Here is a 57,671-nt window from a genome sequence, read left to right as displayed (position 1 = left end):
CGCGATCTTCGTAAATCAGTTTGTCCGCGCTCTGCTCGGTACCGATTTTGTGGTAGTAGACGGAGTGCATCAGGTTGTTACCCTTCAGTGTTTCGCCTTCCTGGGGGGCGGGGTAGCGGCTGTAAAAGAAGCCGTCGTTGTACCAGGCCGCGCCGCTGAATTTTATCCATTGAAGCTTGTCGTCGAGGTCGGTGTTGGTGGCGATGTCCCGCACGTGGATCGTGCTCCAGTCGGAGCCGGCTTCGCTGCGGTTGTAGGCCATGTATTTGTTCGCTTTGTCGGCTCCGAGCAAGCCGATGGAGGTCGTCCCTTCGTCGTTCAGCGAGTTGGGGTCGATGAACACCTTCTCTTCGCCGTCGTCCCCCTGTTTGTAGTAATAAACGGACTGATTCTGTAGGCCGTCGTTCTTGGAAAAGATGTAGTAGTCGCCCACCTTGTTCGGCGCGCCGATCCGTGGGTAGTCGACCAGTTCTTCCATTCGGTCCGCGAATTGCGAGCGGAAGGGAATTTTGTCGAGGTAACCGAAAGTGGCTTCGTTCTCGGCGGTCACCCAGGCTTTGGTGTCCTCGGCGTTGTCGTCTTCGAGCCAGCGGTATTCGTCGGTAACCGTGGTGCCGTGGTAGTCATCGGTGTGGTCGACGGTTTTTGTTTCCGGATAGGTTACGTCGATTTTCGGGTAATCAGCATCTTTCGTCATGGAGTCCTTTTTGTCGCGGTCGCAGGTGCAGAGCGCGAGGGTTAAAAGGAGCAGGGGGAGGAGTCGGTTCACGGTACTTGATTATTTGGTTGAGGGGACTAAGATAGCGATCCACGCGACGGCCAAACAGATTTGCTGCGCTTTACGGCGTCGAGCCAATTGTTTGTGTGCTCTTTTTTTAACGTGTGCTCCCGGACAAAGCGCAAACGTGCTGCGAACCGGGCACGATCTACCGCAAGCGAGCGAGCCCGTTTTTCTTCTTACGAAATCACCCCGGCACCTGCGGCCGCGCCCTACTTACCGCACGGACCATACCTTAGCGTCCATGCTAAAATACCCTTGTTTTCTATTCGTCGCCCTGCTGTTCCAGTGCGCCGAACCTACCCCGGATGAAGTTTTGGTGCTACCCGAAATCACGGAGCCGGACCCCACGGCAAAAGTCGATGAAATCGCCGGCTACGACGTTAGTCACCTCGACGTGTACGGACCTACCCACCGGGGTTTACCCCCGCAGAAAATGGGGAAAAGCCACGTGCTATTCCTCGCGGCGGCCGGCTGTGATACCGCACTGATGCGTCAGACCCTCGCCGACGGAGCAAATCCGGACATTGCTTTCGATACCAGCACGCCACTCGTGGAGGCCCTGTACTGCGCGGATGGATCGGTCGCCGCCTACGAGCTACTGAAGGCCGCCGGCGCGGATGGCACCATCCCCCAACTCAGCAACGTCAACGGCTACCAACCACTGCTACACTACGCGGTAAAGACGGGGAACTTACCGTTAATCGAGCGCTTGCTGGCCGATGGCGCCGACGCCGAAGAGCGCGACGAAATCCCCAACCTCGGGTGCAAACCCATCCACGCCGCCCGCGATTCGGCCACCCTCACATTCTTCCTCTCCCGCGGTGTCACCCTGGACGAAAACTGCAACTTCAATCGTACCCTACTTCACAACGCCGTTCTCGATCAGGCCTATGATTTTGTGGAGTACCTGCTCCGCAAAGACCTCGTTGATGAAGATTTTCAGGATAACGATGGCGACACCGCCTACGATTACGCGGTCATTTATCAGGACCAGCGAATGATGGATTTACTGGAAGTGTACCTGCTCAATTGATAATTTTCGCTGGGAGGCAGTCGCCAACGACTTGTGCTCCTTACGGGGAATCGGGCGTTCTAGCGTGCCGTAGCTGATAATCTATCCGAGAAACGAACCTCCCCTCCGGGCAGCCGCGTTTTGGAAGGACATCAGCTAACAAAAACAAGCCGAACATGCCATTTTTCACGAACGATAAATCACCAAACCCCGCCGACATCCACTACGAAGATTACGGCAGCGGTAAGCCCGTCATCTTAATTCACGGCTGGCCCTTGAGCCTCCGTGCGTGGGAGCCACAGATCCCCGCCCTCGTCGAAGCCGGCCACCGTGTCATTTCCTACAGCCGTCGTGGCTTCGGCGTCTCTTCCGCGCCCTGGAGCGGCTACGATTACACGACTTTGGCGAGCGACTTGCGCGCGCTCATTCTCAAACTTGATTTGCAAGACGTAACGCTCGTCGGCTTCAGCATGGGCGGTGGCGAAGTAGTTCGCTACTTCACGGAATACGGTGCCGACCGCATCAGTAAGGCCGCGCTCATCAGCTCGATTATTCCCCTGGTGCTCAAGAAAGACGATAACCCGGACGGCGTCCCGCAATCCGAACTCGACGGCATCATGACCGCGCTGAAAACTGACCGCGTCGGCTTCCTCAAAACCTTCGTCAAGAACTTTTACAATTATAAGCTTCTCAACCACGACGTCAGCGAAGGCCAGCTCGAATACGACTGGAGCATCGCCGCCTACGCCAGCCCCCGCGCTACGCTGGAAACGGCAAAATCCTGGGGAACGACCGACTTCCGGAGCGAGTGCAAAAACGTGACCGTCCCGACCCTGATCGTTCACGGAACTTCCGACAATATCGTACCTAAAGCCACCGCTGGCGACCAGGCTGCGGAGCTGATCCCGAACAATACTTATAAGACGATCGACGGCGCTCCGCACGGTTTGAACGTCACGCATAAGGACGAGCTGAATAAAATCCTGATTGACTTTCTTGGCTAGTGTTGCAGATGGTACCCGCTTACTTTAAGTTGGGCTCTTCAATGTCTCGGAACTAAAAAGCCCCTTCACGAACGTTCGTGAAGGGGCTTTTTCTGAATTAGCCGTCGCAGTCAATTTACGTGCGCTTGGGCGGCCGAAAACAAATGCGGGCTGCATTACCGCAAAATCAACTTCCGGGTGCCGACCCCGCGGTCGGTAGTCACCCGTAGTAAATAGACGCCACTCGGCAGGTGCCCCACTGACAGTACAGAAGTCGCACCGTTCTTGCTGATCAACTGTCCGCGTACGTCGAGTAGATCCACGTCAAGAATACGGTGCTCGCTACGAATATTCACGGACTCGAATGCCGGGTTGGGAAATACCGATAGATCAATCTGCCCGGGGCTTAGCTCGCGCACGTCCGAAATAATTTCGATGAACCGGTTGCGCACCACGTTGGTGATGATGGCCGGGTTCTGATCGAAGTAGATCGCGGCTTGGTTGGTAATCGTGTCACCGATCGCCTTAACGTCTTTACTGCGCAGGGCGAAACGGACGTAGCCGTCGTTGAGGCTATCCACAAAAGGTAGATAGATGTCCTCAAAATTGAACCTGAGTACGGTAACGCTATCGTTGCTAAGTTTGTAGTCGACCGCTACGTCGTGACTGGCGTCCAGTAGGTTAAGCGAACTTGGCTCTAGCAACCCATCAATCGTATCTACTACGTAAACGTCCTTTGCGGAGAAGTTGCCGGAGTTTTCGAAGCGGATGGTGTAGGTGAACCAGTTGGTCGCCAGTCCGGTATCGTTAACGCCGCTGGCCAGTCCACCGTCCACGAGTTTGTCGTTGGGGTCGTAGGAGCTGCGGACGGGTGACAGGTAGGGTGAAGGACCGTAGACGTCCGCGGGGTCGAGGTAAGGAGCGGGCTCGTAAATGTCGCTGGGGTCGACGTAGGGGCTATTCGGGTCATCGTAGAAATCTCCCGGCGGCAGATTATCCGTTTCCGACGGGTAGAAGAAGTAAGGACCGTTGCTCAGGTTGGGGTCATCGTTCGGGTTGAAATCCGGGCTGTCGGTCCGCCGGGGGCCGTATCCAATCGTGGTTCCGGTGCGGGAAGCAGCGTACAGGTCGGTTTCAATTTTGATGATGAGGGTTTGCCGTGCTTCGAGGCGGTCGACGATCATACTGGTCGTGACGGTATCCTCCACCTCTCTGATTTCCGGCAGTAAGTTTAGGTCCTCCCGCACGTACGCGGTGGGCTTTACGTCGGGCAGCGACCAGCGGTGCGTTTGTGGGTCGATCCGTATTTCATCCACCAAGGTAGTGGCGCCATTCGGGGTCAGGCGGGTGACGGTGACCTTCTTTACTTCCGGTAGTGTGTTGCCCGTCCCGGGTTGTAGGTTGTAATAGCTGAAGTCTATTTCCAGATCCCGAAAAGCATCCGTGGTCGACAAATTGGTGACGGCCGTAGTAAAGCTATTTTCGAAACCATCGCGGTCGAACCCCCACATCCCGCTACGGTTGGCCGTTTGAAAAAAGAGACTACTGTAATTTTTGATGAACAGCGCAAAATCCGGCCCCGCGACGTCTCCGTCCGTATTATCTACGGTCACGGTTTGCTGGCGGATATCCGCGCCGTAAGCCCGGCCGAGCACGGGCAGGGTAATCCGGTAATCACCGCTCTCGCCGTCCAGCAGAAAGACGTAGCGCCCCTCCCGGTCCGTGGTTGTTTGCCGAACCCTTCCATTTGTGAAGACGGCCACCACCTGGTTATAAACCGTTTCGTCCTCCTCCACGGTCCCGTTACCGTTAGTGTCCACGTAGACGCGTCCGCTCAGGGTCCGTCCGCCACCGGCTGGCCGGAAGAAAGGTTCGGTCAGTTGGTCCGTAATTTTCCAGACGGATGTCACGCCCTCTATCCATATATCTCCTTTGTGGTCAAGCGCCATGCTGGCGCCGCCGCTGACGGTGATGAGTGGTAATATCTGCTTAAGGGTATCGGTTGAAAAGGTCGGGTTAGTAGCAAAATTCGTGATGCGGTGGATACGGTCGCCCTGACCGGTCATTATCCACAACCGTCCTTCGGTATCAACGACGGCATCGGCTACGGACTGAAGCCGCGCGTCGTCCGTGTTGGAAATACCGTGAAAACTGGTACCATCGTAAAGGATTACCCCCCGGTTGCCAATGAAGTACACGTGCTCGTCGGGCGCGGAAATAACTTTAGTCGGGCTCCCAACCTTCAGACTGGGGCTAAAGCGGTCGGCCGCACCCGTGGCGGGGTCGTAACGGACGAACTCCATGCCCTGCCCCCGATCCTGACTGGCCAGCCACGCGACGCCCTTACTGTCGACGCCAAAATGATAGTAGTCGGCGTAACTAGTTGGGTCGGGCAACGTATCAAGTGCTACTACGCTGCCGTTTACGGTGCGGGTGTAAACGCCCTTGGTACGCTCGAAAAAAGCGACAACGTTACCGTAAGCGGCGGTTAAATTATTTCCGTAGCGTACTTTACCGATCGATCTAACGAATGGATAATCCAGCAATTGGTAGTTAGGCGTCGAACCACTCGCCGCGGCGAAAGCCAGTCGCCCTTCCTGGTCCACGGTGGGTGTTCGGTAGGGAATGTTGCGGTGTTGGCTGGACCGTAGGTTTCCGTCGGGCCCGACGTAACTGATGATGTCATCGTCCGCACTGTATAAATACATCCCGCCCTGCAGCGTAGGTACGAAGTACTGAAACCGCTCGACGTCGTGATAAGAGATGTTCGTGGGGCGGTTATCGTTCCGCGTATCCCAACTACCGTCATTGCGGCGGATGAGTACTTCGTTATTACCATTATTCCCCGTAGAGAAATCGTTCGTGAGGTAGTAGATGGCTCCGGCGTGGCGGACGACTTGGTTGGGTCGGTAGGTGATGGGAGTGGCAAGAGCGTTCGTGCTGTCCATATCAATGTAGGACCACACGGGTTGCGGGCCGCTCACGTCAAGGTCGATTATCGCGGAGAAGTTACTTGCCACCGCGGAAATACGTCCGTCGTTAAGGATGGCGAGATCGTCAAATCTGGTCACTATGAGTGGATTATTTTGTTCCGGTACCACTATTTCAAACTCATCGTAACTATTCATGGCACGATCGTAGCGGACCAGCGCACCATTGTTCCGGTCACCTTGCGCCATCCACAACGTACCGTCGGCGGCGAACTCAAAATCGTTCACCCGATCGAACGGCAGCCGCCCGGTGGTCGAGTTGTCGTACAGTGTATTTCCGTAGTTGTCTTTGTTGATCGCGTAAAGCCCGCGGGGGCCACTGAAGTAGAGCGAGTCTCCCCGGGCGCTGAACTTGTTCGTGTTGATCGACACCGATAGCGTGCCGGGTAAGTCATCTAAATTATTGACGAGTTCGGAACCAGTGGGGGACAAACGGTACAGGTCCACATTTCTGAATTCTGACAACAGGGCGAAAACGGCATCGTCTTCCTCATCGTAGGCGAGTAAATTCATGCCGCCGGTCCGCGGCATCGGTACGGAGGTAATTTGCTTGGTAATGAGGTCGTAAGTATTTACGATCCGGCGGCGGCGCGTACGGACGGTGAAGTAAATCAACCCGTTCTTAGCTACGACGCCCGTCTCAATGGTGCCGTCGTTGGAAGGCGGATCATCGTCGTAAATCACTTCGGCGGCCACGTTCGGTACGTTTTCCCAGCTTCCGTCCACGTGGCGGATCGAAATGCCGCCGCGGGTCACGTACACTTCGCTGTCGTTGTAGTTATTGGGCAGCATTTGCAGGACGCCCCGGCCATTCAGCCCGAGGCTGTGGGTGACGATGCCCAGGTTCCCCTTAGCGTCGCAGAAAGAGAGTCGGCCGGCGGCTTCCGGTACTTCCTCGCCGCACTGACCGGTGAGGTAGGTGATGCGCGTGCCCACCAGGTAGTTTTCGAGGCGGCTGATGTCCTGGGCGGTCAGACTCAGCGTGGATAGTAGAAGGAAACTAAGTAGAAAGTGCTTCATAGTCGTGCGTTGGTACACGGTCTTATGACCCGAGAATTACTTCCGTTACACTTTTGCCATACTAGTTATTTCGCCAGGTTTTGCTCGCAGTTAGGGCGCGGTCGCGGGATGCATTGAGGATTGGGAAAAATGCGGAGCGGGGTTAGTGCGGCTCGCTCACTGCTTCTTCCCAATTTTTCCGGCACCCGCGGCCGCGCATAATTGTTGTGACCGTGGCGGTTGCGCGTAAGCCCCGGGTGACGCAACCCCACCGGACTTCGGCGGTTTCAAACATGCCCGCCCAACCGGAAACCCCGCCCATGAAAAGATCACTTCCCACCATCGTCGCTGTTGCCGTAGCCGTGTTTACGGTTCTCGGTGTCATCTACTTTTTCCGCAACATCATTGGCGACCGGGATTACGGAAACGTCGTCAGCGCGGACGCACCCAACGCTACCACCGAATACATCATCGACGCCGGTACGGGCAACGGCGTCGACGACGTATTTGCCATCGTCGGAGCATTGGCCCGCGACGACCGGGGAAAGACCGGCCCCCGCCTGGCCGGCATCACCGCGTCTCAGTACCACGACGCGCCCCTGGCCGCCGCCCGGTCCGCGGACGCAGCTCAAGCGATCAACGAAGAGTTAGCCCGTTTGACGTTGCGGCCGGATATGAGAACATTGGTGGGGAGCAATCGACCCCTCTCCGCCAAGAACAAACCCCTCAAATCCCGCGCCGCCGCCTTCATCGTGGAGCGTGCCTCCCGGGCGAGCTCTCGGAATAAATTACACATTTTCGTGCTCGGCTCCTGCACTAATGTTGCGAGCGCAATCTTGCTCGACCCCGAAATTATACCGGTCATCCACGTTCATTACCTCGGCTTTGATTACCACGGGGCGACGGGTCTGGTCGAAAATACGGCGGGTGGTTCCGGTAGCGACCCCATCGCTTTGGAACTGTTGCTCACCGCCCCCCGCCTGGAGTTGACGGTTATGCCCCGGACGGTTGGCGACGGGCTGCGGGTTGACCGGGCTGAGCTGGCTACCAAGCTGCCGCGGGAGGCACGATTTACCCAGTACCTCATGAGTAGTTGGGGTGGTGACGATCGCCGGGCTACGGGGCAAGACGGCGACCCCAGTAGCCAGCTCTTGCCGGGTGTAGCTTTGGTGTCGGCCTGGTTTGACCCTCAACTGGCCATGCTGAAGGAGTACCGCGCTCCGGTAGAAGACGGAAATGACGTCAAAGTATGTACCGACATCACGGAAGTCGCTATGCTCGATAACTGGTTCGAAGAGGTAGTCGAAGCGTTGGAATAAAAAAGTACGGGCGTACCAATCACCTAACCTCAGTGGATGGTTGCTCGGTAGCTATTTAATCGGAGTGTTCGTATGCGCCAAACCTTACCTTCGCCCCTTGCTATAAAAACTACGAACCCAAAAAAAAGCCAACATGGCCAAGCCAACAGTTAAGAAACGTTCCACCATCACGGTTGAAGTCGGTCTCGACGACACCAAAATGCCCGTAGAGATCAAGTGGAAGGCGAGCGACAATAAGGGCCCCGCGGAAGCCTGTAAGGGGATGTTGCTGGCCATCTTTAACGAGCAGTCGAAGGAAACGATGAAAATCGACCTTTGGACGAAGGAGATGCAGGTCGTTGAGATGGACCGGTTCATGTACCAGACCCTGCGCGGCCTGGCCGACACCTACTTTCGGGCTACCGGCAATAAGGAATTAGCCAATCAGATGCAGCAGTTTACTTTCTTTTTTGGGCAAGCGACGGGGGCTATTCCGCAGGAGCCCGGTAAGTAATTGACGGCAGGAAGATAAAACTAGGCACCACCAACCGATTGCATTTGCTAGGTTGTGGGGGTTTTACAACTCCGTACCTTACTTTGGCGGAGGCTGGCCTAATTTCCACGTAACGGTACGGGGAATACGCCCCGCTCACGTTCCATCATACGAATCAAGTTCTCTTCGCAACATGACTACTTACTTTCAAGACATCCCCAAGATTAAATTTGAAGGACCCGCAAGCGATAATCCGCTGGCTTTCAAGTACTACGATAAGACTCAGGTCGTCGCCGGCAAAACGATGGCCGAGCACTTCAAATTTTCCATGGCCTGGTGGCACACGCTTCGCAACACCGGAGGAGACCCTTTCGGCCCCGGCACGGCCAGCTACCCCTGGCTCGGTGACGCCGACCCCGTCCGGGAAGCCAAGAACGCCGTGGACGCCGGTTTTGAGATCATGGAGAAGCTCGGCCTGGACTACTTCTGCTTTCACGACGTCGACCTCCTCGAAGAAAACGGTGCCGATCTGGAAACTTACGCCAAGCGACTGGATGAAGTGACCGATTACATCAGGGAGAAAATGGAAGCCACCGACATAAAGGTGTTGTGGGGGACGGCCAACCTATTCAGTAACCCACGCTACATGAACGGCGCTAGTACGAACCCTGATTTCAACGTTGTCGCCTACGCCGGCGCACAGTTAAAAAACGCCATCGACGCAACGATCAAGCTAGGTGGTGAAAATTACGTCTTCTGGGGCGGTCGGGAAGGTTACATGAGCCTGCTCAACACGGACATGGGCCGGGAAGTGGATCACCTGGCACAATTTCTGACGATGGCACGTGATTACGCGCGTGGCCAGGGATTCACCGGTACGTTCTTCATCGAGCCAAAACCGTTCGAGCCGAGCAAGCACCAGTACGATTTTGACAGCGCGACCGTTTCCGGGTTCCTACGGAAGTACGACCTCATGGACGACTTCAAGCTCAACATCGAAGTCAACCACGCCACGCTGGCTCAGCACACTTTCCAGCACGAGATTGCCGTGGCCGTAGCCGACGGGCTACTCGGTAGCATCGACGCGAACCGGGGAGATTACCAGAACGGTTGGGATACCGACCAGTTTCCCACCAACGTGCCGGAACTGACGGAGGCCATGCTGGTCATCCTCGAAGGTGGTGGCATTCAGGGCGGCGGCGTCAATTTCGACGCTAAGACCCGGAGGAACTCGACGGACCTGGTGGACATCTTCCACGCCCACATTGGAGGCATGGATGCTTTCGCCCGCGCGCTCGTGGCCGCCGACAAAATTCTTACCTCCAGCAAGTATAAGGCACTGCGTCAGGATCGCTACGCCAGCTTTGACGCGGGCCAGGGTGCCAGCTACGAAAACGGTAAGATGACGCTGGAGCAATTGGCCGAACTCGGTCGGAAGCAGGGCGAACCCACAATGACCAGCGGCCGGCAGGAGCTCTACGAGAATATCGTTACCCAGTACAGCTAAACTTCTACGCATCAACCTCACGGTAAAGTTCTGAGCGGGTGAGGAAGAAATTCTTTGCCCGCTTTCTCATTTGCTTAATCTTAAGGAAGAATTGCCTGGTTCGGGAGTTACAGCGGACTAGCAGTAAGTTGACTTCGGACGATGCGTCGTCCCGGCACGAGCAAACCCGATATGAGTAGCTATCCTGCATCTCGCGCCGAGACGGCCCGTCGTCCGTAGAAGTAGCCGGTGCCTAGCGGGTGAGTTGATGTGAATCCCGCTGTGTCAATAATGCCAAGCTAACACCCGCCGGATTTTCCCTCCCTGACCGATCGGAATGATTTTGACCGTTGCCCCGGCCCGGCCCAACAATTCCTTTGCCGCCCGGAGATAGCTTTTTTGGGAAACGAGCGTGGTGAACCAGCCGACCTGCTGCGCAAACTCCTTTGATTCTTTGATCATCCGCCTGAGGAAGGCGGGCTCGCCACCGGGCGTCCATAATTCGTTGGCGCGGCCGCCAAAGTTGTAGCCAGTTTTGGTGTCGTTACCAAGTTTTGCCCACTTCTTCTCGGAAGCTTGTTTAGCCTCGTCGGCGTTAGCGTAGAAAGGTGGGTTGCACGTGGAAAATGCGAACCGGTCGTCCCCACGGATTACGCCACTGAATATTTTCGCACCGTCCGCTTGTTTGCGTAGGGTGATTTTATCCGCGAGCCTCGGGTTAAAGTCCACGAGCGCGCGGGCAACTTTTAGAGACTGGTCCTCAACGTCCGTGCCCACGAAATGCCAGCCGTATTCGTGGGAACCGAGAATGGGGTAGATCAACGAAGCACCGGTACCGATATCCAGGCCAGTAATTGCTGCGGGTTTTTTTTGCTCCCCACTGTTTTTACCCGGCACCGGCGGCCGCGCCCAAATTTTTAGTAAGTCGGCAATAACGTGCACGTAATCCAGCCGGCCGGGGACGCCGGGGCAGAGGCTTCCGGGGGGCAGGTTCCAGAATTTGAGTTGGTAGTCGCGCAGCAGGAGGGCGCGGTTGAGTTGGAGCACGGCATCGGGGTGGGGGAAATCTAGGCTAATCCGCCCGTCCGGCGTGGTGATGAAGTGGGCGGTTAGCTCCGGGACTACGCGGGCGAGCGCCGGAAAATCGTGGTCGGCGTGGTAACGGTTCTTGGGGTGCATGGGCGAGATTGTGGGGAGGAGGGCGGCAACCGGGACAAACATCGCGTGGGAAGTCCGGGTTGGCTTAGCATGGAGGAAACGCTATTCGGGTCGAGTGAGACTTTTGTTTACCGGGCGGCGGATTGGCTGAAGCTGGTGGTAGAAGTAGCGGGAGTACTCATCATCGGGTGGGGCGTCATCATCAGTTTGGCCCGGTACGGAGGGCAATTGTTCCTGGGGCACAACGACAATAATATCCCACTCCGCCTGAGCTTAGCTCGTTACCTGGTGGTCGCGCTCGAGTTTCAACTGGCCGCCGACATTTTAGGAACGGCCATTGCCCCGGACTGGGACTCGATCGGTAAACTGGGCGCCATCGCCGTCATCCGGACCGTCCTGAATTACTTCCTGACCAAGGAAATGGAAAAGGAAATCGAGTTGCAAGACAACGGCTCGAAGGACAAGATCGCCGAGCAACTGGGTGGGCCGGATGCCTCCCCGTGAGAATTGAGCATTTTACCGGGTCACTCCTCTTCCTTATCCAGCAAGCGCTGGTCTAACTGGCGTTTACTTTTGGCCCCCAGCTTACGCAGTTTTTCCGCACGGCCAACCAGGGTGGATCCGTACTTGCCACCCGTCGACAATTTCTTGTAGGCCGAATGGTAAGCATCCTGCGCGCGGTCCAGTTGCTTGCCGATTTTTTGGAGTTCCTCGGTGAAGGCGACGAACCCGTCGTACAACATGCCGCTCTGCCGCGCGATCTCCAGCACGTTTTTCTTCTGGCTATCCTGCTTCCAGATGAAGCTCACCGTGCGTAAAGTCGCCAGCAGCGTAGAGGGCGTTACGATCACGACGTTACGCTCCAGCGCCTCGAGGAATATGCCCTGGTCGGTCGCTAGGGCCAGTCCGAAGGCGGGCTCGATGGGGATGAACATGAGCAGATAGTCCGGGGAAGTAATCTGGTGGAGCGAAGTGTAATTCTTGCTGGCGAGGTCGAGGACGTGCTGCCGCATACTCCGCAAGTGTGCGCGGGCGTGGATTTTCCGGTCATCAGTATCCTCACCCGCGGCGCAGTAGCGATCGTAGGCCGTCAGGCTCACTTTGGAGTCGATGATGAGGTGTTTGCCGTCGGGTAGGTTGATGATGAAGTCGGGGCGCTTAAGTTGCTCGTTACCATCGCGGTAGGAGCTCTGGGCGTCGAAGTGAACACCTTGTTGCAACCCGCTCGCTTCGAGCAGCGTCAGCAGTTGCCACTCGCCCCAGTCGCCCTGGGTTTTGCTGTTGCCGCGCAGGGCACTGGCGAGGTTATTGGCTTCGATGCTGATTTGACTGTTGAGTTGCTGGAGGTTTTTGATTTCCTCGCGGAGGCTGATGCGGTCCTTCGTCTCTTCGCGGAACCTGCTTTCTACCTGGTTTTCAAACCCCTCTATCCGCTCGCGCAGCGGCTGGAGGATGCTCGTCAACTGGGTAGCGTTTTGCGCGGTGAAGCGTTGAGACTTTTCCTGGAAAAGCCGGTCGGCCGTGCGCTCGAACTGGGCGAGGCTTGCCTGCTGGAGGCGTTCCATTTCAGCTTGTTGGTCGCTGAGCTTTGTTTTCAGGTGGCGTAGATCGGAGCGAGTTTCCGCCAGGCTTGCGCTCAGCTCCCGTTCACCGTTTACTTTTTCCTGCAAGTTTTCGTAGTGCAGATCGGCCTCCGAGCGTACTTGCTGGTGGACTTCCGCCCGCACGTAATCCCGGCCGACCTCCTCCCGGGCCAAGTAGTTGGCCGTCAAACGCGTACGGGCGAATAGCCAGCCCAGTAATCCGCCGATTACGAGCGTAAGTACCAGGGCAAGAAAGAATAGGGTAGGGGTAATCAAAAGCGTAAAATTTTTACCAAGTGTACCGTAAATAACACGTCCACGTGCGAAGTTAAGAACTCCTGGTTGTGTACGCGATACATCAGATCTTACGTTAGCATAAACTTAAGGGGCGGCGTAGATTCATCCTTACGCTCGCTTCTTCGTTAGTTTTGAGTTCCCGCACTTTCCAAATGAAAACATTTCTTTTTACACTACTTACGGCACTTTTCTTACTCCAACCCGCCCGCGCCAACGCCGCCGGTTGGGTGGACGAAGTCATCGGATGGTTCTCTGAACTGTTCGCCGAGCCCAGCCGGGCCGCCGTCGTCGCTACCGCACCTACCGTCAATATTGATTCTTTAAGATCAACGCCTCTCGGTATCCTCCTCAACCGGATTCCAAGTTCAGATACGCTCGCGGTGCGCTACAACTGGCCGTTTGCGAGTGCCGACGCGCGTGGCGAGGTAGCGCGTTACGAGCGCTTATTGCGGCAAACTATTCTACTTACCGACCCCACGAATAAGCTTCCGTTATCCGCTGACGCCGTGCGGGTCATTTACCAACCGGGTCACCGGCCGGGCTATTTCTTGGACCTACTCGCGCGTTTCACCGACGTGCAGGAAGTCGTTTTCAGTGACTTGGTCGCGGACGTGCTGAAGGTAAGCCCCGCACTGCCGACCGTCATTCTGGTCGATGACGCTCAGTTCACCGGCACCCTGCCGTGGTACCTGGAACTGGGGGGTGCGGCCGATCAGCAAACCACGGTCGTCCACTTCGGGCCCGTCGATCGCTTAGCGGGCGTGCCGGGTGATTGGTCCGTCATCAATTGCCCCTTGCGGTCAAAAGAGAGCGAAGCGTTTTTGGCACAGGCACTCGTGGGGGCGGAACTAATCGACGCCCGTTTGTCAACCACCACGCCCGCGTTCGCCGCGGGGGCGGGCTTTCGACTAACCGGTGACCGCACCGGATTCCGCTTACCCGAGCAATTGGGCGTAGACCGGGAGGAGCTGGAAAAGATCGATTACCAAATCAACCGCGGAATCCGCTACCGGGCCATGCCCGGCGCGCAGTTGTTGGTCATGAAGGGCGGGCAAGTCGTCTACGAAAAGGCTTACGGCCATCAGGTCTACCGTAAGCAAGCGGTCAACAACGCCGATTTGTACGACCTGGCTTCCGTCACGAAGGCGGCCTCCACCAGTCTGGCGGTGATGAAGCTGTACGATCGCGGCGAGTTAGCGCTGAAAAAGCGCGTTCGGGATTACCTCCCCGAATTCAAGCGCAACCTCGTAGGACGTTACCGCATCGACCAATTGCTGTCACACCACACGGGGTTACAACCCAACTTACCAATCGGACCACTCATCAGTAGGCAATTCACGGCGGATGAGTCGAGTCCTGAGTATCCGTATCCATTAGGGCCGGGCAAGTGGTTGGGTCGTGAAATTCCCGGCGCGGTAAAGAACGCGCTGACCGGTCAGTTAGAATACACTAAGAAACCGATGCACCAGTACAGCGACCTCAACTACTACCTGCTGCAACTCATCGTAGAGCGGGTAAGCGGTGAGTCACTCGACGAATTCGTGCGGGCTAACTTCTACGCGCCCATGGGTTTACGTCGGTTGACGTATAAGCCTAACGCCACTTTCCCCGCCCACCGAATCGTACCGACGATCGATGAGCCCTGGATGCGGGGCGGTTTGCTGCGCGGCGACGTACACGACGAAGGTGCGGCTCTGCTCGGCGGCGTGGGTGGCCACGCGGGGCTGTTCGGAAACGCGCACGATTTGGGCCAACTGTTTCAACTGCTCAACAACCGCGGTAGCTACCACGGTAAAGAATATTTGCGTCCGGAGACGGTTGCGCTGTTTACCGGTCACGGCCCCTACAATTACCGGGCGCTCGCCTTCGATCGACTGGCCGGCCGTTGGGGAGGCGCACACGAATATGGCGTAAGCACCAACACCATCGGCCACCTCGGTTACACCGGGACTTCCGTGTGGGCCGACCCCGATAATGACCTAGTCTACGTGCTGCTAACCAACCGGGTTAATCCAGACCCCACGAACGCTAAGTTTCGGGAAATGGCCATTCGGTCACACGTCAGCCGGGTGGTGTACCGCGCGCTGGATACGTGGGAGGTTAATTCGTAGCCCCGTGCGGGGCCGGGCCGGTCGCTGGGCTTACCTTAGCACGGAATTTAAACGACCCAGATGACGCTTCCGGTAGCAGATAAGTATAACATTGAATTTGGGGACGTAACCCGGGCTAAGTTCGACTGGTTAAAATCCAAGGAGTACGCCGGTTGGGTCGTCTTCGTCGATACGAATACGCGCCGTGATTGCCTGCCGCTGATTGAAAAATTTCTCGACCATCCCCGACTACTCATCATCGAGTGTGCGCCGGGCGAGTTGAACAAAAACCTGGGGACCTGTCAGGAGCTATGGTCCCAAATGTTTGACGGCGGGGTGGGGCGGCGTTGGTGTGCGATTTGCCTGGGTGGCGGGGTGCTGGAGGATATGTCCGGCTTCGTAGCTTCCACTTTCAAGCGGGGGATTGACTTTTTACAGATTCCGACTACCTTGCTCGCGCAGGTCGATTCTTCCGTTGGTGGCAAGCTGGGGGTTGACTTTTACGAATTGAAAAACAGCCTGGGCGTGTTCAACGACCCGATCGCGGTCTGGATCGACCACCGGTTCCTGCGTACGCTGCCGGCGCGGGAAATCCGTTCGGGTTTTGCGGAGGTCATCAAACACGCGTTGATCGCCGACGCCGGGCAGTGGGGAAGGATTCAGAAGATTATCGATCTGACGGTGGTCGACTGGTCGGAGCTCATTCCGGCGAGCGTAAACATCAAACGGGAGGTCGTGCTGGAAGACCCCTTCGAGCGTGGGGTGCGTAAATCATTGAATTTCGGTCACACCATCGGCCACGCGATCGAGTCGTACTTTTTGGAAACGGAGCAACGGCTGTTCCACGGGGAAGCGATTGCGGCGGGAATGATTATGGAGGCTTGGATTTCTTACCAACTCGCGACCCTTACCGTGTCTGATTACCAACTAATTGAATCGTACTTCCTGAAGCTGTACGGTCACCAGGTCATCCTCGAAAGTTCGTTCGACCAACTATTTGCGCTAATGGCGAACGATAAGAAGAACGATGACCACCGCATCAATTTCACCTTGCTGGCGGAGCCGGGGCGGGCGCTAATCAATCAATTCGCCGGGCGGCCGGTTATCGAGTCGGCTATTCGCCATTACAATAGTCTTGCCGTAGCTACGGAATAAGTAAGTGGGCGCGGCCGCTGGTGCAAGGAAAGTGTGGACGAGCAAATATTTGCCTGGCTTAAAACGGAATAGCCTCACACGGACCATCATTGGTAAGCCAAGTAATTCTCGCTCCCTCCCCCCAAAACCCCGCATCTACGACCGCGCAACAGTCTTAATAAGCTCCCAAAGTCGGGGAGATCTTAATACAAAAGACCAAGCGAACGTTGTCACCCTGCCCCCCAATAGATTGGTGGCCGCTACCTTCGTACCGCGCAAAAGTGAATCCTATGCAACGCTTTCTACTGTTTCTTTTTCTCCTCGGCCTGCTTGCCCCCGTGGTCGGTCAGCAAAGCCACCGCATCGAGGTGGAGATCAGCGGCTACGATCAAGAAATTTTGACGCTGGCCAACAACATTCTCGAGAGCCAGTACATCGTCGATACCGCCTACCAAAACGATGCCGGCAAGTACGTTTTTGCTAGCGACACCAGCGCGTTACCGGCCGGAATCTACATCGTAGTCACCGCCCCCGACAATAACTATTTCCAGATCCTCGTGGGGGAAGGCGACCAGGAGTTTAGCGTTTCGACCAGCGTCGCGGCGCTTGCGTCCGTAGCGGTGACCGGTGATGAAGAGAACGAGCTGTTTCACCGCTACCTCGCATTCTTGGACGCGCAGCAGGAAAAAGTAGCTCCCCTGCGGGAGGTGATGAACGACTCCCTCACCGCGCCCGTTGAAAAGACCGCACTGGCGGAGGACATCGCCGCGGTAACCGCCCAAGTCAATGCTTTTCAGGCGGAACTCGTACGCCAGTCTCCGGGAAGTTTTACCGCAGCCATCATCAACGCAAACCGCCCGCTCCCGCCGCCCGAATTCGAAGAACTAACCGACCCCGAAACCCGCCGCCAGGCCCAGTGGAACTGGCTCCAGCAGCATTATTTCGATAACATCGACCTGCGGGATGAACGCTTGCTACGGACTCCCTTTCTCTTCCAGCGCATTGAGTATTACGTCGACCGGCTCTCCGTTCAGCACCCCGACAGTATCAGCATGGCCATCGACCGGGTACTGAGCGGCATGAACCCGACCGGTGAGATGTTTAAGTACTACGTCGTTCACTTCACCAATAAGGCGGCACAGAGCAAGATCGTTGGCATGGATGGCGTCTACGTCCACATGGTCGACAATTACTACCGGGCCGGCCGCGCGTACTGGTCGAACGAGGAGCAACTGCTGACCATGTCCGAAAACGTGGAGGAAATCCGACCGCTGCTGATTGGCAAACAAGCGCCCGACATCGAGATGAAGACGCGCGCCGGTGAGGACGTTACCCTTTACGGTGTCGACGCAAAGTACACGGTGCTCTATTTCTGGTCCTTCGATTGCGGTCACTGTAAAAAGTCTACGCCCTACATGAAGGAGTTCTACGCCAAGTGGAAAAACAAGGGCGCGGAGATTTTTTCTATCTGCACCAAGCAAAACACGCTCGATCAGTGCTGGGAGTACGTGGACGATCAGGAAATCGGCGACTGGATGCACGTCACCGATCGCTACATGCGGTTCTACAAGGATTACGCCATCCGGTCGACGCCAACCATCTTCGTGCTGGACGAAAATAAAAAAATCGTCTCCAAAAGGATTGGCGCCGAGCAGCTCGACGACGTACTTACTGGCCTGGAAGCAGCGGCCGCACGACCAGAAAAAACGGGTAAATAATGGAAGAAATCAACGGCGGTGCGCCCGAGTTCGTGCCGGAAATGGGCGACGTCTACACCATGATCGCGCTCTGTGGGCTCGCTTTCGTCGGCCTGATCTTTCTGGCCGTTCGCCTCAGCAAGATCGCCAACCCGGACCCACGTAAGCGGGTGTTGTTGCCGATGCTGGCCTACTTCATGGCGTTACTCGCGCTGATGGGGTTCCTGGGTTCCTTATGGTCTACGTTCAAATACCCGGAAGTAGACATCACCGCGCGTAACCTGATCATCGGTGGGGAAAGTTTTCCCTTGCCCAGAACGCACGAAGTACGCATGGAAGCATATTCCGGCGCCGGGCTCAACGCTAGCAGCAAAGTCCTGCTGGTGCAGACGAAAGACCGGCGCACCTGGGCTTTTCCCGACAGCCGGTACCCCGTCAACGAAATGATGCGACGACTTAAGCCCTGATGCGGGCTGGTCTACGGCGTGAACAATTGCCACCGCAAAAATGGCCGCACGGGGTAGCATAGTTTGCTCGGCTCAAAGTTGACCTACGGAGGCGCGGTACAGAACGGTCTCCGTCAGTGCGTTAAAGCTAATCGACTCGTTAGCCGGCACGAAGACGGTCCGGGCCTTTTCGTTGAGTTCTACTTGCCCGTCTACCGACTGGAGGGCACCCTTCAGTAGTAGCAGAATACTTGGCCCGTCGTCACCCGCGACGGTGACGGACCCGCCGTTATGGATTTGCGCCAGCGAGAGGTGAAAGTCTGGCGCTGGAGTAGGGTAGTGGAGCCAGCCATCGCCGCTGGGTTCGGGGACTAGTTTTTTGGGGTTGACGGCCGTCGTGATCGTTTTGTCCAGCAGTTCGGGAACGTCGATGTGTTTAGGCGTCAGGCCGCCCCGTAGTACGTTGTCGGAGTTAGCCATGAGCTCGATGCAGACGCCTTCGAGGTACGCGTGGGGAATGCCGGCATCTTGGAATACGCCCTGGCCGGGCGTTAGGTGGACGATGTTGAACCAGTACACGCTAAACATGCCCCGGTCGTGGTGGCCGTCTTTGCTGTACTGGGTGACGGCGCGGGCGGCCCAGAATTCCGTTTGGTCGCGCGTGTAGTTGCTTTCTGGGCCCAGCGATGCTACTAATTTGCCGAGTAACTCATCGACGCGGTCCTGGCTCGCCTCCATTACCCGTTGGTACAGGCCCTTTACGCCCTGGCGATCGAGCACGGTGAGGAGGTCGGCCCAGCCCGGCACCGTTTCCAGCGTTTTACGAATCTCGGCTTCGGAACGGAAACCGTGGAGGAGGTAGAAATCAGTCAGCGCGACGCCAAGTTCCGGTTTGTGGTTATCGTCGCGGTAGTTCCGGTCGGGGGCTGAGCGGTCGGGGCCGCTTTCTTCTTCCGCCGCGAAGCCTTTTTCTGCCGCCTCCTTGGTGGGGTGGACTTGGATCGACAGCATGTCGTTGACGTCCAGCACTTTGAAGAGGAAGGGCAGTTTGTTCGAGAACTTAGCGGCTACTTTGGTGCCCAGTAGCGTGCCTGGATCCTGCTGAATGGCTTCCTCCAGGTTTTGGCTGCTACCGGCTATCACCCCCGGTCCCTTGGCGTGCGCGCCCATCCAGTATTCCGCCTGCGGTTGTTCACTGGGTGCGGTTTGCCGCAAAAGATTAGCGAGGTAGCGGTGGCCGCCCCAGGCGTAATTCTGGACAACACCGGCGAAAGGAATAATGGGCATATTCTTATTTGATTTGTTGCAAGATACCGACGTCGATCAGACTAAGTTTACTCGCGTTCCTAAATACTTTTCAGATCGTTATCTTCGCCCCCGAAAACCATACTACATGCCCTACCTATTTACCTCGGAGTCCGTTTCCGAAGGTCACCCCGATAAAGTAGCCGACCAGATCAGTGATAATTTAGTGGATCATTTTTTAGCTTTTGACCCCAGCTCGAAGGTCGCCTGCGAAACGCTCGTCACCACCGGTCAGGTTGTCCTCGCTGGGGAAGTCAAATCGAGCACTTACCTCGACGTGCAGCAGTTAGCTAGAGACGTGATCGAGCGGATCGGTTACACGAAGAGTGAGTACATGTTTGAGGCGAATTCCTGTGGCGTACTGTCCGCCATTCACGAGCAGAGCCCGGACATCAACCAGGGCGTCGACCGCGCCTCGGCCGAGGAGCAGGGCGCCGGAGACCAGGGTATGATGTTCGGTTACGCGACGGACGAAACGGAGAACTACATGCCACTCGCCCTCGACCTCAGCCACACCATTCTGCGGGAACTCGCCGCCATCCGTAAGGCGGGCAAGAAAATGAAATACTTGCGCCCGGATTCCAAAAGCCAGGTAACGATTGAGTACGACGATAACCACCGCCCCGTGCGGATCGACTCCATCGTTCTGTCCACGCAGCACGACGACTTCGACGCCGACGAGACGATGCTCGCCAAGATTCGCGAAGACGTCATCAGCATTGTAATTCCTAGGGTCCGCAAAGCCCAGAGTAAGAGCATCCAAAAACTATTCACGGACGACATCACCTACCACGTCAACCCCACCGGTAAGTTCGTCATCGGCGGCCCCCACGGCGATACCGGCCTGACCGGGCGTAAGATCATCGTCGATACCTACGGCGGCAAGGGTGCCCACGGTGGTGGCGCGTTTTCCGGTAAGGATCCGAGTAAGGTAGACCGTTCTGCGGCCTACGCCACGCGCCACATTGCTAAGAACCTCGTCGCGGCGGGTGTGGCCAGCGAAATTCTCGTGCAGGTGAGTTACGCCATCGGTGTGGCGGAGCCCACCAACGTGTACGTTAATACTTACGGCACGGCCAAGGTCAAACTGACCGACGCGAAGATTGCGGAGAAGGTGAACAGCATCTTCGACATGCGGCCCTACGCCATTGAGAAGCGTCTTAAACTGCGCAAACCCATTTACTCCGACACCGCCGCCTACGGGCACATGGGCCGGAAGCCGGAAAAGAAATCACTAACTTTTAAGGACGGCTCCGGCAAACTCAAAACCATCAAAGTAGAGACTTTTACCTGGGAGAAACTCGACTACGTGAAGGAAGTTAAAAAGGCTTTTAAGCTGTAATGTAATATCGCCCGAGCCCAAGAAAGCCCCCCGTAACTCAGTTTCGGGGGGCTTTTTCGTAGGTTACGTAGTTCTGCCGTGCGCGGGCTGGCGTGAAAAGGGATGGAGGATACGCCGGGAAAAGGTACCGAAGGTTTGTAAAATATGCGCGGTCGTAGATGCCGGGCGGGTTGATGAGCGCAAGGTTTATGGGGCGCAAATCAGGCAAAGTACCCGCGCTGTTGACTTTACTTCGTAACGGGTACCCGCAGCGTGACCGTTACCTCGTCCCCGACTAGTCCACCAACCAGGGCGGGGCCGTCTATCCCGTAGTCGTGCCGGTTAACTTCGAACGAGCCGGTCAGGGTGGCGGGCGAATTGTCCCGTGCTTCTTCGTAGCCGAAGGGGATCGTCACCGCGCGATCGACGCCCCGCAACGTCAAACGTCCCTTCGCCAAAAAGCCGCCTTCGCGCGCGGTGAATGCTTCCGAATTAAAACTTATGGCGGGATGGTTATCGACGTCCAACCAACTACCGCCCCGGGCGTGGCGGTCCTTCGCGTCGTTGCCCGTGCTGATGGTGCTGGCGTCAACCGTGACGTCGACGGAGGCAGAACTGAGCTGGCCCGGATCGAAGATCACCGTGCCACGTAAACCGTATAAATTTCCTTCCGCACGCTGCGTTGCAAATAGCACGGAAAAGTTGTCACCGACAGCGTACGTATCGTGCAGTGCGAAAACGGCGGTGGACACCAAGAAAGTCACGAGGATTACAATGAGGGCGCGCATGGTTTTATGTATTTCGGTAGTGTGATAACACCACACCTTACGAAAGTTGGGATTCTGGCTAGGCTAATCCCGCTTTAGCCCGTTTACGACGGATGCTCCCGGAATTGGCCGGCCGGCCCGGCCACCGCAAATGCATGCTACCCAATGTTCTGGCGGATATATTACCGTCGACCGGGTAGGGAGGTGACTACCAAGTATTTAGTGAAGATATTAGCACGGGCAGGTCGCAGAATTTACAGAAATGTACCCTCCGTACTAACGTTACCGACCTTTGCCGCGATAGTACCGATGAATACGCTAACCGCAACCACAGATGTACACCCCCAAAAGTAGTGACGAGACCTTACGGCAAGGCTGCCTGGCGGGTGACCGGCGGGCCAGGGAGCATTTCTACCGGCGGTACTACGGAAAGCTCGTCGGAATCCCCCGGCGGTACCTGGACAATAAGGAGGACGCCGACCAGGTGCTCAACCAGGCTTTCCTGCGCATTTTTCAGTCGCTCGATCAGTACCGCGACGAAGGTGCCTTCGCCGGCTGGCTCTCCACGATCGTTTTCCGGACGACCATGTCGCACCTGCGCAGCCAAAAAAACCACGGGATGACGGTGAGCATCGACGATGCTTTCCACCACCCGCCCACCAGTGGCGGAATTGAGGAAGCGCACGACGTGGAGGCCATTTACGCCGAGATTGCCAAACTACCTTCCGCACTCCGGTCCGTCTTCTCCCTCTACGTAATTGACGATTTCAGCCACGAGGAGATTGGTAAGATCCTCGGCATCAGTGTCAACAACAGTCGTTGGCGGCTCAACCAGGCCCGCACGAAACTCCGCATCACCCTTCGCCCCAATAAAGAAAAAACCGCATGAAAAATCAACTGGAACCCTGGGAGGTTGATCTGGCGGAAAAAGCGAAGGCCCACGAGTTTGCTTTCGACGAGTCCGCCTTCACCCATTTCGAGCAGCTCTTTGCCGCCGAGGCGGGCGTGACGGGGCAGCAACTCGTAGATCCAACTACCGCTACCGCAACGCAAGCTGCCGCCACGACGGCACCCGGGTTGTTTGCCGGACTCACCGTTACCACCATTCTCAAAGTTTTATTCATTGCGGGGATCGGTGTGGCAATGGGCATACTACTAACTCAGTATTCGGGTGAGGTGACGGATACCCCCGCGGTCAGAGAAGAAACCCAGGTCGAGCGGATTACGCCCGCTACCGAGCCAGCAATTGTTCTCCCCGGTGACCTGACTAAGCGACCAGCAGGGCCATCGGCTGCCGTAAATACTCCCCGCATCTTCGCTCCCGTGTCACAATCCACTGCACCCGCGGCCGCGCCAGAATATCAACCGAACCCCGTTGTACCGGAGGCTGCGGTGATACAGAGTCAGGCGCGCCCCGCTGCCCGGCTTGCCCCCCTGATACCCTACCTACCCCTTCAGCCTTTAGTCATTGAGCCCTACACCTTTATTCTACCAAACATTCAAGTCCAGAAATTAACACCGCCCAAAAAAGTACGGGACCCAAACACCCTTTTTCCTGACGTTATTAATAATTAACCCGTGCGACACCTAATTCTATTTTTCCTGCTGATCGTTTTTTCCGGTTGCGTCGTGGGGCAGTCTACGGACCTGCCGCCCGACCAGCCGAAACGCTGGCAACTGGCGGCATCGACCGGGTATAATCTTAAGTATTTGACTACGGACGTACCCGAAAAGTATAGTGGTCAGTATTATCAGGCGACGTTGCACTACCGCTTTCGGAAGTGGCTCGACCTCGGCGTACATTTTGGCCTGAGCCCCCGGGCGAGCACCGGAGTGAGCACCAGCGCGGGAAGGGACCGTGATGCGACTTCTTCCTTCATCTTCCGGAGTGCCGATCGAAACGTACAGGTCGGCATTCAGCCTCGCGTAAATTACCGGATCGGGCAGGGGGACCTGAGTGCCGCCATTACCATTGGCACCATGTTTCACCGGCACACGGAGACCATCACGAATCCCGATCTCCCGGGCGAAGTTCGTATCTACTACCAGTCCTACGTGGACCCTTATTACCAATTTGAGCTTGGGTACACCTACTGGGCGTCAAAATCAGTTGGCGTGGCGGTAAGCCTGAGCAAAACAACGCAGCGGTGGATTGCCGGGTCTGGCTTCGTTAGCTCGGATGATGGCTTACAGGCCTACGATATTGACCGCATTGATGGAGACCTGGGGTCTTTTGAATCTTACTTCACCGAAGTGTACCAGCCGAAGTTTAAGCCACTTAATAACCTCTTTTTGAACGTGGGCCTCACCGTTCGTCCCTTTTAAACACTCGCGACTCATGAGACTCAAATCTCTCACTTTAGTCATCGTCATCTTGTGTTCGGGAGTTACCCTTGCGCAGCGGGATGCGACAGGCTTCCACTACGGCGCGCAGGCCAGTGCACTGCTTGTTCCCTTCAAAGGCTCAGCGTCACAATCCGGTTACGGTGGTGAAGTCGGTGTTTTTGGCGAATACAGAAATGCCGGTAACGACGTATTTCAGGCGCAAATCGGCCTCGGAACGGTCACGGATCTATCCGTGCAACACACGGAAAAGAAAGTTTTCATCGGTGCGGACCAGACTATCTGGCGGACGCGGTTGATTACCGCCGGTAATTTTAACTACGCTGACTTAAGCCTGCTGTTCGGACCAAGCTGGATGAAGTTTAAGGGGTTCTCCGTTTTGAGTGGCCTCAAACTAACTCGCGTGCTCAAAATCGATGCGTCAGAGCAACGGAGTACCAGAGGCATTTCTTCCGTTCAGGTCGCGGCGCTGAAAGAAGGAAATGATATCGAGTTTGAAGCACTTAACAACGGGCCGGGTGGTGAAAATTCAGTAAGTGTGCAGAAGTCGTCGCGCTTCACCGAGGCTAATAGTAAATGGGTGCAGGGTATTGTCTTACGGGTCGATAAACGATTCGATACCGGGCCCTTGCTTTTCGTGCAGGCCGTTTATGATCTGAATAATCGGTTCACAAAGGTCGCACCGGGGTTTGGGCAGCCTCTGAAGGTTTATCAGTTCGGATTTCAGTATCTCATCAAGTAAATAACCTCTATTGTGCGAATTAACTCATTTATCAACCATTGGTTGCTCTTGCTGTGCCTGGTAGCGGTAAGCTATTTAAGCTCCTGTAACGAAGGCGTAACGAGCCAGGGAATTGGTACTGAAGTACAAGCGCTACCGATCAATATGGACGCTACGGTGCAGTTGCCTTCCGGCGAAGTTATTGTGCTTAGCCGGAACTCGGATGGCGAAATACCGAGTGAGGTTCTGCGAGAATTCAACCAGACGAATCTTCACGCCCACGGCTACGTAGGAGTAAGAAACGAGTTAGGGTCGGAATTAAACCTCACCCTGTCTCAGGAAGTAGTGGATTACGATATTGCCGAGCCATTCCACCTTGGGCTCCGGTTCTGGTCGCCAGCATTCAGCCTTTCCGAAGCGGGTGCACCACCCACGACGGCGGATTTGGCGGCCTACTTCACCCCCGGGAGGGTGTTTGAAACCGGCCAGGGAGTGGGAAGGGCGCAGCTAGGTATTCTCCTCCCCACCGACGACACCTCCTTTAAAAATTACCGGAGCCGCACCGATTACGCGCACAACGAAGAAGGCAGCGTTACCGTGGAATCGGTGGCACCAGTAACCATCACTTCCGACTTACTGCCGGAGCCGATGACTTACAGCATCATCACCTTTAGCTACGAAGTGGCGGTGGGGGTGTGGAATATACCGGTCGTCTCCGGGCGGCGTACGGAGCTGGATACTTTCCGTACCAAGAACATCGCGCAAGTCGAAGGAACGGCTTCTTTAGTACTCATCATCAACTGATCAGCGGAAGTAGGCGGTTGGCTCTTCAGCTGCGGAACCGCGCCGAACATCAAAATATGTACAGTGACCGAACTGCCTCAAAGAGATTAAACTACCGCGCACAGCTATTTGGATTACGTGCGTTTCCGCAGATGGCTAGATTAGAATATGTCGCACCGCCCTAGCTGCGGCGCAGCGGTAGCGGCTGCACATATAGAAGTCTGGTGTGACTCTTATCGTTGCGCCAAAAAAAATTATTACGGATTCGAGCAGGCACGGTACGAACGCGCGCTGGACTGACCCAGCGTGACCCGAGCTTGCCGTATCCAAACCCTATCACAATTTTTAAATAAACACCCATGAAATTCCTTTCAATCTTTTTCTTGACGCTAAGCCTAGCCAGCGGTCTCTCCGCCCAAAACCTCCGGGATTCAACCGTAACCGCGGAGCGCTGGCAACTGTCCCTACAACTAGGTCACCAACTGGGTAGCAGTAAAGCTGGGCCCCTGAGTGGCGTAACGCACCAGTATTACCGGGCGGCAGCCTATTACCGGTTCGCACCTGGCTTCGACCTGGGGGTGTCGTTTGGTTACAACCGGGGGGCGGGAGATCGCATCCGCGCCAGCGAAGGTGTTTCCCTGCTGGGTGCGGAAACGCCCTATCGGCATTTGGAGAATAGCTACTTACTGGGTGTAAATCCCCGGGCAAACTATCGGATTGGGCGGGGTGACTTGGACCTCACGCTGGGTCTCGGAATCATGCACCATCGACACGCTAAGTGGTTAACGCAATTTGGCGACGGCGATGATATCCGTGTAGATTACGCGCCCATTACCAAACCTTACGGAGAAATCGGCGCCGGCTACACGTACTGGGTTTGGCCGAAAGTAGGACTCACGGCCAGCGCTAGTTACCTGCGGTTGCTGCACGATGGCGACTATGAGGTCAACAGAATACTTGAATTAGGCCTCGCTGAGGAAGAATTGATTGATGTTGCCTTCAAGGACAGTGCTAGTGACTGGAGCCAGGTTTATTTATCCATTGGAATGGTGGTCCGGCCTTTCTGAGGTTTTGTGCCCGTCGCGTAGATAAGCGCGGTAGAGCGACATCTTACCCTCGACTTTTAACTGGATGTATCGCAAAAAAAAGCCGTTAGTGACGTAAGTCGCTAACGGCTTTTCCGTAAAATGTTATTCAGTAATTAAGCGGTCTTCAAAACAGACTTAACCACGTCAGCTGCATCCTGCAGCGTAACCGCCGAACGCACGTTCAGTCCGGAATTATCAATCATTTCCTTAGCCATTTCGGCGTTCGTGCCCTGGAGACGAACGATGATCGGCACTTTGATGTCGCCAATGTTCTTGTAAGCGTCGATGACGCCCTGCGCTACCCGGTCGCAGCGGACGATACCGCCGAAGATGTTGATCAAAATCGCTTCGACTTTGTCGTCGCGCAGGATCATCCGGAACGCCTTTTCTACGCGCTCGGCGTCGGCCGTACCACCTACGTCGAGAAAGTTAGCGGGCTCGCCACCGGAAAGCTTGATGATGTCCATCGTCGCCATCGCGAGGCCGGCACCGTTGACCATGCAGCCGACGTTGCCGTCGAGGTTGACGAAGTTGAGGCCGTACCCCTGTGCTTCAACTTCGGTTGCGTCTTCCTCCGTGGTGTCGCGCATCTCGGCGATGTCCTTGTGGCGGTAGAGCGCGTTGGCGTCCACGCTGAACTTACAGTCGACGGCAATGATTTCGTCGTCGGCGTTGTGTAGGGTGGGGTTGATCTCGATCAGTGCGGCGTCGGCGCCGAGGTAAGCGGCGTAGAGCTTGTAGATGAACTTGGTCATGTTCTTGAACGCCAATCCGGAAAGACCGAGGTTGAAGGCGACTTCGCGGGCGTCGAATCCCTGGAGACCGAGCTCGGGGTCGATGTAGGTCTTGTGGACCAATTCGGGTGTTTCTTCGGCGACGGCTTCGATGTCCATGCCACCCTTTACGGAGTGGATGATGACGTTCTGCTGGCGGGCACGATCGAGGAGGATGGACACGTAGTATTCCTTGCAGGCGTCGAAATCTGGTGCGTAAGCGTCTTCCGCCACCAGGATTTTGTTGACTTGCTTGCCGGCGCCTTCCATGCCACCGGGCGTCTGGGGCGTCTTGAGCTGCATGCCCAGGATGTTGGTGATGTGCTCCTTTGCTTCGGCGCGGTTCTTGGCGAGTTTTACCCCACCACCTTTACCACGGCCACCAGCGTGGATCTGTGCTTTGATGACGGCGAAAGGGCTGTCTTCTTCCTTCGCGAGTTGGTCGTATTTGGTCATGGCCTCCTCGACGGTGTCGGCGGCGTAGCCTTTCTGAATGGGGACGCCGTACTTGGCGAGGATGCTTTTACCTTGGTATTCGTGGAGGTTCATGGGGGTGGGCTTTTGTAAATTACAGCGCTGCTTCCAGCAATGGGGGCGAAGATAATAAATTCGGGTTGGATGCTTGGAGTAGAGTTCAGGTGCGCGGTCGCGGGTGCCGGAGAAGATTAGATAAGCAAGTTTTTTCCGATAGTCTTCAAAAGGCTACAATTCCTCCCGGTGCTCCTTAACCCAAGCCGCCCGCTTCAGGATCAACTCCTTCTCGTCCCCATCCTTCTTGTCCCACGTCCGGTACATGAACGCCATGCGGAAGTTCTTCTGAAACTTTTCCCGGTGCCGGTCGAGGAAATCCCAGTAAAGGGAGTTGAACGGGCAAGCTTTTTCACCTACTTTTTCCTTGTAATTATAGTGACAAGATTTGCAGTAGTCACTCATCTTGTTGACGTAGTTAGCGCTGCTGCAGTAGGGTTTCGTGGCGATCAAACCGCCGTCGGCGCGCTGGGACATACCGCGTGTATTGGTAATCTCGACCCACTCAATTGCGTCGATATAAACGCCTAAATACCAGGCATCCACGTCATCCGGGTGCGCACCGAGAATGAGGGCGAAGTTGCCGGTAATCATTAACCGCTGGATGTGATGAGCGTAGGCTAGGTCGAGTGACTGGTTGACGGCGTGGCTTAAGCAGTTCATCTTTGTTTTGCCCGTCCAGTACCACCCGGGGAGGGGTAACTGGTGGTCGAGGTCGTTCTTCTGACCGAAGCCGGGCATCTGCGCCCAGTAGACCCCGCGCATGTACTCCCGCCACCCGATAATCTGGCGGACGAAGCCTTCCAATTGGTTAAATGTAATGTCTTTTGATTGCTTGCGGTAGGCGGCAATGGCCGCATCGATGACCTCCCGGGGCGAGATCATTTTGAGGTTCATCGCGAAACTCAGGTTGGCGTGGTAGAGCAGGGGGTGCTTCACCGTCATGGCGTCCTGGTAAGTGCCGAAAAATTGTAGGCGGTTCTCACAAAAATCTTCCAGTGCCTCCAGGCACTCATTTCTGGTGACCGGATACGTAAACACGTTATCCTTCATCCGGCCCATCGTTTCAACGTGGTTGCGTTCGAGGAGCTCGACAATTTCGGTTGCATCCTTTACGTAAGTGCTGGCGGTAGGGAAGGCGATGTCTTTCGGAAGCGAACCGCGGTTTTCCTGATCGTAATTCCAGGTACCCGTTTCCGGCTCACCGGAAGGGTCCATCAGTATTTGGTGGCGCTTCCGCATCTTACGGTAGAAGGTTTCCATCAGGTATGTCTTCTTCCCCTTGAACATTTCCTCCACGTCATCCCGCACGGACATGAAATGCTCGGAGTCAACTGACTTTATTACTCCTCCAAAGTTTTCCTTCAATGCCTGTAATTCTTGATCGAGTCGCCACTCATCGGGTAGTTGATACTCGATAACGTCGAACTGCTCTTCTTTCGCGACTTGGAGCAGGTTATCCGAGATACTTTCTAACTGTAAATTTCTCGTCTCGTCGAGCGTGCGGTAGACGACTTGGTGCCCTTCCGATTGCATCCAGTCCGCAAAAGCACGCATGGCGAAAAAGAAGCCGGTAATCTTTTGGATGTGGTGTTTGGCGTAGGTTGATTCCGACCACGTTTCGAAGAGCGCGTAGGTTACCTGATCATCTTTGGACTGGAACCAGGAGTGTTTTTGATTGAGCTGGTCGCCGAGGATTAAGCGGAGGGTTTTTGGCATGGGGTTGTTTGATTGCGTTGGATTCTTGTTCCTGGTTTAGTTCGTATTGCGATGTTTCCGGAAGAAGGGGAGGGAGAAAAAGAGGGTATAAGAAGACATTGAAGTAGCAGTCACCCGAGTAGCGAGATTACTGTTTAGCTGACCGCTACCAGTGACCACTCATTTTGAGCGTTGAGAACATCAAAATCACAAAGGAAAACTTAGGAAGCTCGTAGTAACGAAGGTATCAGTATTCTGCCTACGCCAATTTTGTGGTTTTTGTTTCTTCTGTGAATTGTGTGTTGAAAAATTAGTTTCGTAATTCTTCTAATAAAGAGAGGTGCGTAGCGCCCAGTTAATTAATCCTCAGCAGTATAAATAGAGTTCAGCGGGTCTAAATGCTGATTTACAATGCGTTGAGTTCATTCGCACGACTTGATACTCTAAATGCTATTCGTCTATTCTCAATGGTTATACTTTCTGATACATAAGAAGGGTAGATACACCGAAGCTAGAAAAGGGGGACACCACCAAACCTGGCGGCTCCCCAAAATAATGTCTGCTGTTAAATGTAAATCTGCTGTTGCTATAATCCAAATAGCTCAAAAGTAGGCTGCCGTAATTGTCGTTCGTCTCCCAGCCTAGAAGGGTAGATCAACATCATCGATGAGCGCCGTGAGCGAAGCCCTTGCTTTGGCTCCGGCGGACTTTTTTCTAGTCGTTGCCGATTTGCGGGACGGCTTTTTCCCCATTTTCGGAGCTGGCTCCGCAGCAATCTGAGAGCTTGCACCACGCTCCATCCGGTCGTTAGTGATTTCTACTTCCGCAGCTTCAGCAGCCGAGGTAGCCGCCGCATCGTTCGTTTGCCCCTTAGGGCTAAGGAAAGTAAAGTCTTCCACGATGATTTCGGTGGTGATGCGGACTTGATCGTGACGGTCGATCCACTTGCGGTAGCTGAGCCGCCCGTCGATGGCAACCTGACTGCCGGAGCTTAAGTATTCACCAAGGATCTCAGCCGTCTTCCCGAACGACTTAACGGTGTGCCACATGGTGCGGGTTTGGCGGTTGCCTTCCCGGTCCCGGAAGTACTCGTTAGTAGCAAGGCTGAACTCGGTGATCTTGGTGCCGCTATCGAGGACGGTTACCTGCGGCGCCTTGCCGAGATTACCAATAAGGGAAACGCTATTGCGAATAGACATAAGTAAGGAGTTTGTGAGCCCCCGCCGTTAGTGTTGTTGAGTGCGGGAACCCTGGGTTGAAAATTGCATCGGCCAGAAGCGTGGGAGAGCAATCGATACTCTCCTTGGTTTCGGTGACGATGCAAAGGTGGGGGCAAGTCCTAACCGTAGTCGCCATTTATGCGAATACTTTCGATTTTATTCGTATGTAAACGAATAAAAACCACTGTTTAGCTTGTAAGATTTTGCTTGCCAAGCGATTATTTGTAGAGTGAATGAAGCGAACTCGACGGTATATATTTTTCAAATGAACCTTCTAGAAACCAAACCTAAAACACACGACCAACTGACCTTGAGTACCCAAACTATGCCACACAAATACACAAGGACGTAAGAATAAGTGAACAGTGCTTCGCCATTGCAATTCGTCATTTTTTTGTGCTTTGCTGCTTTGCTGCTTAGTACTTCGTGCTACGTGGTACGTGGTAAAATAACTAGCGGAATATCAGTCGCCTGGTTCCGACGCTGGTGGGTTTCCTCAGGTCTAAGCACCCGTGGAATGGCTATCTTCCTTGAAGTAATTTTAGATCCAGAAAAGAAACTCCGGTCCCTTTTCTGAAAAACTTCCTAGCCATTACCAGCCGGGTCATTGAATCCAACAAGAAACTCAATTACCGCAAAGCCACAAACCGAGGCGAGCAACCCTAGCAAGATAACCCGCCAGCAGCGATCGAAAAAGGTAGGATAAAAGCCTCGCGTATACTGCCAGTAAAACAAAAAGTTGATGACACAAATCATGATCGCAACCGCGCGGTAATTATAAATCAGGGCTGTTTCATTCGTAAGTAGAAGAGGCAGGACATCTCCCGCAACGCAGTATAGTGCTTGAGCCGACATCAAAAACGAAGCAGCAACCACGTGCTCCCAGTAATTCATCCTTGTTCGCCGCAGCAACAGTGCCTGAAATAGAGCTAATAGTGGAAGAGTTATGACAAACACCAAACGGTAGTTGGTTTCCAGTACAATCGCATAAGCCGCCGGATTCGTAGTTTCTATCTGTTCGACACCATGTCTGTTATAAAAAATCGTGCTTAGCGACGCTGTAGAATACTCGCGTAGCAGCAGATCCGCAGCCACTAAAAGAAGTAGCAGCGTCAAAAAATTGAAATACCGCCTCCGGTGTCCGCCTATATAATCCGCTGCTACCCGACCGGGGCGATAAAGTAGTTCTAACAGCGTCCGCAGTAGGCCACGGTTCACTTGAAAAACATCTTCTATGAATTGCCCATCCCACAAAGTCCGGAGTGAAAAGCGCCGTGTAGAAGCTCGCTGCGCGCAATTGTGGCAGAACTCTCCTTGCAGTTCCGTGCCACAGTTTAGGCACTTGTCGATAGGGGCATTGTTGGAAAACATAGTAGCGTATTTGTGTCCCCAAGGTATGTTCCGAATCGAAGGGCAAGGCGTAGAGCACCGTCATTTTATACCAATGCTAGTTCGCCAGCTTTGAACGTACGGAATGAAAAGACTAAAATATATTTGGACCAAAAGTACCAGACTTGCCCTACTAAGACCACGGTGGTTCCGTGAGGTACTTCTTGTCCTACCAGCTATCTTTAACCCACCCAAAAAGATCAGCTACCCGCCCATGCGCCGATTCCCAATTTTTCTGCTCCTCACCCTTTTTCTTTGCTCCTGCGACCGCGACCCCCTCTCGGTAAAAGAAGTCCGGATCGACTCGCCCGCCGGGGTGGACGGCTTGACGGAACAAACCATCTCCGATAGTGGCATTTTTACCGAGGCAACCGAGCTTTTGCCGAGCCACGAAAACCTGACCCTACGGCTGTCTTATCAACTGGGGGATAACGACGGCGCCACGCTGTTGCTACAAAACCGCTACTCACTGGACCTCGCTACGTTCGAACTGGAGGGTCAGTCGTCGCAACTGCGCGGGTTACCAAGTCGCGGGATCTGGCACGACCTGGAACTTATCTTTTTGAGTGCGACCGAGAACGTGCCCGCCACGGTACTCGAAGTCTACGTCGATGGCAACTTGGTGCACACGCAGCACAAATTGCGGCGATCAGAAATTGGCCACGGACCCCTGGTCATTGAGCCAGCGACCGGCGCTACGGTTAGGGTAGCGAACTTGCGGACGGCTGGCGTAGCCCGGGCTGGTGCTACCTCCGTCATTGAGGAGGACGGGGAAGTAAACCTCGAAATTCCTCTGCTCAGCTACGCCGCCTACGCAACGGGGGGCGATACGGAAGCTTTTACGGACTGGCAAAAGGAACCCGATGAACGAGGTTACGTCCAGCGTTTTGACGTAGCGGCGCTCAACCCCGGGACGGGGCAGTACGCGCTGCGGTTCACGGGGAAGTTGAACGTGCCGAAAAGTGGGAAATACTGGTGGAACATTCTTTCACCTTCCACCGCACGCTTTTTTATTGACGGGGAGGAAGTGCTCAGTCACGATGGCGACCCGGGCCCGCCGACCGCGGACAGTTTACAACTGGCCGCCGGTGACCATGATGTCGCCCTTGAGTTCACCTACCGCGGCGGGTGGAACCGGTTAATGTTCTCCTACCGTTTCGAAGACGAAAAGGTCAAACTACTGAATACCGTAGAATGGGGGGTCGCGTACGGAGCACCGGCGTCTTCCGACCCACTCCCGGTTGAAATGGACGATCGGCCCTACCTACTAAGGTCATTCCTATTTTTTCCGGCTCCCAGGATATACGCCGCCACGAGCAAGCGGACCCACGTCGTCAGCGTCGGGGAAGGGAAGGGCCCGCACTATTCCGTAGACTTACAGACCGGTAGCCTGCTGCAAGTGTGGCGTGGCGATTTTGCTGATGTCCGCGATATGTGGGCGGGTAGGGGCCCGAAACAAATTATTACCCCCCTCGGCGTAACGACCACGTTCGACGGTGACCGGCAGTGGACGGAAGACCCCGACGCACCGTGGCCCGGACGGTCCGACGAGCCGGGCGAAGACGATTTTCAACATTTTGCCTACGACCTGGACGAGGCCGGAAGACCGACGTTCACCTACAAAATTGACAAGGGGCAGGTGAGCGATAAATTTACTCCGGATGGTGACGCACTCGTCCGGGATTTGCGGCACACCGGCTCCGGTATAGATCGTTACACGCAAATCGCCAATGCGGAGCAAATCACGGAAATCTCCCCCGGTGAGTTCGAGCTACGTAGCCCCGGGATGAGGATTACGATCGAATCCTACGATGGGGAGGGACTATTCAAACAAGTGTCGGAGGGGAGAGAAAGGCTGATCGCTCACGTGGGCGCCGACGGCCACCTACGCTACCGTATTAACTGGTAAACTTTATCGCAACGCACTTATGAAAAAGCTATTCACGCTCGCCGCCGTTTCAATCGGGTTTCTTTTGTCCGCCCAAACGGAGGCTGATTACTACACGATTGAACAAGTCAGCATCCCGGACGGGGTAGAGCTCGAAGTCGGGGGCATGGATTTCCTGCCCGACGGCCGCCTCGCGGTCTGTACCCGGAGGGGGGAAGTTTTTCTGGTCAGTGACGTCGCTGACCGGGCCACCTACGAGTTATTCGCGCGGGGGCTGCACGAGCCGCTCGGCCTCACGGTGCACGAAGGGGACATTTACGTTGCCCAACGCGGGGAAGTCACAAAACTACTGGATAAAGACGGGGACGGCTGGGCGGACCGCTTTGAAACCGTCTACGAAATCCCGCTGACGGGCAACTACCATGAATACCATTACGGGCCACTGTTCCGCCCCGACGGCAGTTTCGTGACGACGCTCAACGTCGGTTGGGAAGGAAAGGGCGTGAGTAAAGCTAAGTGGCGGGGGTGGATGTTGGCTTGCGACCCCGATACTAAAAGGATCACTCCGTACGCGGTCGGGATGCGGTCGCCGGCGGGCTTCGGCTTGAATAACGAGGGCGACATTTTTGTGGCCGAAAACCAGGGTGACTGGATCGGCTCGGGACGCATCACTCACCTGAGGAAGGGAGACTTTGCGGGCCACCCGGCGGGCCTGGCCTGGACGGGCGAGCGGAATTCTCCCCTCGACCTGGAAGCGCATACCATTACGGATGATTACGGGACAATGTACGCCGCCAAGCGGGAGGTGGAAAGCTTGAAGTTGCCGGCGGTTTGGTTTCCCCACGGCATCATGGGGATTTCGACGGCGGCCATCCTGAACGACGATACACAGGGCGCTTTCGGGCCTTTTGCCAATCAACTCTTGGTTTCCGACCAGGGGCAGAGCAAGATCATGCGAGTCAGTTTGGAAAAGGTGGAAGGAGAGTACCAGGGGGCGGTTTTCCCCTTCCGGGAAGGCTTTAGTTCTGGGTTGCTACGGATGCGGCTGACGGAGGACGGCACGCTTTACGCCGGACAAACGGCCCGGGGCTGGGCGGCCACCGGCGGCGAGGAGTTTGCGCTAGAACGCCTAAAGTGGACGGGGGAAGTGCCCTTCGAGATGTACGCCATCACGGCGGCGGCCGACGGGTTCAATGTCGCTTTTACCGAACCTATCCTTGCATCCAGCGTCAGCGCCAAAAGCTTTACCATTCAGAATTTTACTTACCGCTATCACCACAATTACGGCTCACCGGCGGTAGACATGCAGGAAAATGCTATTCTTGCTACCCGCGTGCTCAGCGATGAAAAGACGATTAACGTAAAGGTCGCAGGCTTGCGCCCCGGGTACATATACGAGTTTAAAATAGACGGCATCACGGGGCAGGACGGCAAGCAACTGCTCCACGATGTTGGCTACTACACCTTGAATAATATTCCGGGGGGCGAGGTCGCGGGTGCCGGGGAAATTGGCGAAGAGCTGGACGCCGGGGAAACCAGCCCGAAACGACCGACCACCATGCCAACGGCCTGGAACGGCGAGGTGGACGCCGACATCCTCCTGGAAACCATCAAGGGAATGCGCTACAAGCAGGAAGTCCTGCAAGTGAAGGCCGGTCAAAAAGTCCGCCTGACCTTTCGCAACCCCGACGATATGCAGCACAACTTCGTCCTGACCAGCGGTCGCAAAGGGGACGCCGTGGGGGAGGAAGCAGCAACGCTGGGCCTCAAAGGTCTTGGAATGAGCCACGTACCCGAGATGGACGAAGTGCTCGTCCACACCAAACTCGTCGAGCCCGAAACGTCCGACGTGATTTACTTCGTCGCCCCCACCAAGCCGGGCGTGTACGAATACGTCTGTACCGTCCCTGGGCACTACAAAATCATGCGCGGCGTGCTGCGCGTTACCTAACGTGACGGGGTGAAATTGCCGCTCAAGATTGAACCCGGTCGCACCCCGCGCTTCGCTAAACTCACTACTTTTTCGCCACGGGGAAACCAGCCCCTTCGGCGTGAGCCACGAAACCTATCTACCTTAGCCGGCGTTCTACCCCGAACCTACCCGGCAACCTACTCTCCGCTCAGCCCCCACCGAATGTTTCTAGTCAGCTTTTTCGACCACCTCGGTCAGTATTTTTTGTTGCTCAAATCCGCCGTAGCCAAGCCGGAGCGGTTTTCGATGTACTACAAAGAGACCGTGCGGCAGATGGACGCCATCGGGGTCGGCTCCCTTTTTATCGTCCTGCTCATCTCCGTTTTCATCGGCATGGTGACGGCCGTACAGTTCGCCGACCAGTTGGGGGACAGCTTCATTCCTTCCTATTACATCGGTTACATCGTGCGGGACATTACCATCATCGAGATGGCGCCGACGATTACCTGCCTGGTACTGGCCGGCAAAGTAGGCTCTAACCTCGCGGCCGAGATCGGGGGGATGCGCCAGAAAGAACACATTGACGCGATGGAGATCATGGGTGTTAACACCGCGGCTTACCTGATCATGCCCAAGATCATTGCCGCCGTGATCATGATTCCGTTACTGGTCGCGGTATCTGCTTTCGTCAGCATCATCGGTGGTTACTTGGCAACGGTACTGCCCGGTAGCCTCTCGCACACGGAGTACGTCCTCGGGCTGCGTTCCTTCTTCGAGCCGAGTTACGTGCGGATTATGTTCGTCAAAGCGTGCGTTTTTGCTTTCTTACTTACCTCCATCAGTTGTTATTATGGCTATTACGTCAAGGGCGGAAGCATCGAACTGGGGGAGGCAAGCACCAGCGCGGTAGTCGTTTCCAACGTTTTGATACTTCTTTTCGATTTCATCATCGCCCTGCTCCTCACCTAAGTTTTACCATCCATGATCCGTACCGTCGATCTCGTCAAATCATTCGGAGAAAATGAAGTCCTCAAGGGCATCAACACCGAATTTTACGCCGGTAAGCCAAACCTAATCATCGGTCTTTCCGGGGCCGGTAAGACGGTGCTATTGAAGTTGCTGATCGGACTATTCGAGCCTACCAGCGGTTCGGTATTCTACGGAGATACGGACATCTTTGATTTGAACGCCAAGCAACTCCGCGCCATCAGAATGAACGTGGGGATGCTTTTTCAGGGCAACGCTCTTTTTGATTCCATGACGGTGGGGGAGAACATCCGTTTCCCCATGGATATGTTTACGCGCAAAACGGCGAAGGAAAAGTTGATGCGCGTCGACGAGTGTTTGGAAATGGTTAATCTGGACGGCGTCAACGATCGCTTTCCGAGCGAAGTCTCCGGCGGAATGCAGAAGCGCGTCGGTATTGCCCGTGCTCTCGTGCTGGAGCCCGACTACTTTTTCTGTGACGAACCCAACTCTGGCCTCGATCCGCAGACGTCCATCCTGGTCGACGAGCTTATCTGCGACCTAACGAACACCCATAACATCACCACCGTCATCAATACCCACGACATGAACTCGGTCATGGGCATCGGTGATAATATCCTTCTTCTCAAAAACGGCCAAGTATCCTGGCGGGGAGATAAGTCGCAGGTACTGGAGAGCGACAACGAAACGCTCGAAGATTTCATCTTTGCCAGCCCTTTCCTCCGCCGATTGCGGGAAGATGCGCTGAAACTGCGTCACCTCGATGATTAAGTGCGTCTCGACCGGCCTTATTTACTTACACGCAGTAGCCGCTGACTTTTGCAACTGAGCGAGTACATTCGATAACTACTCTAGGCTACATCATAAATCAGCCCACAATCACGCCATTTAACCGTGTAATGATTTACGCGGCGGCAAAGCCGTAGGTTGAGGCGTTTTCATACGTCTACTCCTCCCCGGGGACGAACTGAAAAGCCCCCGCATCCGTGCTATCGCGGTCCCGTACTACCTGGCGGATGTCGAGTGGTAATAGCGGTAGATAACTGCCTACATTTCTGGCTACCCCCAACGAATCCAGCCGGTAGTCATCCTCATCCACGCGGCGGAACAGTGGGTCTGCCGCGGTGGCGTTGACGCAGTTTCCACAAATCCGCCCGTAGAAATCAGCAAACAAACCCCCTTGCGCCTCCAGGAAGTCGTTGTCGGTTCGGACTACTGAATTGGTGACGCTAATCTCGAAAGCGCCGGCTTCTTCGCCGTCGAAGAGATCCTGCAGCACGAGCTCACCGCTACGGCTACCGATCAGAATAGAGTTGCGAATGGTGGCGTTCATCGCCGCCGCTCCACGCACCTCGTCTTCTTCGTCTAGTGAAAAATTGCGTAGGAAAAGTGCACTCGCGTCGACGCCGTAGTTGGCCACGGTAACGTGGTCCATACGCAGGTTACCACCCTGCTGAAATTGCACGGCATTACCGAAGTTGCTGTGAAAAAGTGAGTTGGTAATCGTTACGTCCGACTGGAAGCCAACTACCGCCGGCCCGCCCGTGTAGGCAATGGTGGAGTTGGAAATACTTACTTCCGCGAGGCTATCGAGCCTGACGCCAGCAATCGAGTTGAAAATTTCGGTGTATTCAATCCGGTTACCCCGGCTTTCCGGCCCCAAGAAGATGCCCTGATACTTCGCCGGGTCGTCGCGGAATCGTTCTTCCAGCCGGTCGGTACTCAGGACGACCGGGTTGTCGAGCGTCCCCACGAATTCGATCTTTCCCGTGGGCAGGGTGTAGAGAATGCCGTCGTTGAAAAAACCGGGCCCGAAAAATTCGGTGTTCCGTTGGATGCCCCCGTGGAAATAAATCTTGGTGCCGGCAGTGGCCCGCAGGGTGCAGTCTTCCACCAACAACGAGCCAAAGATGACCGTGGGTAGGTCAGTGGGTAGGGTAAAGGTTCCTCCCTGGCAGGACAACAAAGCAAGTTGACCCCTACGGAAGCCATTGAGGTAATTGGCGTTCTGACCGAACGCCACGAGTACCACTTCCTCCTTATTGATACCCGTCTCGAAAATCAACCGGTCTTCCGCAATGAAGGGGCTTACGTTCTCCGGAGCGGTGGGGTCCACCCGTACTTCCACGAAAACAAAAATGCTGTCGTTACCAAAAATGACCACGTCCCTGGCCTCCGGGCCCGGCGTACCGTTGATGTTGAAATTATAGCGGACGCCCGTGGCGCCGGCCACGGTTATGCGGTCGATCGAGACGGCGTCCGCGGAAGGATTGTAGACCTTCATGATCTGGGTTGCACTGCCCCGGTCCGTAAAAACGGTGTCGAACATGATCGTGTCCGTACTGAATTGCAGCACGACGGAATCGCCCGTCACGAAGTCGAGATCGTTATTCTGACAACCGGAAAAAAAGACGGTGCCCGTTAGTAGACAACAGGCGAGGAGACGAGCAACTAACTTCATGTGAGTGGGGTAGGGTGAGAGAACGCAAAGATGGCCTAAAATCGGGTGCGTTAACTTGCTAAACCGCTATTTGTCCGCCCCACCCGTCTGTGCCCGTCCGCTAATTGATGGATTGGTTCCTGATGGCCGCGGCCACGTTCCGGTCGAGCGCCTCGTGCGCGAGCGGCGTCGTGTAAGTGTTCAGCTCTTCCAGTCGGTCATTGATCGTGTCTTTGACGTCACCGGATACTGCACCTTTCAGCGCTTCCACGTAATCACTAATTTTCTCGTGCTGGTTTTGCGTGAGCCAGGAAGCGTTTTGCGTTAGAAATTTCTCGGCGCTCAGTACGACGTTATTGGCTTCGTTGCGTGCCTCCACCAGCGACCGGCGGTCGATGTCGGTTTGTGCGTTGGTAATGCTGTCCAGCAACATTTCGGCCATCTCCTCCTCGCTGATGCCGTACTGGCTTTTGATGGTGACGCTCTGGCTTTTTCCGCTGCGGTGCTCCATGGCTTTAACTCGCAGGATACCGTCGGCGTCGAGGTAGAATTGAATTTCAATTTGGGGAATACCCGCCGGCATCGGGGGGATATCGGTCAGGACGAATTCTCCCAGTTTGCGGTTATTGGCCACGAGGTCGCGCTCACCCTGAAAGACGGCGACCTTCAAGTTCTTCTGTCCGTCAACGCTCGTCGTGTACTTGCGGCCCACGCGGGTGGGTACTTTGCTGTTGCGCGTAATGATGGGGTCCATTAGGCCACCGACCGTCTCGATGCCGAGCGACAGGGGCGTAATGTCCAGTAAAAGCACGTCCTGTTGATTTCCGGCCAGTACGTCGGCCTGGATGGCGGCACCGAGGGCCACGACCTGGTCGGGGTCCAGTGTGCTGTTAACGGCCTTGCCAAAAAACCTGGCTACTTCCCGTTGTACCAAAGGCACCCGCGTAGAGCCACCAACCATAATGACGTGGTCGATTTCAGTAATACTAAGCTTAGCGTCAGTCAGGGCGCGGTCGCAGGATGCAAGGGTTCTCTGGACGAGCGGGGCGAAGAGCGTGTCGACTTCCGCCCGCTTAATACGCAGGGTCGCTCCGTGAAAGTCGGCCGAGAAGACATCCTCGCTGCTCAAGTGTTTCTTTGCTTTTTCCGCCAGTAACCTGATTTCTCCCCGGCGAATAGCCTCATCGAGTACCAAACTATTCGTTGTCACCCAATGATCGACGATGGCCTGGTCGAAATCATCCCCACCGAGAAAAGTATCCCCGTTGGTGGACAAAACTTCAAATATTCCCTGTTCGATCCGTAAGATTGATACGTCGAAGGTGCCTCCCCCTAAATCGTACACCGCAATCGTTTGACCTTCATCGTCCTCCTTCAGGCCAATCCCGTAAGCGAGGCTGCTCGCCGTTGGCTCGTTGACAATACGCAGCACGTCGAGGCCGGCTAGCTTTCCGGCATCCCGGGTGGCCTGTCGCTGCGAATCGTTGAAGTAGGCGGGCACGGTGATGACCGTCCGGCTAACCTCCGTTCCCAATTCGTGCTCAATGCGCGCCTTTAGTGACTTTAAGATCATCGCTGAAAGCTCGATGGGGCTGTAGTACCTGTCCTTTCCATCCCGTTGCGGCACCGCGATCTTGACCAACCGGTCGGCATCCTCGTCGATAATCCGGTAACCAAACTTTTGCTGAAAAGCTTCCAGGTCGCCATAACTTTTTCCCAGCAGTCTTTTGACGGAATAGATCGTGCGCTCGGGGGCGGTAGTAAGAAAGGGGCGGGCGTCGTCGCCCACCAGCACGCTCCCATTCTCGGCGAAGTGGATCAGCGAGGGGACGAGTACGTCTTTGCCGTCCTGGCCGGTTATTGCTTCGGCTCGCCCGTCGCGGACGATCGCCACGAGGCTGTTCGTGGTGCCTAAGTCAATGCCAATGATCGTCTGGCCTACGGATCCAACGGCGGCGGATTCTTTTACGCTTCCGGCCTGGAGGTTAATGCTGTATTTAGCCATGTTCTTTGTTTGGGGTCAGTGGCGAGGAACAAGGCACGGGGGAGCAGGGTTGACCGATCCGAATAAGATTGGACCGAACTCCACTGAGTGAGCAGTTAGTTGGAATAAAGCCGCGAAGTTAAGAGTAGGCCGGTAGCAGACCTTACCGCACGCTGGCCACGGCAATTACAGCACTTGCGGTGCGGTATCGAAACAGACCGAGAGTCTTTTCGAGTACTTACTTTCACCGGTGGCCGTAAGGCTCAACGCTTTAAAGTTGACTAGTCCCTTCACTTTGCGGGCGACGCGGTTGATGATCAGATTGAAGTACAGGTCTTCCACCTGCGGTAGCGTTTTGATGTCTTTTTGAAATCCAATCTTTTCACCCGTTCCGGGGCTAAATAGAAAACACTTGAACAATACCTGCCTCACTTTTTTTGCGTCAGTCATCGACGCACCCGAGATGTCTCTTTTGAGCTGAGTCAGGCACTCTTCGTCGAGTTCTTTGAAGTTCGCAAAGCCCGTGGGGTCACTCAAAAACGCGGCGTAGATGTCTACGCCAAGCCACATCAACTTTGCTTCCGGAAGACGTAAGCCTTCCCGGGCGCTGATGTGGTTGTACTGTGTCACTTGGAGGCGTAATTCTTTTTCACCGGGCTCCAGGTGCTCAGTAGGATCGAGGCGGTGATCGGGCCTGAGCGCGTATTCTGGCTCGCGCGCGGTTCTGACGTGGCGGCTGAAGAGTACCTCTTCGTTGTCCGCCAGGAAATCGCTGAAGGTTTTGTATCCCAACTTGGCCTCGTCGAAATCGGCGTCAATGGTAACCATCGTGGGTTTGATGCGAACGCGCTGAACCCACTCGTTGCCAAACCGTTGGCTCAGGTCCTGAATGGCTTGCACTAAAACCTCACGGGCGCCCGCCCGCGCTCCGGGGGAGGCAGTGCTCGTCGCCGGGCTCAAATCGTAGTAATCGATGAAGTCATCACAGTCAGCGATTGCCAGTTGGTTGCTGTCCTGGCTTATGCCAATCCCGGTAACCGCGGTGCCTACCTCTTTGAGTTGTTTTACGAAAGCGCACTGGCTATCGTCGAGCCCGATTAGCACGACCCGGTCGATAGCTCGCAGCTTATCCGCTTGGTCTAGCGTTACGGAATGGTGTTGCCTGATTTGCTCCGCGACGTCGCCACGGCCGGGAAAAATTTGGACCGGGCGCACCTTATTCTCGTGCAGCGTAGCGGCGTAGTTGCCGAAGAAGCGCCAATCCGCCAGGGCCGTGTGCCAGTTGTCTGGAGTAATTTCCTCGACTGCCCGGGCGATTGCCGGTACGTTAATTGCGGGAGGTTGATTGTCACCGGAGAAACGACGAAACCAGTTTGGACCGTAGTCCGATTCCATGACCGCATCGTGCAGCGTCTCAAAATCCCAAACCGCGAGCGCCTTTCCGTCCATTATATTGAGAGACTAAGCTTAAAGTCTAATTAAACTGTAAGTTACAACAAATTTAAACCTTTATGCCGTACCGGAACAATGTTTATTATAAAAGGAAACCCCCCGAAATTAAATTTCGAAGAGTTTCCGAGGTGTGATTTGTAGATAAATAAGTCGCGAAAAACAGTGGAGCCAAAATAATTAGTATGCCATCGCGACCTAATCTAGGTATCCTATGCTACGGTAGGAGTGAGATTAACTAGCCCGCGCAACCGACAAATCCCGCATGGCCTCTTCGTACATTTTTTGCAGTTTCTTGCGGGCGAAGAAAATTCGCGACTTAATCGTCCCCAGGGGGCTTCCCAGCTGCTCGGCGATTTCGTCGTACTTATAGCCCTGGAAGGCCATCAGAAAGGGGACGCGAAAATCGTCCGGGAGGCGGTCCACCAACTCCTGTAACTCATTAAAGGTTACGTCGTTTTCTCCGTCGTTGAGCACCGTCTTATTACCACTGTTGATGTAATAATTGTTGGGCGTTTGATCGATGATCAGGTTCCGACGGACGCGCTTGCGGTAATTGTTGATGAAGATGTTGCGCATGATGGTTACCGCCCAGGCTTTGAAATTAGTACCCGGGTTGTACTTCTCGGCGTTGGTCATGATCCTTAGCGCGGTATCTTGATACAGGTCTTCGGCATCGTTCATGTTTCCCGTCAACTTCAAGCTAAAAGCACGTAGACTATTAGTGATCTTGCTGAGGAGCTCCTGAATCTCTAGCTGTTGTTTTTTAGTCGCTTTCATGTTTCGGAAATTGGGGGGGGATGTAAAATATTTTAACAAAAGTAGGCTGTTCGACCGTGCAAAACAAGCCAAACTCATTACCCTATACGTAGAACGGTGCAAAATGTGTACCAAAACGCCGCAATATGACGATAAACGTAAAAATTATTGACAAATTTCAACCTTGAGCCCCGCCAGACTGTAAATGATTTCACAACAGTATACCCCCGAGTTATGAAAACTGCGCAAACCGTCGAAGCCACCCAGGTCTCCTTGCCTAATTTCATCGGCTCCAATTTGAGGGTGCTGCGCAAGCTGAAGGGTTGGTCGCAGTCCCAACTCGCCGAACGCGTCAACTTAAACAGGGGGAACATCGCCAGCTACGAGAGCGGAAACGCGGAGCCCAGTATCTGTAAAGCACTTAGAATCAGCAAGCTATTCGACGTCGACCCCCGCGACATTATCCGTCGCGACCTATCCGACCCCCAGGAATTACTACTCGCACAGATCGAGCACAGCCAGCAGGAAGAGATTCAGCGGGAACGCCTGACCCAACTCAGAATGGAAGCCAAACAGTTGGAGGAGCTGGTCCGCTCGTCCCGAACCTTATTTGCGTACAAGCGTGAAAACATTGAGCAACCCTGCCCCGCGGCCGACCTCATGTCCGCCCACTACGAGCAACTATTTGAAGTGACCCAGCAGTTGCTGCGCAACCACCAAGATTTGCTCAACGAGGTAGGTTGCCAGTGTGACTAGTTATGTTGCCAATGTGTCAGGCTATAGTGTCGCCCAGCGGGAGAATTATAAATACCAGCTTTCCTTGTTGATCGCTCTTGGTCACCACTGTTCGTCATCTACGGTCGCGGTAATTAAAATAGTCCAAAGAACCACTGGAATATCTGCACCGTAATGTAAACGACTACGGCGAATATGAGCAGTATCCCAATGAGGACACCCACTACGACGGGCCAAACGCTGCCCGTATGCTCGCCGTCGTCGTAGTATTCGCGCATCAGTACCGCATTGCGGTAATTTGCTTTGTAAATCAGGTCGAATACACTGCCGAGAATCGGAATTGACCCGACGGTAGCGTCGAGAAACACATTAACCATCATCTTGGCCACCAGCCGTGGGCTCGCTCCGTGCTTGGCCATCGTTGCCACTAACATGCCGGACATCCCGAGGGACACCACGTCGCCCGCCCCGGGGACGAGCCCGAGAATAAAATCTAGCCCGAAACGCTGTTGCGTACCGGGGATACGAAATTTCGTGTCCAGTAGCTGACTAAAGCCATCTACCCACCGCAATTGTGGGACTTCCCGCTGGCGGTCGGTGAGTATCTGTTGGGGGGAGTGGGTTGCTTCTTTGTACATGAATGGATATTACTTCCAACGAACGTGTTTGTGCCTTCGAGGTTTGGCGAGTACCGTGTTTGCCTAGCGAATCCGCCCCGCCATATAGAGCCACGCGCGATTACAACATCGTCGTCAGGAATAAAAGCAAAGACCGTAAACTGGTGGCCGTTTATTCCACAGTGATCCCTAGCATATTGTCGCTCACGTTTCTGTTATTAGATCCGACTCAACTGAAAAAACCTAGCCGCCAGGGCTTGTACCTGGTGGGTAGCAACGTGACGTGTGGCCCGTTCAGGCCCGGCTCGAAAAAAAGTAATCCGAAGTGGTAGGTATCCACGCTGGCGGTAACCTCCGGCCAGGTCTTAAGCTCCTCCCAAGCCCGTTCCATGCCTTCCGACCAGTGGATGTCGGCGACGACGAACACGCTGGCCGGTGTCCGCGCATTCAGTAGTTGTCTTACGTAATCAAGGGTCGCTTGCCGGCGGTGATCACCGTCGATGAAAACAAGATCGTATGGCTTCTCCGCCGTGGGTGGATTATCGTGCAGCCAGTCACTGAAAAGTGCGCAATCCGCGCGTGGTTGCAGGCCCGCAAGCTTAAACGTTGTTTGCGCCAACGTAGCTACTTCCGGGTTCCCCTCTACGGTATGAACCTCCGCGCGTGGATCGGCCTCGGCCAGGTACAAGGTAGAAATTCCGGCATTGGTGCCAAATTCGAGTATTCTTCTGGCCCGCACCCACAGCGATAGTCGAAACAGAAACCGTCCGCTACGGTCACTAATTGCGTTGGTTGCGACCAGGGAGGCGGCACTTCGCTCCGACCGGTTCGTTGTCTTACTCTTTGCCCCCTGCGCGCGCAGTTTTACGCTTTGCCGCTGCCCCTTCCAGTATTTACGAATGTCACGGATTTTCCCGAAAGCGTGGTAATACCGGTCGTCGCGGTACACCTCCCGGATAAAACTGACTAAGTGCGGGGAGTGTACGTCGTACCGCGTCTGCGCACGCACGTACCACCGCAGGGTCGAACCGATGCGGAACAACCAGTAGGATAAGGGCGCATTCATGGCGGCAAAGGTATGTTTTTACCTACTCTCATTTTGGTCCGAGGGAGGAGTTTAGCTTCGCTGCTGCCTTCGGCGGTGGGCGCGGTCGCGGGATGCAAAGGTGTTCCCGTAGATAAGCGCATTATTGGTACCGGCGGATGCAGCGCAACCCGTACGCAGAGTTCTGTATTCTCGGGGCAAACGCATCAAAATTAATTGTCGGTAAATTATTTATTTGCTTTTCAAACGAACGCAGTGAGCTGTCGTATGCGGTAGCAGACCGCCGGAGGCAGCAGCGCAGCTAATCAAATGTAGTTTATAGAGAGCACGAACTACAGCGTAGCTAATCGCACATCGCACATCAAAAAATGCAGCTTACGCAGTTTGCTGCGTTCACCCTAGCTGTATTTCCTGCCAATGTGACCCACCAACTTCCATGGTCTTACTTTTGCAGCCTTAAAACCAATGAAAAATTTATTCAAGATGTCTAAGAACACCACCGACAAAGATTCCATCGTGAACGACGAGCTCCTGGAAAACGCCGGTGCCGGCCCCGAAGGCCAGACCGTTGGCGATTCCATCGAGGAAGAACTTGAGGACTATCAGGAGCCCGCCGCCACGGCCAGTAACGAAAATCTGATCGCGAGCCTGGAAGACCAAATCGCCGAAAAAGATGACCGTCACCTGCGCCTCTACGCTGAGTTCGAAAATTACAAGCGACGCAGTCAGCGCGAAAAGCTCGACCTGATGGGCACGGCCGGCAAGAAGACCATGCTCGCCCTTCTTCCCGTCCTCGACGATTTCGACCGCGCACAAAAACAAGCGGAAAGTGACGAAGGCACGAAGCAGATCTGGGAGAGTGGCGTAGGCCTCATCCGTAAAAAGCTCCTCAAAAACCTGGGCGATCTCGGTTTAAAGACCATGGAAAGTACCGGTGAGGATTTCAACGCCGACCTCCACGAAGCCATCACCGAAATTCCCAGCCCACAAATGGCCGGTAAGGTGGTTGACACGACCGAGCGCGGTTACACCCTCAATGGTACCATCATCCGCCACGCCAAAGTCGTCGTCGGAAAGTAAGGTATTGATTCATTTAGATTGAAGCGAACCCCAACCCCGGGGCACCCCGCGAACCGAAGTGGCCACAACGCGCCACGTACGTATAGATTATGGCTAAGAGAGATTATTACGAGATACTGGGAGTCAGCAAAGATGCCGACGCGACTAAGCTGAAGAAAGCGTACCGCAAGCTGGCCATGAAGTATCACCCCGACCGTAACCCGGACGATAAGGCTGCGGAAGACAAGTTCAAGGAAGCCGCTGAAGCCTATGACGTGCTCAACGACGAGGAAAAGCGCGGTCGCTACGACCGCTTCGGCCACGCGGGCGTCGACCAGCAAGCCGGAGGTTTCGGCGGTGGCGCCGGTGGCATGACGATGGAAGACATCATGTCTCAGTTCGGCAACATGTTTGGCGGCGGTGGCGGTGCCGCGGGTGGTGACTTTTTCGGTGGCGGTGGCGCCCGCCGGCAAGCGCGCGGCGAGAGAGGCTCTAACCTGCGGATCAAAGTATCTCTCACGCTCGAAGAAATTGCGGAGGGCGTTTCGAAACGCATCAAGGTGAAGCGCCAGAAGGACTGCGAGGTGTGCGACGGTAGCGGAGCTAAAGACTCGGACAGCATCACGAGTTGCGGCACGTGCAACGGAGCCGGCGTCGTGCGGCAAGTGCGCTCTACTTTCCTCGGGCAAATGGCCACTACGACCACCTGCCCAACCTGTTCGGGTAGCGGAACCGTCATCAAAGCCAGTTGTAATAACTGTAAGGGTGAAGGCCGCGTCTACGGCGAGGATACCATCGAGGTAAACATCCCCGCCGGCGTTGAGCAAGATATGCAGCTCAGCATGCGTGGAAAAGGGAACGCCGGCCGCCGCGGTGGCCCCGCCGGAGACCTACTCATCAACATCAAGGAAAAAGCCCACGAGTTTCTCCAGCGCGACGGGCAGAAACTTATCTACGATCTCTACCTCAACTTCGCCGATGCCGGTCTCGGAACCTCCGTCGAAGTGCCGACCATTTCCGGCCGCGTGAAGATCAAGGTACCCGCCGGTACGCAGTCCGGTAAGATCTTTCGGTTGCGCGAAAAAGGCCTCCCCGCCCTTCAGGGCTACGGCAGGGGCGACCAACTCATCCACGTCAACCTCTGGACGCCGAAGAAACTCACCCGCGAGGAAACCGAACTACTCGAGCGCATGCGCGAAATGGACAACTTCAAGCCCCAGCAGGAAAAGGGCGACAAGGGATTTTTCGAACGGATGAAAGAGTACTTCAACTAGTGACCCCAAAATCACGAAGCCCCGGCGGTACACCAACCACCGGGGCTTTTTACGTTAGTCCACCGCCACCAACAACAGCCACCGTCATGCCCAGTGTCATCCGCCTATTCTTTCTCCTTAGCCTGATCGTTGGCGTGGCGTCCTGCGGACCAACCGTAGTCTACGAAGAAACCAAACCTACCTCCGAAGCCGGCTGGCCCTACGCGGATACCCTTTCCTTCGTTTTCGACGTAGCGGACACGACCCAGGCGTACGATCTGGAGGTTGTGGTAACCCACGGGACGAATTTTCCCTACGAAAATTTCTACCTCCTCATCTACACCGATCTACCCACCGGCCGTAGGACCAAGCAATCGGTCAGTCTCGACCTCTCCGGAGACTTTGGTGCCTGGAATGGTGATTGCTCCGGCGAGCGGTGCGAGCTGACGATTCCGATTCTACTGAACACGCGCTACCAGCAAGCCGGGCGCTACGGCATTACGTTGGAACAGTATTCGCGCGAGGAGACGCTTCCCGCCATTTATGCAATGGGCTTACGCTTGCTTCACCACGAGGTCGGCGGGTGATTCTCTTGTACTAAAGATTGATCTTCTGCTCCCAGTGTAACGATGAGTCCCATAATAACTTCTTACCACACAAAACACAAAAGAAGCAAAATACACAGAGCGAAACTTTGACTAAGCGCCCCGTCCTTAGGTGCTTTCCCTTGCGTAGTTTTTGTGTTCAGTTTGTAGGTCATCCCGGGCGCTGAAGATCCTGTGCGTAGGTTCCGGTAATACACAAACTCCGGTAGCATCTCTTCTCCACCACAAAGACACGGAGAAAACAAAGAAGAACTGCCTTCTGTGAACTTTGTGTTCTGTGTGGCTAAGTACTCCGGTTACCGTTAGTTATTAATCTAGTGACTTCACGTTATCCCGGTACGGGCTCATCCCGCCGGCGCATCACCGGTATCTCCTTAACGACCATTTGTAGTGTGAGCGGCAGTCTCCCCTCCAGCAGCATTACCTTACCCCGGCGCATGCTTTCGGTTACTTCGTGCGTGTAGTGTCGGATGGTAATTAACTCCAGGTTTCGGTCCACCGTCGTCTTGAACTCCCGTTCCACCAGCGCCTGAAAGCGCTCGATCCGGTCGTCGATGTCATTGACGACGATGTTGAAGCTGATCGCCGTGTTCTGCATCATGTTCACCTGCAAACGGGTTGCCGTAATGTGGTCAAACAACTGGCTAATGTGGTGCTCGGCGACGAAAGAAAAGTCACGCGTGCTGATGTTAACCAGTGCCTGCTCTTTCTCGACGGCCACCATGGGCGGGTAACTATCCCCTGCCTCCCCCGAAATGATGGTACCCGGCGCGCCCGGCTCGATGAAACTCCGGACGTGGAGGGGAATACTCTTGTTTTGGAGTGGTTTGATCGTCTTCGGGTGGATGACCTTCGCGCCGTAGTAAGTCATCTCGATGGCCTCCTTATAGCTCAGGCGGTCGATCTTGGTGACGTTGTCGAACAGGCGGGGGTCGGCGGTGAGAACGCCGGGCACGTCCTTCCAAATGTACATCCCCGCCGCATCGAGGCAGTAGCTAAAGATGGCCGCGGAGTAATCCGAGCCTTCCCGCCCGAGGGTTGTCGTATAATTTTCGCTGGTGTTGCCGATGAAGCCCTGGGTGAGGACGAACCCCGGGTTATCCAGTAGTGGCGCTACGAGTTTGGTCACCCGGTCCTGCGTTTCGGGCCACTGTACCCAACCCTCCCGGTAGGTATTATCCGTAACGATGCAATCCCGCGCGTCGATCCAGGAGGTAGGGAGATCCTGGGTGTTGAGGTAAGCAGCTACGACGTGGCTACTCAGTAACTCACCGACACTGACGATCTGATCGTAATCGTAATCGTACAGTACGTTAGGATCGTCCTCAAACATCCATTCTACGCTTACGAGCAGGTCATTTAAGTTTGCGGCCAGTTCGGCGGGCACCTCCCCGAATAAGTCATTGACGACCTTCAGCATCCCGACGTGGACCTCGCCGAGTTTCGCCTTTGCGGTATCCAGGTCGCCGGTGTGGTAGGCTTTCGCCACTACTTCGAGCGCGTTGGTCATCTTGCCCATCGCCGATACGATAATCACGACCGGGTCGCTTTTGAACGAGCGGAGGATCTGGGCGACGTTGCGGATGGCCTCGGCGTCGCGTAGCGATGCGCCGCCGAATTTGAACACTTTCAGTGGGGTAGGGAGCATGGTCAGGTTTCTTGGGGCCGCGAAGATAATACGGCGCTGGCGCTGGTGCCGGGTTGGTGTAGGAAAAGGAGCGATCCCCGTACCGCATCAGCCATACAGCCGACCCCGTAGTCTTGTTGCACCGAGACGGTTCGTTACTTCGCGGAAAGAAACACGGCAGTTGCGCCCGTACGGTACGCGCTCAACCAAAAATTCCTTGCACCCGCGTCCGCGCCCACCGCCGAAGGCAGCAGCGAAGCTAAATTCCACCGCCAGCGCAGTGGCTGTACGATGCGCGGCACCGAACATTAGTTACTCATAAGTATTTGCCGACCATCAGCTCAATCCAGACCCAAAATCTTCCGGTTCGTCGCCGCATCGGTCGCCGCACCGGCAAAGTCATCGAACGCCCGCTCGGTCACCTCGATAATGTGCTCGGCGATGAACGGTGCCCCTTCGGCCGCACCCTGCGCGCTCGACTTGATGGCGCATTCCCACTCCAATACCGCCCAGCCGTCGTAACCGTACTTACTCAGTTTCGAGAAGATGGCTTTGAAATCCACCTGCCCGTCGCCGAGGCTACGGAAGCGCCCCGCGCGGTCGGCCCAACCGGAATAACCGGAATAAACACCCTGGCGACCGGTCGGATTGAACTCCGCGTCCTTCACGTGGAAAGCACAGATGCGCTCGTGGTAGATGTCGATAAACTCCAGGTAGTCGAGCGCCTGGAGGACGAAGTGACTCGGGTCATAATTAATCTGCGCGCGCTGGTGGCCACCACACGCCTCTACGAACCGCTCGAAGCTGGTCCCGTCCATCACGTCCTCCCCCGGGTGGAGCTCGTACCCAACGTCGACGCCGCACTCGTCAAATACGTCCAAAATCGGCGTCCAGCGCTTACCGAGCTCCGCAAAAGCATCCTCCACCAGGCCGGCGGGGCGCTGCGGCCAGGGGTACACGTAGGGCCAGAGCAGGGCACCGGAGAAGCTGGGGTGTGCGTTGATGCCAAAATTACGGCTCGCCTGAGCGTTCCATTTCATTTGCTGGGTGGCCCATTCCTGGGTGGCCCTGGCGTTTCCCGCCACTTCTTTGGGCGCGAAGCCCTCGTACATCTTTTGGTAGGCGGGGTGAACGGCCACCAATTGCCCCTGAAGGTGGCTGGCGAGTTCGGTAATCGTGAGGCCGTACTCACCGACTTTGCCCTTTATTTCGTCACAGTAAGTCTTGGACGTCGCGGCTTTTTCGAGGTCGATCAAGCGCGTCTCCCAGGTTGGGATTTGAACTCCTTTGTAGCCGAGGTCGGCCATGTACTGGCAGATGCCGTCAAGAGAATTGAAGGGAGCTTCATCCGCCATGAACTGGGCGAGAAAGATGGCGGGGCCTTTGATGGTTTTCATGGTCGTGTAGATTTATTGGTGGCGGAAAGAGATGTTTGGAGGACGGAATATACCCACTCTAATCGAATAGCTAATTCGCTAGCTTTGCGCCCCAAACCACAAAGTATGAGAGTTTCCGAACTACCCAGCACCGAGTACGCCGAATTCTACGCCGGCTACGTCAAGTTGATCCCCGATCTTACCCTCCGCTCCGCCCTCGACGAAAGCGCGGCCGCGCTGCTGGACGTCATTACTCACGTCCCGGAAAATAAGTTCGATTACGCTTACGCACCGGGCAAGTGGACGGTCAAGCAAACCCTCCAGCACATCCTGGATACCGAAAGAATTTTCATCGTCCGCGCGCTCCGCATCGCCCGGGGGGACAAATCGGCCCTGCCCGGATTCGACCACGAAGCTTTCGCCAACGTCATGGACGTGAGCCAACGCGATTTTAAACCGATGATCGAGGAGTTCCGCCACGTCCGGCAGTCGGCACTGATGATGTTCAAAAATTTCACCGAGGCGGATATGCTCCGGATCGGGACGGTAAGTGGCGGACCGGCCAGCACGCGGGCGGTCGGCTTCATCATCGCCGGGCACACCTTTCACCACGCGCGGCATTACCGAGAAGTCTTTGGGCTGGGGCAAGCAGGTTAGTGGATTGAAAAGCTTGCCGGTCTTCACAAGTATTTCTCCAGCACACTCAGGCGGTGCAGTAGATACTGATCATCCGGCGCGTACTTGATGCCTTCGTTAATGTAGTCGACGGCGCGTTGGTAATCCGCCACCAGAAAATGGTAGTACGAAGCGGAGGTGAATGCCGTCAGTGTCCACAGGTTGCGGTCCTCACCGATTGACAAATCGATCAAAGACTCCCGGAAACGATCGAGGGCGATTTCCGCGCGGTCGACGCGGTTAGCGGCGTAAAGATCGCGGACCTTAATGGCCTGCTCGCGCAGGTAGAGGTCGATGAACCGGGGGTGGTCTTTGAGGAACGGATAATCACTCGCCGCCGCCTGCATCCGCTGCTGAAAGTCCGGCCCGTCCGTGCCGCCGCCGCGGAGTTGGTCGACGATGATCTCACCGAGCAGGTACTTGACTTTGGCGTCGTCGGGGTGCTGCTCGTACAGGCGCGTAGCGAGCTGGCGGGCGGCGGGGCGGTTACCGGTCTTGAAAAAGTGACTCAGTAGCCTCAACTCCTGCAGTTGCGTCATCTCGGTACGCCACTTTTCCTGGCCGGCGGGGGCTTTGTCCAGGTAGGACTGCAGGAGAAAATCGGTCATCCCCGGCGTGTCGCCGGTCAGGATCAGGCGCTGTTGTTCGTCGAAGTGGTGCAGGATCGCGGCCGGTAAGTATTCGTTGTCGGGCTCCGAGTTCCAGCCGTCGAAGAGCGTAGCCAAATCACCCGCCACCTGGGGTTTAACGCGGGCGGCGAGTTGGGTCTGGGCGGCCTGGAGGATGACGAGGAAAGCGGCGCGGTCTTCGTACTGGAGGGCGTTTTCGGCCAGCAGGATCGCCGCCGGGTAGAAGCCATTGCGGTAGGCGGACTGGGCGGCGACGTACTGATTGTAGGCGGCAAGTTGCTCGAAGGTGAGACTTTTGCCGGGCTGGTAGTAGTTGGTGCTAAAAGCAATCTTGGCGTTGTTACCGCTCAGCGGCGGGAGGTCGGGCAGGATGGTGGCGCGGACCGCGGCTAGGTAGTCGGCGCGGAAGGCTACGGCGCGGGCTTCCCCCACCTCATCGTCTTCGCCGAAGTAAAACGCCTCGTCGCGGCCACCCGGGTCGGCAACGACGTAAGCTTTCCAGTGGTCGACGTAAATGGCGTACTCGATGTCGTATTTCTCCAGGCAGAGCACGGTGAGCGCGGCCGCGGCGGCACCGCTGTAGTGGTGGGTGCGCAGCACGTCGTCGAGGCTGGCGCTGGCGGATTGCACCCGGAACACGTTCTCCGCAAGGTACTTACGGATGCGCTTGATCCGCTTTTTCTTACGCTTGCGGTGGACTTTTTCTTCCGTTTCCATTTCCCGGAACAAGGTCGTCACGCTTTGGTACAGGAACTGCCGCTTGGTCACCGTCGCGGGTTCGTCTCCGGGCAGGAGGAGGCGGAGCCGTTCGTAGAGATCGTCGGCGGAAAGCGTGACCGAAGTAAGGAAGAAGACAGTCAGCAACAGTAGGCGCATAGGGGGCGGGAATGAGGCGTGAAGGTAAGGCGTGAACGGTAGCGTAGCCTTGCTATTCTTGCCGTTTAACTTTGCACCCGCGACCGCGCCCACACGTCATGCGTGACTCTAATAACTACCGGGGGTGCTATGTATCTGGCGAACACAGCTAGGCGTCGATGACCGGCGCGTCGGTCGCAATTTTAAACTTTCGAAGTAAGATCATCCCCAGCGCAAAAAAGAAGCTCAGCGCCAGCAAACTGAGGCGCATGCTTCCCGTGATCTGGTCGAGAATGGCAAAAATTGCCGTGCCCATAACGATGGCTACCTTCTCCAGGATATCGAAAAAACTGAAGTAACTCGTTACGTCTTTCTTCGTGGGCACTAGCTTCGCGTAGGTCGACCGGCTCATACTCTGGATGCCACCCATCACCAGCCCGACGGACGCCGCCACCAGGTAGAAAGTAGACTTATCCTGCACGAAATATCCCGCCAGACAAATTCCCGTCCAGATAACCAACTGCACGTAAATGGACACTTTATTCCCGTATTTTTTACTAATCGCGGCCGCCAGGTAAGCCCCCGCAATCGCCACTACCTGGAGGATCAGCACCACCACAATCAACTCACTCGTCTCGAACCCCAGTTCCTTACTCGCGAACAGGCTGGCCAGAAAAATTACCGTCTGCACACCCGCCGAATAACTAAAAAAGGCCGACAGGAACCGCACCGTGTTCGGCGCCGCTTTGATCTTTTGCCAGACCCCCGTGAACTCCCGCCAGCCCCGGCCGGCCATGTCCGCCAACCCCGCACCCGGCACCCGCACGTCGTCGGGCAAACGCGCCAGGCTGATGTTGGCAAAAATCAACCACCAAACGCCGACCGTCACGAAAGCCAACCGCACCATGAACGTGTCCGGATCGCCCAGCCAGGCGGGTAAACCGGTCAAGTCCCCGGCACCGACAAACTCGGGCTTTTGCACCATCACCAGGTTCAGGATCAGGAGTAGCACCGAACCGATGTACCCCATGGCAAAGCCCCGCGCGGACAACTTGTCGAACCGGTCCGCCGTCGCGATCACCGGCAGAAAGGAATTGTAAAACACCAAGCCCCCCGCGAATCCAATAAGCCCCAGTGCGAAGCCGATCGTGCCCAACCAAAGCGTATCCGGCCCCTCGAAAAAGAACAGACTCAGGCACGCGAGCCCGCCCATGATGGTGAAGGAGCGCAGGAAACTTTTGCGCCGCCCGCCCGCGTCCGCGATGCCCGAAAGGATCGGCGAGAGCACGGCGATGATGAGGTAAGCGATCGTGATCGTGGCCGTGAACCAGGACGAATTGCTGATCTCGGCGCCAAAAAAGCTGATCGTTTCGTCGGTTACCGAATTCCAGTAGGGTGGGAAAATGGCGGTGGTGATGACGAGCGCGAAGGCGGAGTTCGCCCAGTCGAAAAGTGCCCAACCGTTCAGCGTCCGTTTGTCGTTCAACTGGCCGTCCTCGGTAGCGTCAGGGGTCTTATTTACGTCCATATCGCGCCAAGGTAGGTCTATTTGCCGGGAAAAAATTCTACCTTTCCGGGCATGAACACCGCAGTATTTCCCGGCTCCTTCGATCCCATCACGACCGGCCACGTCGACCTCGTCCACCGCGCCGCGCCCTTATTCGACAAGATTGTCGTGGCCGTCGGCGTCAATAGCCAAAAGAAGCATCTTTTTCCGCTCGAACAACGGCTAACTTGGTTGCGCGAGGTTTTTGCCGACGAGCCAAAAGTGGAGATTGCCAGCTTCGAAGGGCTAACCGCCCACTTCTGTCAAAAAATCGAGGCCAGGTACCTCCTGCGGGGTCTGCGTAACGCCAGTGATTTCGACTACGAAAAGACCATCAGCCAACTGAACGGCATCGTCGGGGAAGGGCTGGAAACCATGTTTCTCATTAGCCAACCCGCCTTTTCGCACATCAGCTCGACCATCGTGCGGGAGATCATCAAGGGTGGGGGAGACGCCTCGCCATTCTTACCACCGGGCGTCGATGCCCCGCACTCTTTCGGATCCTGAAGTGATGTGAGCTACTCTTTAGTTCAGGTACCCCTCAGTCGTGGAGCTAATTTCACCAATACTTCCATCTTTTCTCATCACTTATACAGTCTACTACCGTGCGCAAAATCGTCAACATTAAGGAGAAATACGCCCAATTTTCGGATCACTGGTCGCCCCGGGTGGTCGGTGAACTTAACGGGCAGCAGGTGAAACTAGCCAAAGTGAGTGGTGAGTTAGTTTGGCACGACCACGCTACGGAGGACGAACTGTTTCTCGTGCAGCGAGGCACTTTTTATCTTGAGTTTCGGGACGGCACTACCGTTGAGCTCAAGGAAGGTGAATTCTACATCGTGCCCCGGGGCGTGGAGCACCTGCCCTACACTAAGAATGGGGAGGAAGCCTGGCTTCTCTTACTGGAGCCAGCCACGACTAAGCACACCGGAAACGTCGATCACGCGCTGACGCAACGTAAGGCTGAATTTTTGTAGGGTACCACTGGGCGCGGTCGCGGGTGCCATGTTTTTTGGTAGAACAGACGTTGAACTCGATTCGGAGCTGGATAATCGTTTGTGTAGCGCGGAGCGTACTCCTAGTGTCTTTAATAAGTTTCGCGCGCCGAGTTTCTCCAACTGATCAAATTCTTATCTTGGCTAACACATTTTCGCGTTTCGACAGTAGGGCCCGGCCATAACATTTTTACCTCCACGCAGTTAAAACAGCAAAGCCACACCCGATGCGCGTTCTAGTCCTGCTACTCTCTGTTTTTCTCCCGGTCTTTTTGATCGCTCAGGCGAGCGTCGAAGACTTCACCCTCGGCGGCACCGCCCGCATCCTCAACGACGAGTGTATCCGTCTGACTCCGGACGCCCAGTACGCCAGCGGTTCGGCCTGGTACGAGAAAGCGATCGACCTTACCCGCCCCTTTGAGTTAACTGTCTGCCTCGTGCTCGGAGAAAATGATGACCTGGGTGCCGACGGCATCGGGTTTGTTTTTCACCCCACCCGCCAGACTGGCTACCGGGGCGAAGGCATGGGCTTCGCTGGCTTGGTGCCTTCACTCGGCATCGAATTCGATACCTACCAAAACTACCACCTCGCAGACCCGAGCCAAGACCACGTAGCCATCTCCATCAACGGCCAGACGCACCACTACGCCAGCGTATCCGGCCCTAATCCTGTCCCGAATCTAGAAGATGGCAACAAGCACTTGCTCTGGATCAACTGGGACCCAATCTACCAAAAACTCACCGTCCAACTCGACGGCAAGGAGCGCGCCAGCCTAGAAGCGGACATTGTCGATAAAGTTTTCCAGGGAAACGCTACCGTTTACTGGGGCGTCACCGCCGCTACCGGTCGCA

General features: G+C 55.5%; 49 protein-coding genes (2 of these 49 running past the window's edge). 29 read left to right on the top strand and 20 right to left on the bottom strand.

Annotated elements, in window-relative coordinates; all coding sequences use genetic code 11:
• A protein-coding gene (locus tag GGR27_RS03705; protein ID WP_168036394.1) for a prolyl oligopeptidase family serine peptidase crosses the window boundary here: on the bottom strand, window positions 1-697 show its start. The gene continues 1,403 nt to the left of window position 1, outside the view; 697 of the gene's 2,100 nt are visible here — the first part of the coding sequence; it begins with the start codon at window positions 695-697; its stop codon lies beyond the left edge, outside the window.
• A 325-nt stretch (window positions 698-1,022) separates the two neighbouring features.
• Here GGR27_RS03705 and GGR27_RS03700 point away from each other — a divergent pair, with 325 nt between their 5' ends.
• Together GGR27_RS03700 and GGR27_RS03695 are read left to right on the top strand one after the other, a co-directional pair.
• Window positions 1,023-1,814 (top strand): ankyrin repeat domain-containing protein, encoded by a 792-nt coding sequence (locus GGR27_RS03700; RefSeq protein ID WP_168036033.1) that lies wholly within the window; start codon window positions 1,023-1,025, stop codon window positions 1,812-1,814.
• Window positions 1,815-1,969: 155 nt separating this feature from the next.
• Entirely contained in the window at window positions 1,970-2,797 is an 828-nt protein-coding gene (locus GGR27_RS03695; RefSeq protein WP_168036032.1) for an alpha/beta fold hydrolase, read from the top strand.
• A gap of 155 nt (window positions 2,798-2,952) precedes the next feature.
• On the opposite strand, the gene GGR27_RS03690 is transcribed toward GGR27_RS03695, so the two are convergent.
• A complete protein-coding gene (locus GGR27_RS03690; protein WP_168036031.1) occupies window positions 2,953-6,786 on the bottom strand; it encodes a DUF7619 domain-containing protein in 3,834 nt (1,277 codons plus the stop codon).
• A 299-nt stretch (window positions 6,787-7,085) separates the two neighbouring features.
• Between GGR27_RS03690 and GGR27_RS03685 the strand changes: the two genes are divergently transcribed.
• The 3 genes from GGR27_RS03685 to xylA all read left to right on the top strand — a co-directional run bounded on the left by GGR27_RS03685 (window position 7,086) and on the right by xylA (window position 10,063).
• Window positions 7,086-8,084 (top strand): nucleoside hydrolase, encoded by a 999-nt coding sequence (locus GGR27_RS03685; protein WP_168036030.1) that lies wholly within the window; start codon window positions 7,086-7,088, stop codon window positions 8,082-8,084.
• 133 nt (window positions 8,085-8,217) lie between these two features.
• Window positions 8,218-8,577, top strand: a complete 360-nt coding sequence (locus GGR27_RS03680) for a gliding motility protein GldC (RefSeq protein ID WP_168036029.1) — start codon at window positions 8,218-8,220, stop codon at window positions 8,575-8,577.
• A 172-nt stretch (window positions 8,578-8,749) separates the two neighbouring features.
• Window positions 8,750-10,063, top strand: a complete 1,314-nt coding sequence (xylA, locus tag GGR27_RS03675; RefSeq protein WP_168036028.1) for a xylose isomerase — start codon at window positions 8,750-8,752, stop codon at window positions 10,061-10,063.
• Window positions 10,064-10,327: 264 nt separating this feature from the next.
• Here xylA and rlmF read toward each other — a convergent pair whose 3' ends face one another.
• Window positions 10,328-11,221, bottom strand: a complete 894-nt coding sequence (rlmF, locus tag GGR27_RS03670) for a 23S rRNA (adenine(1618)-N(6))-methyltransferase RlmF (protein WP_168036027.1) — start codon at window positions 11,219-11,221, stop codon at window positions 10,328-10,330.
• Window positions 11,222-11,290: 69 nt separating this feature from the next.
• Between rlmF and GGR27_RS03665 the strand changes: the two genes are divergently transcribed.
• Window positions 11,291-11,704 carry a DUF1622 domain-containing protein gene (locus tag GGR27_RS03665; protein ID WP_168036026.1) on the top strand — a complete coding sequence of 138 codons (414 nt, stop codon included), beginning with the start codon at window positions 11,291-11,293 and terminating at the stop codon, window positions 11,702-11,704.
• 20 nt (window positions 11,705-11,724) lie between these two features.
• On the opposite strand, the gene rmuC is transcribed toward GGR27_RS03665, so the two are convergent.
• The gene (gene rmuC / locus GGR27_RS03660) at window positions 11,725-13,059 is read right to left on the bottom strand and encodes a DNA recombination protein RmuC (protein WP_168036025.1); all 1,335 of its coding nucleotides are present in this window, start codon (window positions 13,057-13,059) and stop codon (window positions 11,725-11,727) included.
• Window positions 13,060-13,232: 173 nt separating this feature from the next.
• Between rmuC and GGR27_RS03655 the strand changes: the two genes are divergently transcribed.
• The 4 genes from GGR27_RS03655 (at window position 13,233) to GGR27_RS03640 (ending at window position 18,468) form a co-directional block, all read left to right on the top strand.
• Window positions 13,233-15,191 carry a serine hydrolase domain-containing protein gene (locus GGR27_RS03655; protein WP_168036024.1) on the top strand — a complete coding sequence of 653 codons (1,959 nt, stop codon included), beginning with the start codon at window positions 13,233-13,235 and terminating at the stop codon, window positions 15,189-15,191.
• A 60-nt stretch (window positions 15,192-15,251) separates the two neighbouring features.
• Window positions 15,252-16,325, top strand: coding sequence for a 3-dehydroquinate synthase (gene aroB / locus GGR27_RS03650; RefSeq protein ID WP_168036023.1), 1,074 nt, complete (start codon window positions 15,252-15,254; stop codon window positions 16,323-16,325).
• 269 nt (window positions 16,326-16,594) lie between these two features.
• Window positions 16,595-18,022 carry a redoxin domain-containing protein gene (locus GGR27_RS03645; protein ID WP_168036022.1) on the top strand — a complete coding sequence of 476 codons (1,428 nt, stop codon included), beginning with the start codon at window positions 16,595-16,597 and terminating at the stop codon, window positions 18,020-18,022.
• Entirely contained in the window at window positions 18,022-18,468 is a 447-nt protein-coding gene (locus GGR27_RS03640) for a hypothetical protein (RefSeq protein WP_168036021.1), read from the top strand. Before GGR27_RS03645 ends, GGR27_RS03640 begins: the two co-directional genes overlap by 1 nt.
• A gap of 72 nt (window positions 18,469-18,540) precedes the next feature.
• Here GGR27_RS03640 and manA read toward each other — a convergent pair whose 3' ends face one another.
• Window positions 18,541-19,734 carry a mannose-6-phosphate isomerase, class I gene (gene manA, locus GGR27_RS03635; protein WP_168036020.1) on the bottom strand — a complete coding sequence of 398 codons (1,194 nt, stop codon included), beginning with the start codon at window positions 19,732-19,734 and terminating at the stop codon, window positions 18,541-18,543.
• A 106-nt stretch (window positions 19,735-19,840) separates the two neighbouring features.
• On the opposite strand from manA, the gene metK reads away from it, so the two are divergent.
• Entirely contained in the window at window positions 19,841-21,094 is a 1,254-nt protein-coding gene (metK, locus tag GGR27_RS03630) for a methionine adenosyltransferase (protein WP_168036019.1), read from the top strand.
• Window positions 21,095-21,321: 227 nt separating this feature from the next.
• Here metK and GGR27_RS03625 read toward each other — a convergent pair whose 3' ends face one another.
• Entirely contained in the window at window positions 21,322-21,861 is a 540-nt protein-coding gene (locus GGR27_RS03625) for a YceI family protein (RefSeq protein WP_168036018.1), read from the bottom strand.
• A gap of 313 nt (window positions 21,862-22,174) precedes the next feature.
• On the opposite strand from GGR27_RS03625, the gene GGR27_RS03620 reads away from it, so the two are divergent.
• From GGR27_RS03620 to GGR27_RS03595, 6 genes are all read left to right on the top strand, one after another.
• The gene (locus GGR27_RS03620; protein ID WP_168036017.1) at window positions 22,175-22,729 is read left to right on the top strand and encodes an RNA polymerase sigma factor; all 555 of its coding nucleotides are present in this window, start codon (window positions 22,175-22,177) and stop codon (window positions 22,727-22,729) included.
• Window positions 22,726-23,415, top strand: coding sequence for a hypothetical protein (locus GGR27_RS03615; protein ID WP_168036016.1), 690 nt, complete (start codon window positions 22,726-22,728; stop codon window positions 23,413-23,415). Before GGR27_RS03620 ends, GGR27_RS03615 begins: the two co-directional genes overlap by 4 nt.
• 3 nt (window positions 23,416-23,418) lie before the next feature.
• Window positions 23,419-24,165, top strand: coding sequence for a hypothetical protein (locus tag GGR27_RS03610; RefSeq protein ID WP_168036015.1), 747 nt, complete (start codon window positions 23,419-23,421; stop codon window positions 24,163-24,165).
• Window positions 24,166-24,178: 13 nt separating this feature from the next.
• Window positions 24,179-24,925: a hypothetical protein gene (locus GGR27_RS03605; RefSeq protein ID WP_168036014.1), complete on the top strand. Its 747-nt coding sequence runs from the start codon at window positions 24,179-24,181 to the stop codon at window positions 24,923-24,925.
• Window positions 24,926-24,937: 12 nt separating this feature from the next.
• Entirely contained in the window at window positions 24,938-25,708 is a 771-nt protein-coding gene (locus GGR27_RS03600) for a hypothetical protein (protein ID WP_168036013.1), read from the top strand.
• Between the two features lie 338 nt (window positions 25,709-26,046).
• Window positions 26,047-26,754, top strand: a complete 708-nt coding sequence (locus GGR27_RS03595) for a hypothetical protein (RefSeq protein WP_168036012.1) — start codon at window positions 26,047-26,049, stop codon at window positions 26,752-26,754.
• 134 nt (window positions 26,755-26,888) lie between these two features.
• On the opposite strand, the gene sucC is transcribed toward GGR27_RS03595, so the two are convergent.
• The 4 genes from sucC to GGR27_RS03575 all read right to left on the bottom strand — a co-directional run bounded on the left by sucC (window position 26,889) and on the right by GGR27_RS03575 (window position 32,365).
• Window positions 26,889-28,097: an ADP-forming succinate--CoA ligase subunit beta gene (gene sucC / locus GGR27_RS03590; protein WP_168036011.1), complete on the bottom strand. Its 1,209-nt coding sequence runs from the start codon at window positions 28,095-28,097 to the stop codon at window positions 26,889-26,891.
• A 153-nt stretch (window positions 28,098-28,250) separates the two neighbouring features.
• A complete protein-coding gene (locus GGR27_RS03585; RefSeq protein ID WP_168036010.1) occupies window positions 28,251-29,795 on the bottom strand; it encodes a cryptochrome/photolyase family protein in 1,545 nt (514 codons plus the stop codon).
• A gap of 620 nt (window positions 29,796-30,415) precedes the next feature.
• Window positions 30,416-30,973, bottom strand: a complete 558-nt coding sequence (locus tag GGR27_RS03580) for a single-stranded DNA-binding protein (RefSeq protein WP_168036009.1) — start codon at window positions 30,971-30,973, stop codon at window positions 30,416-30,418.
• A 606-nt stretch (window positions 30,974-31,579) separates the two neighbouring features.
• On the bottom strand, window positions 31,580-32,365 hold the full coding sequence (locus GGR27_RS03575) for a DUF3667 domain-containing protein (protein ID WP_168036008.1): 786 nt from the start codon (window positions 32,363-32,365) through the stop codon (window positions 31,580-31,582).
• Between the two features lie 232 nt (window positions 32,366-32,597).
• Between GGR27_RS03575 and GGR27_RS03570 the strand changes: the two genes are divergently transcribed.
• The 4 genes from GGR27_RS03570 to GGR27_RS03555 all read left to right on the top strand — a co-directional run bounded on the left by GGR27_RS03570 (window position 32,598) and on the right by GGR27_RS03555 (window position 37,941).
• Window positions 32,598-34,292, top strand: coding sequence for a PA14 domain-containing protein (locus GGR27_RS03570; RefSeq protein WP_168036007.1), 1,695 nt, complete (start codon window positions 32,598-32,600; stop codon window positions 34,290-34,292).
• Between the two features lie 19 nt (window positions 34,293-34,311).
• Complete coding sequence (locus tag GGR27_RS03565; RefSeq protein WP_168036006.1) at window positions 34,312-36,222, top strand: plastocyanin/azurin family copper-binding protein; 1,911 nt, start codon at window positions 34,312-34,314, stop codon at window positions 36,220-36,222.
• 183 nt (window positions 36,223-36,405) lie between these two features.
• On the top strand, window positions 36,406-37,152 hold the full coding sequence (locus GGR27_RS03560) for an MlaE family ABC transporter permease (protein ID WP_168036005.1): 747 nt from the start codon (window positions 36,406-36,408) through the stop codon (window positions 37,150-37,152).
• Window positions 37,153-37,164: 12 nt separating this feature from the next.
• Window positions 37,165-37,941: an ABC transporter ATP-binding protein gene (locus tag GGR27_RS03555; RefSeq protein WP_168036004.1), complete on the top strand. Its 777-nt coding sequence runs from the start codon at window positions 37,165-37,167 to the stop codon at window positions 37,939-37,941.
• A gap of 175 nt (window positions 37,942-38,116) precedes the next feature.
• Here the strand turns inward: GGR27_RS03555 and GGR27_RS03550 are convergent, their stop codons facing one another.
• The 4 genes from GGR27_RS03550 to GGR27_RS03535 all read right to left on the bottom strand — a co-directional run bounded on the left by GGR27_RS03550 (window position 38,117) and on the right by GGR27_RS03535 (window position 43,823).
• Window positions 38,117-39,631, bottom strand: coding sequence for a right-handed parallel beta-helix repeat-containing protein (locus GGR27_RS03550; protein WP_168036003.1), 1,515 nt, complete (start codon window positions 39,629-39,631; stop codon window positions 38,117-38,119).
• A 100-nt stretch (window positions 39,632-39,731) separates the two neighbouring features.
• Window positions 39,732-41,615 (bottom strand): Fe-S protein assembly chaperone HscA, encoded by a 1,884-nt coding sequence (gene hscA / locus GGR27_RS03545; protein ID WP_168036002.1) that lies wholly within the window; start codon window positions 41,613-41,615, stop codon window positions 39,732-39,734.
• A 165-nt stretch (window positions 41,616-41,780) separates the two neighbouring features.
• On the bottom strand, window positions 41,781-43,043 hold the full coding sequence (locus tag GGR27_RS03540; RefSeq protein ID WP_168036001.1) for a hypothetical protein: 1,263 nt from the start codon (window positions 43,041-43,043) through the stop codon (window positions 41,781-41,783).
• Between the two features lie 234 nt (window positions 43,044-43,277).
• Window positions 43,278-43,823, bottom strand: coding sequence for an RNA polymerase sigma factor (locus GGR27_RS03535; RefSeq protein ID WP_168036000.1), 546 nt, complete (start codon window positions 43,821-43,823; stop codon window positions 43,278-43,280).
• Between the two features lie 213 nt (window positions 43,824-44,036).
• On the opposite strand from GGR27_RS03535, the gene GGR27_RS03530 reads away from it, so the two are divergent.
• The gene (locus GGR27_RS03530; protein ID WP_168035999.1) at window positions 44,037-44,558 is read left to right on the top strand and encodes a helix-turn-helix transcriptional regulator; all 522 of its coding nucleotides are present in this window, start codon (window positions 44,037-44,039) and stop codon (window positions 44,556-44,558) included.
• A gap of 113 nt (window positions 44,559-44,671) precedes the next feature.
• Here the strand turns inward: GGR27_RS03530 and GGR27_RS03525 are convergent, their stop codons facing one another.
• Window positions 44,672-45,175 (bottom strand): DUF4112 domain-containing protein, encoded by a 504-nt coding sequence (locus GGR27_RS03525; protein WP_168035998.1) that lies wholly within the window; start codon window positions 45,173-45,175, stop codon window positions 44,672-44,674.
• A 208-nt stretch (window positions 45,176-45,383) separates the two neighbouring features.
• The gene (locus tag GGR27_RS03520; protein ID WP_168035997.1) at window positions 45,384-46,220 is read right to left on the bottom strand and encodes an O-methyltransferase; all 837 of its coding nucleotides are present in this window, start codon (window positions 46,218-46,220) and stop codon (window positions 45,384-45,386) included.
• A 462-nt stretch (window positions 46,221-46,682) separates the two neighbouring features.
• Here GGR27_RS03520 and GGR27_RS03515 point away from each other — a divergent pair, with 462 nt between their 5' ends.
• The 3 genes from GGR27_RS03515 to GGR27_RS03505 all read left to right on the top strand — a co-directional run bounded on the left by GGR27_RS03515 (window position 46,683) and on the right by GGR27_RS03505 (window position 49,098).
• Entirely contained in the window at window positions 46,683-47,279 is a 597-nt protein-coding gene (locus tag GGR27_RS03515; RefSeq protein ID WP_168035996.1) for a nucleotide exchange factor GrpE, read from the top strand.
• A gap of 89 nt (window positions 47,280-47,368) precedes the next feature.
• Window positions 47,369-48,532, top strand: coding sequence for a molecular chaperone DnaJ (gene dnaJ / locus GGR27_RS03510; protein ID WP_168035995.1), 1,164 nt, complete (start codon window positions 47,369-47,371; stop codon window positions 48,530-48,532).
• An 86-nt stretch (window positions 48,533-48,618) separates the two neighbouring features.
• Window positions 48,619-49,098, top strand: a complete 480-nt coding sequence (locus tag GGR27_RS03505) for a gliding motility lipoprotein GldH (protein ID WP_168035994.1) — start codon at window positions 48,619-48,621, stop codon at window positions 49,096-49,098.
• A 346-nt stretch (window positions 49,099-49,444) separates the two neighbouring features.
• On the opposite strand, the gene GGR27_RS03500 is transcribed toward GGR27_RS03505, so the two are convergent.
• Both GGR27_RS03500 and GGR27_RS03495 read right to left on the bottom strand, forming a co-directional pair.
• The gene (locus GGR27_RS03500) at window positions 49,445-50,764 is read right to left on the bottom strand and encodes an aspartate kinase (protein ID WP_168035993.1); all 1,320 of its coding nucleotides are present in this window, start codon (window positions 50,762-50,764) and stop codon (window positions 49,445-49,447) included.
• Window positions 50,765-51,084: 320 nt separating this feature from the next.
• Entirely contained in the window at window positions 51,085-52,140 is a 1,056-nt protein-coding gene (locus GGR27_RS03495) for a sugar phosphate isomerase/epimerase family protein (RefSeq protein WP_168035992.1), read from the bottom strand.
• A gap of 105 nt (window positions 52,141-52,245) precedes the next feature.
• Here GGR27_RS03495 and GGR27_RS03490 point away from each other — a divergent pair, with 105 nt between their 5' ends.
• Window positions 52,246-52,776, top strand: a complete 531-nt coding sequence (locus tag GGR27_RS03490; RefSeq protein ID WP_168035991.1) for a DinB family protein — start codon at window positions 52,246-52,248, stop codon at window positions 52,774-52,776.
• A 23-nt stretch (window positions 52,777-52,799) separates the two neighbouring features.
• Here GGR27_RS03490 and GGR27_RS03485 read toward each other — a convergent pair whose 3' ends face one another.
• Together GGR27_RS03485 and GGR27_RS03480 are read right to left on the bottom strand one after the other, a co-directional pair.
• On the bottom strand, window positions 52,800-54,299 hold the full coding sequence (locus GGR27_RS03485) for a hypothetical protein (RefSeq protein ID WP_168035990.1): 1,500 nt from the start codon (window positions 54,297-54,299) through the stop codon (window positions 52,800-52,802).
• A 148-nt stretch (window positions 54,300-54,447) separates the two neighbouring features.
• Window positions 54,448-55,806, bottom strand: coding sequence for an MFS transporter (locus GGR27_RS03480; protein ID WP_168035989.1), 1,359 nt, complete (start codon window positions 55,804-55,806; stop codon window positions 54,448-54,450).
• Between the two features lie 51 nt (window positions 55,807-55,857).
• Here GGR27_RS03480 and coaD point away from each other — a divergent pair, with 51 nt between their 5' ends.
• The 3 genes from coaD to GGR27_RS03465 form a co-directional block, all read left to right on the top strand.
• Window positions 55,858-56,331 (top strand): pantetheine-phosphate adenylyltransferase, encoded by a 474-nt coding sequence (gene coaD / locus GGR27_RS03475; RefSeq protein WP_168035988.1) that lies wholly within the window; start codon window positions 55,858-55,860, stop codon window positions 56,329-56,331.
• Between the two features lie 98 nt (window positions 56,332-56,429).
• Entirely contained in the window at window positions 56,430-56,801 is a 372-nt protein-coding gene (locus GGR27_RS19955) for a cupin domain-containing protein (protein ID WP_168035987.1), read from the top strand.
• A gap of 245 nt (window positions 56,802-57,046) precedes the next feature.
• A protein-coding gene (locus tag GGR27_RS03465; RefSeq protein ID WP_168035986.1) for an L-type lectin-domain containing protein crosses the window boundary here: on the top strand, window positions 57,047-57,671 show its 5' portion. It continues 59 nt past the right edge of the window; the window shows 625 of its 684 coding nt (coding positions 1-625); its start codon is at window positions 57,047-57,049; the stop codon falls past the right edge of the window.

The sequence above is a fragment of the Neolewinella antarctica genome, assembly GCF_011927835.1.
Lineage (GTDB): Bacteria > Bacteroidota > Bacteroidia > Chitinophagales > Saprospiraceae > Neolewinella > Neolewinella antarctica.
The sequence above is the reverse complement of the archived record's forward strand: the minus strand, read 5'-3'. Positions and strand labels throughout refer to the sequence as shown.

Coding starts and splice junctions, on each gene's coding strand:
- GGR27_RS03530 (WP_168035999.1), top strand. CDS start 44,037: ATGAAAACTGCGCAAACCGTCGAAGCCACCCAGGTCTCCTTGCCTAAT.
- GGR27_RS03685 (WP_168036030.1), top strand. CDS start 7,086: ATGAAAAGATCACTTCCCACCATCGTCGCTGTTGCCGTAGCCGTGTTT.
- GGR27_RS03575 (WP_168036008.1), bottom strand. CDS start 32,365: ATGTTTTCCAACAATGCCCCTATCGACAAGTGCCTAAACTGTGGCACG.
- GGR27_RS03525 (WP_168035998.1), bottom strand. CDS start 45,175: ATGTACAAAGAAGCAACCCACTCCCCCCAACAGATACTCACCGACCGC.
- GGR27_RS03680 (WP_168036029.1), top strand. CDS start 8,218: ATGGCCAAGCCAACAGTTAAGAAACGTTCCACCATCACGGTTGAAGTC.
- manA (WP_168036020.1), bottom strand. CDS start 19,734: ATGCCCATTATTCCTTTCGCCGGTGTTGTCCAGAATTACGCCTGGGGC.
- GGR27_RS03585 (WP_168036010.1), bottom strand. CDS start 29,795: ATGCCAAAAACCCTCCGCTTAATCCTCGGCGACCAGCTCAATCAAAAA.
- GGR27_RS03500 (WP_168035993.1), bottom strand. CDS start 50,764: ATGCTCCCTACCCCACTGAAAGTGTTCAAATTCGGCGGCGCATCGCTA.
- sucC (WP_168036011.1), bottom strand. CDS start 28,097: ATGAACCTCCACGAATACCAAGGTAAAAGCATCCTCGCCAAGTACGGC.
- GGR27_RS03495 (WP_168035992.1), bottom strand. CDS start 52,140: ATGAAAACCATCAAAGGCCCCGCCATCTTTCTCGCCCAGTTCATGGCG.
- GGR27_RS03540 (WP_168036001.1), bottom strand. CDS start 43,043: ATGGACGGAAAGGCGCTCGCGGTTTGGGATTTTGAGACGCTGCACGAT.
- aroB (WP_168036023.1), top strand. CDS start 15,252: ATGACGCTTCCGGTAGCAGATAAGTATAACATTGAATTTGGGGACGTA.
- GGR27_RS03605 (WP_168036014.1), top strand. CDS start 24,179: ATGAGACTCAAATCTCTCACTTTAGTCATCGTCATCTTGTGTTCGGGA.
- GGR27_RS03550 (WP_168036003.1), bottom strand. CDS start 39,631: ATGAAGTTAGTTGCTCGTCTCCTCGCCTGTTGTCTACTAACGGGCACC.
- GGR27_RS03565 (WP_168036006.1), top strand. CDS start 34,312: ATGAAAAAGCTATTCACGCTCGCCGCCGTTTCAATCGGGTTTCTTTTG.
- metK (WP_168036019.1), top strand. CDS start 19,841: ATGCCCTACCTATTTACCTCGGAGTCCGTTTCCGAAGGTCACCCCGAT.
- GGR27_RS03665 (WP_168036026.1), top strand. CDS start 11,291: ATGGAGGAAACGCTATTCGGGTCGAGTGAGACTTTTGTTTACCGGGCG.
- GGR27_RS03595 (WP_168036012.1), top strand. CDS start 26,047: ATGAAATTCCTTTCAATCTTTTTCTTGACGCTAAGCCTAGCCAGCGGT.
- GGR27_RS03580 (WP_168036009.1), bottom strand. CDS start 30,973: ATGTCTATTCGCAATAGCGTTTCCCTTATTGGTAATCTCGGCAAGGCG.
- coaD (WP_168035988.1), top strand. CDS start 55,858: ATGAACACCGCAGTATTTCCCGGCTCCTTCGATCCCATCACGACCGGC.
- GGR27_RS03535 (WP_168036000.1), bottom strand. CDS start 43,823: ATGAAAGCGACTAAAAAACAACAGCTAGAGATTCAGGAGCTCCTCAGC.
- GGR27_RS03645 (WP_168036022.1), top strand. CDS start 16,595: ATGCAACGCTTTCTACTGTTTCTTTTTCTCCTCGGCCTGCTTGCCCCC.
- GGR27_RS03695 (WP_168036032.1), top strand. CDS start 1,970: ATGCCATTTTTCACGAACGATAAATCACCAAACCCCGCCGACATCCAC.
- GGR27_RS03640 (WP_168036021.1), top strand. CDS start 18,022: ATGGAAGAAATCAACGGCGGTGCGCCCGAGTTCGTGCCGGAAATGGGC.
- rlmF (WP_168036027.1), bottom strand. CDS start 11,221: ATGCACCCCAAGAACCGTTACCACGCCGACCACGATTTTCCGGCGCTC.
- dnaJ (WP_168035995.1), top strand. CDS start 47,369: ATGGCTAAGAGAGATTATTACGAGATACTGGGAGTCAGCAAAGATGCC.
- GGR27_RS03560 (WP_168036005.1), top strand. CDS start 36,406: ATGTTTCTAGTCAGCTTTTTCGACCACCTCGGTCAGTATTTTTTGTTG.
- GGR27_RS03480 (WP_168035989.1), bottom strand. CDS start 55,806: ATGGACGTAAATAAGACCCCTGACGCTACCGAGGACGGCCAGTTGAAC.
- GGR27_RS03655 (WP_168036024.1), top strand. CDS start 13,233: ATGAAAACATTTCTTTTTACACTACTTACGGCACTTTTCTTACTCCAA.
- GGR27_RS03615 (WP_168036016.1), top strand. CDS start 22,726: ATGAAAAATCAACTGGAACCCTGGGAGGTTGATCTGGCGGAAAAAGCG.
- GGR27_RS03700 (WP_168036033.1), top strand. CDS start 1,023: ATGCTAAAATACCCTTGTTTTCTATTCGTCGCCCTGCTGTTCCAGTGC.
- GGR27_RS03520 (WP_168035997.1), bottom strand. CDS start 46,220: ATGAATGCGCCCTTATCCTACTGGTTGTTCCGCATCGGTTCGACCCTG.
- xylA (WP_168036028.1), top strand. CDS start 8,750: ATGACTACTTACTTTCAAGACATCCCCAAGATTAAATTTGAAGGACCC.
- GGR27_RS03505 (WP_168035994.1), top strand. CDS start 48,619: ATGCCCAGTGTCATCCGCCTATTCTTTCTCCTTAGCCTGATCGTTGGC.
- GGR27_RS03555 (WP_168036004.1), top strand. CDS start 37,165: ATGATCCGTACCGTCGATCTCGTCAAATCATTCGGAGAAAATGAAGTC.
- GGR27_RS03570 (WP_168036007.1), top strand. CDS start 32,598: ATGCGCCGATTCCCAATTTTTCTGCTCCTCACCCTTTTTCTTTGCTCC.
- GGR27_RS03490 (WP_168035991.1), top strand. CDS start 52,246: ATGAGAGTTTCCGAACTACCCAGCACCGAGTACGCCGAATTCTACGCC.
- GGR27_RS03690 (WP_168036031.1), bottom strand. CDS start 6,786: ATGAAGCACTTTCTACTTAGTTTCCTTCTACTATCCACGCTGAGTCTG.
- hscA (WP_168036002.1), bottom strand. CDS start 41,615: ATGGCTAAATACAGCATTAACCTCCAGGCCGGAAGCGTAAAAGAATCC.
- GGR27_RS03515 (WP_168035996.1), top strand. CDS start 46,683: ATGTCTAAGAACACCACCGACAAAGATTCCATCGTGAACGACGAGCTC.
- GGR27_RS03620 (WP_168036017.1), top strand. CDS start 22,175: ATGTACACCCCCAAAAGTAGTGACGAGACCTTACGGCAAGGCTGCCTG.
- GGR27_RS03625 (WP_168036018.1), bottom strand. CDS start 21,861: ATGCGCGCCCTCATTGTAATCCTCGTGACTTTCTTGGTGTCCACCGCC.
- GGR27_RS03485 (WP_168035990.1), bottom strand. CDS start 54,299: ATGCGCCTACTGTTGCTGACTGTCTTCTTCCTTACTTCGGTCACGCTT.